Annotated in this window: 56 protein-coding genes, 4 tRNA genes and 1 pseudogene; 32 read left to right on the top strand and 29 right to left on the bottom strand. The window is 57.6% G+C overall.

The features are described from left to right. Positions 1-560 precede the first annotated feature (560 nt). Positions 561-1,154: a hypothetical protein gene (locus OKC42_RS10850; protein ID WP_151285957.1), complete on the top strand. Its 594-nt coding sequence runs from the start codon at positions 561-563 to the stop codon at positions 1,152-1,154. A 41-nt stretch (positions 1,155-1,195) separates the two neighbouring features. Here the strand turns inward: OKC42_RS10850 and OKC42_RS10845 are convergent, their stop codons facing one another. Next, a complete protein-coding gene (locus tag OKC42_RS10845; protein WP_270819656.1) occupies positions 1,196-2,200 on the bottom strand; it encodes a Wadjet anti-phage system protein JetD domain-containing protein in 1,005 nt (334 codons plus the stop codon). Positions 2,201-2,412: 212 nt separating this feature from the next. Between OKC42_RS10845 and OKC42_RS10840 the strand changes: the two genes are divergently transcribed. Continuing rightward, positions 2,413-3,654, top strand: coding sequence for a lipase family alpha/beta hydrolase (locus OKC42_RS10840; protein WP_270819639.1), 1,242 nt, complete (start codon positions 2,413-2,415; stop codon positions 3,652-3,654). A gap of 479 nt (positions 3,655-4,133) precedes the next feature. Then, entirely contained in the window at positions 4,134-4,337 is a 204-nt protein-coding gene (locus OKC42_RS10835; protein WP_005352285.1) for a hypothetical protein, read from the top strand. A 77-nt stretch (positions 4,338-4,414) separates the two neighbouring features. Here OKC42_RS10835 and OKC42_RS10830 read toward each other — a convergent pair whose 3' ends face one another. The 10 genes from OKC42_RS10830 to cmoM all read right to left on the bottom strand — a co-directional run bounded on the left by OKC42_RS10830 (position 4,415) and on the right by cmoM (position 15,752). Continuing rightward, the gene (locus OKC42_RS10830) at positions 4,415-5,245 is read right to left on the bottom strand and encodes a hypothetical protein (RefSeq protein ID WP_151285955.1); all 831 of its coding nucleotides are present in this window, start codon (positions 5,243-5,245) and stop codon (positions 4,415-4,417) included. Positions 5,246-5,294: 49 nt separating this feature from the next. Further along, positions 5,295-5,798, bottom strand: coding sequence for a peptide deformylase (def, locus tag OKC42_RS10825; RefSeq protein ID WP_151285954.1), 504 nt, complete (start codon positions 5,796-5,798; stop codon positions 5,295-5,297). After that, on the bottom strand, positions 5,798-6,280 hold the full coding sequence (locus tag OKC42_RS10820) for a GNAT family N-acetyltransferase (protein ID WP_151285953.1): 483 nt from the start codon (positions 6,278-6,280) through the stop codon (positions 5,798-5,800). Before OKC42_RS10820 ends, def begins: the two co-directional genes overlap by 1 nt. A gap of 141 nt (positions 6,281-6,421) precedes the next feature. Further along, entirely contained in the window at positions 6,422-7,048 is a 627-nt protein-coding gene (locus OKC42_RS10815; protein WP_151285952.1) for a DJ-1/PfpI family protein, read from the bottom strand. A 118-nt stretch (positions 7,049-7,166) separates the two neighbouring features. Next, a complete protein-coding gene (locus OKC42_RS10810; protein ID WP_069528181.1) occupies positions 7,167-7,664 on the bottom strand; it encodes a GNAT family N-acetyltransferase in 498 nt (165 codons plus the stop codon). 103 nt (positions 7,665-7,767) lie between these two features. Further along, on the bottom strand, positions 7,768-8,154 hold the full coding sequence (locus OKC42_RS10805; RefSeq protein ID WP_270819637.1) for a septal ring lytic transglycosylase RlpA family protein: 387 nt from the start codon (positions 8,152-8,154) through the stop codon (positions 7,768-7,770). A gap of 255 nt (positions 8,155-8,409) precedes the next feature. Next, a complete protein-coding gene (mukB, locus tag OKC42_RS10800) occupies positions 8,410-12,837 on the bottom strand; it encodes a chromosome partition protein MukB (protein WP_270819636.1) in 4,428 nt (1,475 codons plus the stop codon). 3 nt (positions 12,838-12,840) lie between these two features. Beyond that, the gene (mukE, locus tag OKC42_RS10795) at positions 12,841-13,560 is read right to left on the bottom strand and encodes a chromosome partition protein MukE (protein WP_005336835.1); all 720 of its coding nucleotides are present in this window, start codon (positions 13,558-13,560) and stop codon (positions 12,841-12,843) included. Further along, positions 13,541-14,875, bottom strand: coding sequence for a chromosome partition protein MukF (mukF, locus tag OKC42_RS10790; RefSeq protein WP_026034988.1), 1,335 nt, complete (start codon positions 14,873-14,875; stop codon positions 13,541-13,543). Before mukF ends, mukE begins: the two co-directional genes overlap by 20 nt. Positions 14,876-14,975: 100 nt before the next feature. Next, a complete protein-coding gene (gene cmoM, locus OKC42_RS10785; RefSeq protein WP_033113262.1) occupies positions 14,976-15,752 on the bottom strand; it encodes a tRNA uridine 5-oxyacetic acid(34) methyltransferase CmoM in 777 nt (258 codons plus the stop codon). 101 nt (positions 15,753-15,853) lie between these two features. Here cmoM and elyC point away from each other — a divergent pair, with 101 nt between their 5' ends. The 3 genes from elyC to pfkA all read left to right on the top strand — a co-directional run bounded on the left by elyC (position 15,854) and on the right by pfkA (position 18,636). Then, the gene (elyC, locus tag OKC42_RS10780) at positions 15,854-16,624 is read left to right on the top strand and encodes an envelope biogenesis factor ElyC (RefSeq protein ID WP_270819634.1); all 771 of its coding nucleotides are present in this window, start codon (positions 15,854-15,856) and stop codon (positions 16,622-16,624) included. 135 nt (positions 16,625-16,759) lie between these two features. Next, positions 16,760-17,515 carry a triose-phosphate isomerase gene (gene tpiA / locus OKC42_RS10775; RefSeq protein ID WP_005336839.1) on the top strand — a complete coding sequence of 252 codons (756 nt, stop codon included), beginning with the start codon at positions 16,760-16,762 and terminating at the stop codon, positions 17,513-17,515. Positions 17,516-17,664: 149 nt separating this feature from the next. Continuing rightward, positions 17,665-18,636 carry a 6-phosphofructokinase gene (gene pfkA, locus OKC42_RS10770; protein ID WP_005336840.1) on the top strand — a complete coding sequence of 324 codons (972 nt, stop codon included), beginning with the start codon at positions 17,665-17,667 and terminating at the stop codon, positions 18,634-18,636. A gap of 1,602 nt (positions 18,637-20,238) precedes the next feature. Here the strand turns inward: pfkA and OKC42_RS10765 are convergent. After that, positions 20,239-21,481, bottom strand: a pseudogene (locus tag OKC42_RS10765) (dicarboxylate/amino acid:cation symporter). Positions 21,482-21,751: 270 nt separating this feature from the next. Here OKC42_RS10765 and ppnP point away from each other — a divergent pair. From ppnP to OKC42_RS10750, 3 genes are all read left to right on the top strand, one after another. Beyond that, entirely contained in the window at positions 21,752-22,036 is a 285-nt protein-coding gene (gene ppnP, locus OKC42_RS10760; RefSeq protein WP_021230003.1) for a pyrimidine/purine nucleoside phosphorylase, read from the top strand. A gap of 152 nt (positions 22,037-22,188) precedes the next feature. After that, positions 22,189-23,574, top strand: coding sequence for an L-serine ammonia-lyase (locus OKC42_RS10755; protein WP_270819631.1), 1,386 nt, complete (start codon positions 22,189-22,191; stop codon positions 23,572-23,574). A 275-nt stretch (positions 23,575-23,849) separates the two neighbouring features. Further along, positions 23,850-25,220, top strand: a complete 1,371-nt coding sequence (locus OKC42_RS10750) for an L-serine ammonia-lyase (protein WP_005336844.1) — start codon at positions 23,850-23,852, stop codon at positions 25,218-25,220. An 855-nt stretch (positions 25,221-26,075) separates the two neighbouring features. Here OKC42_RS10750 and OKC42_RS10745 read toward each other — a convergent pair. Then, positions 26,076-26,354, bottom strand: a complete 279-nt coding sequence (locus OKC42_RS10745) for a YcgL domain-containing protein (RefSeq protein WP_005360946.1) — start codon at positions 26,352-26,354, stop codon at positions 26,076-26,078. A 107-nt stretch (positions 26,355-26,461) separates the two neighbouring features. Here OKC42_RS10745 and minC point away from each other — a divergent pair, with 107 nt between their 5' ends. From minC to mtgA, 5 genes are all read left to right on the top strand, one after another. Beyond that, positions 26,462-27,181, top strand: coding sequence for a septum site-determining protein MinC (gene minC / locus OKC42_RS10740; protein ID WP_058056865.1), 720 nt, complete (start codon positions 26,462-26,464; stop codon positions 27,179-27,181). Between the two features lie 18 nt (positions 27,182-27,199). After that, positions 27,200-28,012, top strand: a complete 813-nt coding sequence (gene minD / locus OKC42_RS10735; protein WP_005336847.1) for a septum site-determining protein MinD — start codon at positions 27,200-27,202, stop codon at positions 28,010-28,012. Positions 28,013-28,014: 2 nt separating this feature from the next. Then, positions 28,015-28,281, top strand: a complete 267-nt coding sequence (gene minE, locus OKC42_RS10730) for a cell division topological specificity factor MinE (RefSeq protein ID WP_005336848.1) — start codon at positions 28,015-28,017, stop codon at positions 28,279-28,281. A gap of 197 nt (positions 28,282-28,478) precedes the next feature. Beyond that, positions 28,479-28,805, top strand: a complete 327-nt coding sequence (locus OKC42_RS10725) for an HI1450 family dsDNA-mimic protein (protein ID WP_005352317.1) — start codon at positions 28,479-28,481, stop codon at positions 28,803-28,805. Further along, the gene (gene mtgA, locus OKC42_RS10720; RefSeq protein WP_199428271.1) at positions 28,790-29,581 is read left to right on the top strand and encodes a monofunctional biosynthetic peptidoglycan transglycosylase; all 792 of its coding nucleotides are present in this window, start codon (positions 28,790-28,792) and stop codon (positions 29,579-29,581) included. Before OKC42_RS10725 ends, mtgA begins: the two co-directional genes overlap by 16 nt. A 3-nt stretch (positions 29,582-29,584) precedes the next feature. Here mtgA and OKC42_RS10715 read toward each other — a convergent pair whose 3' ends face one another. Then, positions 29,585-29,713, bottom strand: a complete 129-nt coding sequence (locus OKC42_RS10715) for a hypothetical protein (protein WP_265177014.1) — start codon at positions 29,711-29,713, stop codon at positions 29,585-29,587. A 147-nt stretch (positions 29,714-29,860) separates the two neighbouring features. Between OKC42_RS10715 and OKC42_RS10710 the strand changes: the two genes are divergently transcribed. Continuing rightward, positions 29,861-30,184 carry an HI1450 family dsDNA-mimic protein gene (locus tag OKC42_RS10710; RefSeq protein ID WP_005336851.1) on the top strand — a complete coding sequence of 108 codons (324 nt, stop codon included), beginning with the start codon at positions 29,861-29,863 and terminating at the stop codon, positions 30,182-30,184. 55 nt (positions 30,185-30,239) lie between these two features. Here OKC42_RS10710 and OKC42_RS10705 read toward each other — a convergent pair whose 3' ends face one another. After that, positions 30,240-30,551, bottom strand: coding sequence for a DUF1289 domain-containing protein (locus OKC42_RS10705; protein WP_110303768.1), 312 nt, complete (start codon positions 30,549-30,551; stop codon positions 30,240-30,242). Position 30,552: 1 nt separating this feature from the next. After that, positions 30,553-31,413, bottom strand: a complete 861-nt coding sequence (locus OKC42_RS10700; protein WP_005336853.1) for a CvfB family protein — start codon at positions 31,411-31,413, stop codon at positions 30,553-30,555. Positions 31,414-31,644: 231 nt separating this feature from the next. Between OKC42_RS10700 and OKC42_RS10695 the strand changes: the two genes are divergently transcribed. The 4 genes from OKC42_RS10695 (at position 31,645) to OKC42_RS10680 (ending at position 34,028) form a co-directional block, all read left to right on the top strand. After that, entirely contained in the window at positions 31,645-32,859 is a 1,215-nt protein-coding gene (locus tag OKC42_RS10695) for a UPF0149 family protein (protein ID WP_199428270.1), read from the top strand. 170 nt (positions 32,860-33,029) lie between these two features. Continuing rightward, positions 33,030-33,494, top strand: coding sequence for a MarR family winged helix-turn-helix transcriptional regulator (locus OKC42_RS10690; RefSeq protein ID WP_005336856.1), 465 nt, complete (start codon positions 33,030-33,032; stop codon positions 33,492-33,494). Positions 33,495-33,496: 2 nt separating this feature from the next. Next, on the top strand, positions 33,497-33,685 hold the full coding sequence (locus OKC42_RS10685) for a DUF4250 domain-containing protein (protein WP_128835647.1): 189 nt from the start codon (positions 33,497-33,499) through the stop codon (positions 33,683-33,685). 163 nt (positions 33,686-33,848) lie between these two features. Further along, positions 33,849-34,028: a hypothetical protein gene (locus tag OKC42_RS10680; RefSeq protein ID WP_075115065.1), complete on the top strand. Its 180-nt coding sequence runs from the start codon at positions 33,849-33,851 to the stop codon at positions 34,026-34,028. Positions 34,029-34,212: 184 nt separating this feature from the next. Here the strand turns inward: OKC42_RS10680 and OKC42_RS10675 are convergent, their stop codons facing one another. After that, positions 34,213-34,800: an FMN-dependent NADH-azoreductase gene (locus OKC42_RS10675; RefSeq protein ID WP_005336864.1), complete on the bottom strand. Its 588-nt coding sequence runs from the start codon at positions 34,798-34,800 to the stop codon at positions 34,213-34,215. Between the two features lie 226 nt (positions 34,801-35,026). Here OKC42_RS10675 and OKC42_RS10670 point away from each other — a divergent pair, with 226 nt between their 5' ends. The 4 genes from OKC42_RS10670 (at position 35,027) to OKC42_RS10655 (ending at position 38,444) form a co-directional block, all read left to right on the top strand. After that, positions 35,027-35,917 carry a DMT family transporter gene (locus tag OKC42_RS10670; RefSeq protein WP_199428269.1) on the top strand — a complete coding sequence of 297 codons (891 nt, stop codon included), beginning with the start codon at positions 35,027-35,029 and terminating at the stop codon, positions 35,915-35,917. An 85-nt stretch (positions 35,918-36,002) separates the two neighbouring features. Further along, a complete protein-coding gene (purT, locus tag OKC42_RS10665; RefSeq protein ID WP_199428268.1) occupies positions 36,003-37,181 on the top strand; it encodes a formate-dependent phosphoribosylglycinamide formyltransferase in 1,179 nt (392 codons plus the stop codon). 126 nt (positions 37,182-37,307) lie between these two features. Then, positions 37,308-37,967, top strand: a complete 660-nt coding sequence (gene hxpB, locus OKC42_RS10660; protein ID WP_159143786.1) for a hexitol phosphatase HxpB — start codon at positions 37,308-37,310, stop codon at positions 37,965-37,967. 273 nt (positions 37,968-38,240) lie between these two features. After that, positions 38,241-38,444: a CPXCG motif-containing cysteine-rich protein gene (locus tag OKC42_RS10655; RefSeq protein WP_005336871.1), complete on the top strand. Its 204-nt coding sequence runs from the start codon at positions 38,241-38,243 to the stop codon at positions 38,442-38,444. Between the two features lie 174 nt (positions 38,445-38,618). Here the strand turns inward: OKC42_RS10655 and OKC42_RS10650 are convergent, their stop codons facing one another. Then, on the bottom strand, positions 38,619-39,236 hold the full coding sequence (locus OKC42_RS10650) for a riboflavin synthase subunit alpha (RefSeq protein ID WP_199428267.1): 618 nt from the start codon (positions 39,234-39,236) through the stop codon (positions 38,619-38,621). Between the two features lie 133 nt (positions 39,237-39,369). Between OKC42_RS10650 and OKC42_RS10645 the strand changes: the two genes are divergently transcribed. The 5 genes from OKC42_RS10645 (at position 39,370) to OKC42_RS10625 (ending at position 41,527) form a co-directional block, all read left to right on the top strand. Beyond that, positions 39,370-39,576: a YaeP family protein gene (locus OKC42_RS10645; protein ID WP_113739999.1), complete on the top strand. Its 207-nt coding sequence runs from the start codon at positions 39,370-39,372 to the stop codon at positions 39,574-39,576. A gap of 150 nt (positions 39,577-39,726) precedes the next feature. Next, positions 39,727-41,106, top strand: a complete 1,380-nt coding sequence (locus tag OKC42_RS10640; RefSeq protein WP_167572675.1) for an MATE family efflux transporter — start codon at positions 39,727-39,729, stop codon at positions 41,104-41,106. A gap of 159 nt (positions 41,107-41,265) precedes the next feature. After that, a tRNA-Val gene (locus OKC42_RS10635) sits at positions 41,266-41,342 on the top strand. Positions 41,343-41,355: 13 nt separating this feature from the next. Beyond that, positions 41,356-41,432, top strand: a tRNA-Val gene (locus OKC42_RS10630). Positions 41,433-41,450: 18 nt separating this feature from the next. Then, positions 41,451-41,527 (top strand) — tRNA-Val (locus tag OKC42_RS10625). A gap of 169 nt (positions 41,528-41,696) precedes the next feature. Here the strand turns inward: OKC42_RS10625 and OKC42_RS10620 are convergent. The 6 genes from OKC42_RS10620 to fadR all read right to left on the bottom strand — a co-directional run bounded on the left by OKC42_RS10620 (position 41,697) and on the right by fadR (position 47,308). Next, positions 41,697-43,532, bottom strand: a complete 1,836-nt coding sequence (locus tag OKC42_RS10620) for a sigma 54-interacting transcriptional regulator (RefSeq protein WP_199428266.1) — start codon at positions 43,530-43,532, stop codon at positions 41,697-41,699. A gap of 283 nt (positions 43,533-43,815) precedes the next feature. Then, complete coding sequence (locus OKC42_RS10615) at positions 43,816-44,280, bottom strand: hypothetical protein (RefSeq protein WP_076491525.1); 465 nt, start codon at positions 44,278-44,280, stop codon at positions 43,816-43,818. A gap of 265 nt (positions 44,281-44,545) precedes the next feature. Then, positions 44,546-45,430 (bottom strand): AEC family transporter, encoded by an 885-nt coding sequence (locus OKC42_RS10610; protein ID WP_199428265.1) that lies wholly within the window; start codon positions 45,428-45,430, stop codon positions 44,546-44,548. Positions 45,431-45,442: 12 nt separating this feature from the next. Next, entirely contained in the window at positions 45,443-46,000 is a 558-nt protein-coding gene (locus OKC42_RS10605) for a YaeQ family protein (RefSeq protein WP_005336887.1), read from the bottom strand. Positions 46,001-46,188: 188 nt separating this feature from the next. Further along, positions 46,189-46,329, bottom strand: a complete 141-nt coding sequence (locus OKC42_RS10600; RefSeq protein ID WP_005345965.1) for a TIGR02808 family protein — start codon at positions 46,327-46,329, stop codon at positions 46,189-46,191. A 265-nt stretch (positions 46,330-46,594) separates the two neighbouring features. Then, the gene (fadR, locus tag OKC42_RS10595) at positions 46,595-47,308 is read right to left on the bottom strand and encodes a fatty acid metabolism transcriptional regulator FadR (RefSeq protein WP_026034983.1); all 714 of its coding nucleotides are present in this window, start codon (positions 47,306-47,308) and stop codon (positions 46,595-46,597) included. A gap of 333 nt (positions 47,309-47,641) precedes the next feature. Between fadR and nhaB the strand changes: the two genes are divergently transcribed. Continuing rightward, positions 47,642-49,222, top strand: a complete 1,581-nt coding sequence (gene nhaB, locus OKC42_RS10590; RefSeq protein ID WP_199428264.1) for a Na(+)/H(+) antiporter NhaB — start codon at positions 47,642-47,644, stop codon at positions 49,220-49,222. A gap of 98 nt (positions 49,223-49,320) precedes the next feature. After that, the gene (gene dsbB, locus OKC42_RS10585) at positions 49,321-49,842 is read left to right on the top strand and encodes a disulfide bond formation protein DsbB (protein WP_005336895.1); all 522 of its coding nucleotides are present in this window, start codon (positions 49,321-49,323) and stop codon (positions 49,840-49,842) included. A 78-nt stretch (positions 49,843-49,920) separates the two neighbouring features. Here the strand turns inward: dsbB and OKC42_RS10580 are convergent, their stop codons facing one another. From OKC42_RS10580 to uvrB, 3 genes are all read right to left on the bottom strand, one after another. Beyond that, positions 49,921-50,568, bottom strand: coding sequence for a DedA family protein (locus OKC42_RS10580; protein ID WP_199428263.1), 648 nt, complete (start codon positions 50,566-50,568; stop codon positions 49,921-49,923). Between the two features lie 178 nt (positions 50,569-50,746). Continuing rightward, positions 50,747-51,004 carry a YkvA family protein gene (locus OKC42_RS10575; RefSeq protein WP_005336897.1) on the bottom strand — a complete coding sequence of 86 codons (258 nt, stop codon included), beginning with the start codon at positions 51,002-51,004 and terminating at the stop codon, positions 50,747-50,749. After that, positions 51,001-53,013 (bottom strand): excinuclease ABC subunit UvrB, encoded by a 2,013-nt coding sequence (uvrB, locus tag OKC42_RS10570; protein ID WP_201943660.1) that lies wholly within the window; start codon positions 53,011-53,013, stop codon positions 51,001-51,003. The genes OKC42_RS10575 and uvrB overlap by 4 nt, the downstream gene beginning before the upstream one ends. A 133-nt stretch (positions 53,014-53,146) precedes the next feature. Between uvrB and OKC42_RS10565 the strand changes: the two genes are divergently transcribed. Next, positions 53,147-53,222 (top strand) — tRNA-Asn (locus OKC42_RS10565). Positions 53,223-53,276: 54 nt separating this feature from the next. Here OKC42_RS10565 and OKC42_RS10560 read toward each other — a convergent pair. Both OKC42_RS10560 and OKC42_RS10555 read right to left on the bottom strand, forming a co-directional pair. Continuing rightward, entirely contained in the window at positions 53,277-53,459 is a 183-nt protein-coding gene (locus tag OKC42_RS10560; RefSeq protein ID WP_162493200.1) for a hypothetical protein, read from the bottom strand. 234 nt (positions 53,460-53,693) lie between these two features. Then, on the bottom strand, positions 53,694-53,858 hold the full coding sequence (locus OKC42_RS10555; protein ID WP_155737312.1) for a hypothetical protein: 165 nt from the start codon (positions 53,856-53,858) through the stop codon (positions 53,694-53,696). Between the two features lie 137 nt (positions 53,859-53,995). On the opposite strand from OKC42_RS10555, the gene OKC42_RS10550 reads away from it, so the two are divergent. Beyond that, positions 53,996-55,681, top strand: coding sequence for an aspartate:alanine antiporter (locus OKC42_RS10550; RefSeq protein WP_005336899.1), 1,686 nt, complete (start codon positions 53,996-53,998; stop codon positions 55,679-55,681). The last annotated feature ends 240 nt before the right edge of the window (positions 55,682-55,921 follow it).

The following is a 55,921-nucleotide window of genomic DNA, read 5'->3' as shown; positions in this document are numbered from 1 at the left end:
CGATGTCACCAGCATCCCGGTTGTGGGTGAGCGCGTCGGTTAGCGTCGACATGAGGCAATCAATAACCGTGCCAAACCAATAAAATGCAGGCAGATATTAATAAATGGCGAAAGTGTGTGATGCCACCCACAAAATCAGCGGCTATTTAAGCGGTTTATTCAATAAAAAGGTGAGCGGATCAGCCAAGCCATAAAATAGCCGAGTGATAATAATCAGAGGCGATATCCCTTTGTCGGTGAGAATTATCATCAAAGGTCAATTTCAGGGGCTGAAATGATATCGGCGGGGCTGTCGTTATCATTATGATAATGCCCGCAACACCTTTTCTCTTGGAAGGACCTCTCCAGCGTTGACACTGCAGCTATCTCGTCTCCCCTGCGCTCCCCCCCATATCGCCTCGCACCTTATCTTCCGGCCACATCGCTGGGCGCGGTTGGCCCAAGGTGCTAACGTGAATACGCCAGCTGCGCATCTGTCTCGGATGCTCAGAAGAGACCGACGTTCACTGCCGCAACTGCGCGGAAGAACCTGCATGACTTACATCTTTGAGGGATTATCTATGTCCAGGAATGCCGCTCTGCTCATCACCCTGAACCTGCTCGGGATCGCCCCTGCCCACGCCATCAGCGCCAAATATGCCGAGCAACTGGAACGATCCGGCTGCACCCAGGTCACCGAGGCGCAGGGTTGTGACATTCACAAAACCAAAGCGGAAAATGCCAAGGCGGGATTTGGCACGGCCGCCCCGGCCGCGGAGGGCGGTCTGAATCTGAGCTATGAGCAGAAGCTGGAGCGCTCGGGCTGCACTCAGGTGAGCGAGCTCAATGGCTGCGATATCAACAAAACCAAGGCTGAGAACGCCGCAGCCGGTGTTGGCAATGCTCCGGCCGCGGCAACCAGCAGCAGCCCCTATGCGGGCAGCTGGATTGCCACCTTCCCCCAAACCGGCGCCACCGTGGCCAATATCCACATCGATGGCAAGGATCAGGTGTGGGTCAACGACAAGAAGGTCAATGCCAAGAAATCTGATGGCGCGCTGGTGTTCAAGGATGGCATGGTCATCTACACCATTCAGGGGGATCGCCGCATCAAGGGTGAAGATGGCTGGGTCGATAATGATGCCGGCACCAAGGGGCCCATCAACGCCAAGTAAGCAGCTGACCACGAAATGACGGGGAGCGCGGGCTCCCTGTTTCACTCCTGATTGCCCATCGCTTCCAATGACCAGCTCCGCCAGTGAGGGGCCAGAATTAATACCTCCTGTTCCAGCCAAGTCCCCTCTGTGATCAGTTTATCGAGCCAGGGAACGCCTGCCGGCGAGCCATGATCATCGACCTGATCAGCCTGCTTCGTCACACGCCAGGGCACCTTGCCACTGTCCGTCGCAAAAGTGCGTACCGGACGGGCGTAGTGATCCAGATAAGGTTGCAACTCACAGGGAAGCCAGAGCATGGCCGGTCGATTTAGCTCACGCGCCAGCTCGATGGCAATATCGATACCCCGTTGATCGAGATCGCCAAAATGGGCCCACTGCACGCCCGCAGGCAGCAGCGGGATCAGCTGTTTGGCCAGGGTAGTATTGCGACCGGGGGCAAAAAGCAGCAGTTGCCCAGGTTGCAGCGGGTAGTCGACGAAGGCCCCCTTGTTCTCCACCGTAATGACCCGCTCCCCTTGCCAGCCGATGGCCGCCAGCGTGCCCAGAGTCCGCTCCGGCAACGCCAATTCCCCCAGCAGCGCCATCATTGCCGTCATATCGTGCTGCTGACCCTGCTGATCGACCAGTGAGAGCGGTTCGAGGGTACGGATGCGGATCACCTCATCCTGCGTGAGCGACAAGTTCGCAAGCTGTGGCGCGGCAAGGGATGCTGATCGCGGATGCTTGCTATCCCCATGCCAGAGAGCATAAAAGCAGGCCTGATTGAGCCGTGCAGGCAAACTCATCCCAAGGCTTCGCAGCTGCTTACGCTTGTCCGGTTCGGGGGGCGCTGCCCGTGCCAGTTGTCCGGTCAGAAAAGTCCGCCCCGCGTCGGTCAACACATAATGAGCACCTCGGCTAACCGGCTTGATCCCGGCCACTGCCTGCAACAGATCCTTCAACTCGCGGCCATGCCGACTCTCAAGGGAGCAGCCCTTTCCGTTCTGGCTATCGAACAACCGTGCACACAAATTCTGTACCCGCACCTCATCAAACAGCGACATCATCACCTCTCCATGTGGCTTCATATAACGAAGTAGAGGTGATTTTCCCTGTCATTACCGTGACCGGCTTCGCAAGCGGTTCTTATCAGCCCCGCCATGCATGGCCCGTTACTGGTAAACCCGCCACAAAGGGCGCAAGCTGGCTTGATATAGAGATACGCAGCGCTCTTCGCGACACGACAACGCGATACCCGCTTTCACAAGGGCTTGCCATGACCGACGCCACAGACCCATCGCCATCCTCTTCCTGGCATCTTTCGGATATCCGCGAGCTGGCGCACCTGCTGACTCTGGCGCTGCCCGCCGCGGTAGAGATCACCGAAGCGGTACATCAGGCGATACTGAGCGGTATGGGGCTTAAGGGACGAGATGAGGGAAAAACAGCCGGGATCACCGGGCTGGTCTACAAGGGGGTACATGGCGCCGCCAACACCTTGGGCAGCGGTATCAACCAATTGCTCAGCCGGCTGCCAGCCACACCGCCTCCCCACCAGATCCCCGAAACCCCAAAACGTGCGGCCCTGATCGCCACGCTCAACGGCGTGTTGGGGGACAAGCTGGTCGAGCACCACAATGCCCTCGCCACCCCCATGACCCTGCGCTATCAGGGCAAGCCCCTCGATTGGCAAGCGATGCCGGAGGATCTACCCCGCGAGGGACGGGTGCTGCTGATGATCCATGGCCTCTGCATGAACGATCTGCAGTGGCAGACCGAGCACCAAGGCAAGCCGGTCAATCACGGGGAACAACTTGCCAACGCGCTTGGCTATCAACCTCTTTACCTGCGCTACAACTCGGGCCTGCCCATTTCACAAAACGGGCAGCAACTTGCCCTGTTGCTGGAGCAGTTGCTCGCCCACTGGCCGGGAGAGCTAAAAGAGATAACGATAATGGGCTACAGCATGGGCGGACTGGTTGCCCGCAGCGCCCGCCACCATGCCGGCGTGGCCGGGCTCACCTGGCCTGCGCACCTTGCCAACCTGATATTTCTCGGCACACCACACCACGGCGCGCCGCTCGAACACGCCGGTCACTGGCTGGAGCAGTTGCTGCCCGCCACCGCCTACAGCGAGCCCTTCGTCAGACTGGCGCGGCTGCGCAGTGCAGGCATCAGGGATCTGCGCCACGGCAAGGTGAGCGATACCGTTGCACGGCCGGATCCCGCCGTCCCCTCACAGGATCCTCGCACGCCACTCCCCTTGCCCTGTGGCGTCAACTGCTATGCCATTGCCGCGACCACTGCCGCCAAGCGCAGCCTGCTGGCCGACCGGCTGATTGGCGATGGACTGGTGCCGCTACGCAGCGCCCTCGGTCAGCACAGCGAGGCGCGTCATCAGCTTGCCTTCCTCCCCGCCCATACCCTGATCGTCTATCGCACCAGCCATATGGCCCTGCTCGCCAGCCCGCAAGTGGGCCAGCAACTGCTGCGCTGGCTCGACCCCTTGCAGTTATAGCGAGCTGGCTATTAAAGCAACAGAGTGCTGGTTCACAAAGGAGCCCTCTGGCACTCTGGGACGTCAAAGGGAAGACCCACACTGACACCTGATGTGTCCCCACTGCAAAGGAGCGCCACCGATGGCCAAAGCAAGCAAGAAAGAGATCAAGAAGAAGATCGCCGCTCGTCTTGAGAAAATTGCCAAGCATGAAGGCAAGATCAAGAAGCTGAAGAAGGCCCTGAAGTAGGGCCCATCGCATAAGAAAAACCGCCAGCTGGCGGTTTTTTCATCCCTTTTTGCCCCTCTCCCATCGCTTTTGATACCGATGGACTTGATGTAAACGCCTCAAGCGCACCTCAGCAGAACAACCCGACTGAAGCCACGCACGTTCTCATCGCTGATATTTGGTCTAACAGCGCCAATCGGGCGCCGCGCGCGCCCATGCCAGCAACTACCTTCAACGGAGTGTTTGATATGTGCCAGCAGTGGAGCGCCATATGTACTCTTACACCCTCACCTTCAAGGAAGATGTCGATCGCCTGACTGCCCCCGAGCAAGAGATCACCTTGCAGAGCCCCGCTCAGGCGGGGGATTTTATTATCCTCTCCGACGGCAGCCGCCATCAGGTGATGTTTGTCACCCACCGCGCCCACTACAGCAGCCTCTATCTCGATAAAGGGGTCAGGGTGCCGCAAAGCTAGCGAATCATCTGTCAGTTAGCGAAAGCAAAAGAGCGGCACCTGGCCGCTCCTTGATCTCTCTTTATATGGATTTGCTGTCACAGCACCTTGATCACCGGTTGGTGCACTATCTCGACGTCGTCTTTATAGACCACCAGCTCACCCGGTGGCACTCCTCGCTCACCCAATACGGTGACAACGCACTCGTAGCGATAGGGGCCGCTCGTGAACAGATAGGTATGATTGCCCCCCGTCCCCTCCACCCTGACGGTGCCATTTTTTAGCACCAGATCCGGCTTGTCGGCGAGCGTCTTGCCCTTGGCCCAGGAGGCGTAGCGATAGTGGCCATCATCCAACTCGTCGATGCGGATGGTAAATTTCTCGGTCTGCCACATCAGCTCGGGGCTCTTGTACTCCCGCACACTGGGATGCAGACCGCTCTTCTCCCTGGCGATAAGCTCGGCTTTCAATTTGGCTGCCTGCGCCGTCTGATGATTGATACCGATCACCTTGCCATCAAAATCCATCCAGACCTCGCCACTGCCCAGCATGATGCCGCGCCAGCCCATGGTCTGCCAATCCTGCCCGACCCGGGAGGTAGCGATGCTTTTTAATATGGCGTCATCAAATACCTCGCCAAATCGGTTCATCATCTCCGCCGGGGTTTTGATGGCGGGAATGGGATACTCCTGCTTGAAGGGGTACTTCATCTGGTTGGCAAGGGCCTGATGATCCCGGGCTTCTGCCGCATCGACCAACTGCTGCACAAAGGGGCGATATTCGGCCGGCAGCTGCTCTTCATCGGCTGATACGGGGAGTGCGGCCCACAATGTTCCCAGCAACAGCAGGGCCTTCAGCCCATAACGTCCCCGCACCTCATTGCTATTGCGGCCAAACAGTGCCCTGACATTCCATCTTGCCACTTTCATTCTGCCTGCTCTCCACATAACTAAAACGGCCAGCCACTATCCGCAGACATTAGCTGGCGGACTTCAGAGATTTTTTAACTCGTTTGAGTGCCATCTGCCGCTTGAGCGGTGACAGGTAATCAATGAACAAGTTGCCATCCAGATGATCAATTTCATGCTGCATGACAATGGCCAAAAAATCGCAGCTCTCGATGGTGATCGGATTGCCTTTTCGATCCAGAGCAGATACCACCACCGAGCTGTAACGCTCGACATCCGCGTAGTAATACGGCACGGAGAGACAGCCCTCTTGTCCAAGCACCTTTTCAGTACCGCTTATCACTTGTGGATTAATCAAAACCAGCGGCTGATCCCTGCTCTCGGACAAGTCGATAATAACGACGGCCTCTTTACGCCCGACTTGGGTCGCGGCCAAACCAATCCCGTTTTCCGTCGCATACAGGGTCTCCAGCATGTCATCGATCAGCCCCTGTACGGCAGCGATATCCTCAACTCGCTCGGCCTTTATCCTCAACCTGGGATCGGGAGCCGTCAAGATATTCAAAATCGCCATCACAACTCTCCATTAACCACTTTTTTCAATCCGAGGTCACAGCCCAACGGCCGGGACATGGAGACAAACGCCTGATCCTCTTCGACCACGTTGTAACCAAGGCGCTCATAAAACCGTATCGCCCCATGGTTCTCTGTGAAGCTGGACAAGGTGACCCGGCATTTCCCCTCACGCTCAGCCTCCTGATGCAGCCGTTCCATCACGGCAGCGCCAAGCTGCCACCCCTGATACTGAGGGAAAATGATCAGCAGATGAACATGCTGGGCATCCTCATATGGCTTGCTACATAACAGACCAATGCGTTCTCCCCCATGCAGGATCCACGAAAACCATTGCGGCCGATATGAGCTGGTTAGTCGCTCGCGTTGAAATTGGTCATCCCAGCCAAAGAGCGACTCAACATAGGGAAAAATCCCCTGTTTCACGGCAGTAAAGACCAGCTCAAATTCACTTTGCGGCACATTAATCAGCTCAATATCCATCTCTTTCCCTGCTCAAGCCATATTGAAAAATAAACCAACAGATAAATGATTAAAACATACTGATAGCCACAAAGCTCTACCCTGAACACCCTATATAAAACACCAAGCTATTTTGTATTACTTCAACAAAAATACGTATATTTAGCAGATACCATCTTCGAGAAACCCCATCCCCTCTTTAATTCTCTCCAGATTGGCTTTTGAGGTAAGCATCTCCACGACAAGAAACGCAACGTCCATTGCAGTGGACGGGCTACGTGAAGTGATAATATTCCCATCGATAACGATAGGTTGATTCAGTACCTGTACACCATACTCTTGCATCTGCAGTTGCCGTTTCTGACTCAGATGATAAGTCGTACCATTGCGACCACTTAGCACACCACTTTTGGCAATAGGCAATGCCCCCACGCACACCGAAGCAACAACTTTTCCCTTGGCATCAAAATCTTTAATCCATGCCAATAGCCTTGGATCATACGCATCATTATAAAAGCCTGCACGGCTCATACCTCCCGGTATTACTAGGGCATCAAACTCTTCGATATCTATTTCATCAAACAGACATTCCGGTTCGATCGTAAAATTCCATGCACATTTAACTCGTTGGTGAAAACCAACTGTAGTTAACTGTATGGGCTCAAGGCCATAAGTTGTCGTCCAACCAAAGGCATCTGTAAATACTGATGCCTCATACTCTTCAACCCCATTACACAAAAATAGAATTACTTTTGAATTTCGCTTCCTTTCTGAGTTCACTCTATCCATCCTGTAATCAACATGAACTAACATTTGCCACAAAACACTTTAATAACCGTTGCATGGTAATATACCATGCTAATTTTTCACGAAGAAAGGTAATCAAAACTCTAAATTGTGACATAACTTAAATCAGCTTAGCCATTAAGTATTCATCAACATATTCACCATCAACTTTCATCGAGTTTCGCTTTATTCCCTCGACCTCAAAACCACAAGCGTGATAAAGAGCACAAGCTCGGACATTATGACACATGACATTTAACTCCATACGGGTAAAAGTCCGCGCTGTTGCCCACTCTTCCAGCGCAGAAAACAACTTTTTACCAAATCCCTGTCCGGTTGTAGATTGTTGAATACCGATAACACAATACAAGACATGTTTATTGCGATTTGCTGGTTGACCAATGCCGACAATAAAGCCTGCAATCTCATCGTGCTCTGCCAGTACCAGCATGACTTTGTTGTTTGCATCGACAAACGAAGCCAATATTTGAGCTTGCTCAACCTCTGTCGTAGTTCGCTCTCCCGGTTCATAGAGCATAAAGGTTGTTTCACTGTCGAGTCGGTTCATTAACGCCAATATATTATGCGCATCAGATACACTAACTTTTCTCACTTCCATATGATGGCCTCAGATTAAATAGTTAATGTCAAGTTATGCAAATATTTATGAAGGTTTATCGATTTTATATCATCTGAAGTTATCCACTTCCAGTTGTTCGATATTAAAGAACCTCAACCTTTACCTTGATAACTCCATCGCGAATATTGCCGATGGTGCTAAAAGCCGATTTGGAGAGATCAATAATACGCCCCCTTTTAAAGGCGCCGCGGTCATTGACCTTGACCACTACACTCTTGCCGTTGGCGAGGTTGGTGACCCGCACCATGGCGCCAAAGGGCAATTCCATATGGGCGGCGCTATTGAGGTTGTTGCGATAGAGCTCGCCGCTGGCGGTCTTTTTGCCGTGATAGCGGTCGGCATAATAACTGGCATAGCCGGTTTCGCTATAGCCGCGCCAGCTGCCGCCGTGACTCTCGTCATAACGGCTGCTACAGGCGGCCAGCAGCAGGCAAAGAGATAACTGCAGCCCTTTCTGGATATATTGCACCTTTCCCCTCTCCTCTCTTCTTTTCGCTATGCGCAATTTTTCTTCTTCGATGCGACCGGTGACGCTGGCGACACACTTGCAGGCGGGAGCTCTCACCTTGCCATAGATCCAAGGCACTCACCATGTTACTCGCCTTGTTGTCAGGCAGCAGCGACCGTGCGGCTACTTTGCCATATCTTCCATGTAAAAAGGGAGGCAAATGCCTCCCTTTCAACTAGTTACCAGTCATCCCGTGTCGGATGGGCCAGAGACTTCTCAGGCAATCAGCTTGTCATCGGTAAAGCCGAAGCCGCGCAGGCCTACCACATGCACATGCTCGTGCTTGCCCTGTACCTTGCGGATGAGCTTGTAGGTCGTGCCCTTCTCGGGACTGATGTTCTCGGGCGCCGCGATAAGCAGCTGCATATCCTGCCGCTCGCACAGCTCGAACAGGGTGGCGATGGATTTGCCATCCAGACGGGCTGCTTCGTCGAGGAACAACAGACGGCAGGGGGCGATATCCTTGCCGCGCAGACGGCGGGACTCCTCCTCCCAGCTGATCAGCACCATCAGCAGGATGGCCTGACCGGTACCGATCGCCTCGCCGGTAGAGAGCGCGCCGCTCTCGGCCCGCAGCCAGCCGTCGGCGCCACGCTGCACCTCGATCTCCAGCTCCAGATAGTTGCGATAGTCGAGCAGCACGTCGCCCATCACCTGATAGCTGCGATCCCCCTGCTCGATCTGCGGGTTCAGGCGCTGGAACAGCTTGGCCATCGCCTCGGAAAAGCTGAGCTCCTTGTCGGCGAACAGATCGTTGTGCATGGCGGTTTGATCGGCCAGCGCCGTCAGCAAACGGGTGTGGGCCTCGCGGATATTGACGTTGAGGCGCACCCCGCGCACCAGACCGAAGGCGATGTTCTGCAAGCCCTGGTTGAGCACCCGGATGCGGTTCTGCTCGCGGCGGATAATGTTGGTGATCTTGGCCGCCACCTCGTGGGAGGAGAGCGACAGATGGGTTTCCCGCTGCTTGAGCTCGTCAGCCAGACGCGCCAGCTCGATCTCCATCTCCTCGATCGCCTCGACCGGATCATCGGAGCGGATGATGTCGTTGCGAATGCGATCTTTCAGGTAACGGTAGACCTGCACGTAGAAGGCCACTTTCTGCTCGGTGCTGCGGTTGCCCTCGGAGAGGCGCAGCGCATCGCGCAGGGCTTCGTCGTGGGCCACCGCTACCCGTAGGGCGCCGAGGGCCTTGTCCGACATGGAGCGCAGCTCGTCGCTGTCAAGATAAGCCAGTTCACGCTTGTTGAGGCGCTTCTCGACGTCGGTCTCCCGCGCCAGTCGCACCACCCGTGACCAGCTCGCCTTGTGACCCACCAGAGATTTACGGGCGCTGTAGTAATCCTTGCCTTCGAGCTTGAGACGGCCGCCAAGGGATTCGATCTCGCGCTTGGTGACCTGCAACTGGGCCTCGGCGCTGGTGCGACGGGAACGGGTACGGATCAGCAGCTCTTCAATCTCTTTCTTGTGAGCGCGCGCCTTCTCTTCCATGTCGTCAGAGAGGGTCAGGCCCATGGCCGCCAGCTCCTGCTCGAACTCGGTCAGGGTCTGGCGCTTGGCCTCGACGCTGGAGTTAAGCGCAGTGCGCAGTTGCAACGCCTCGGTGTGGCGCTGGGTAATCTGCTTGTGCTGCTCGCCAGCGGTGCGGGCCGCCAGCTCAGCCGCTTTCAGCTTCTCTTTGAGCCGCTCGCTCATCTCGGAGGCCTTGCCCAGCAGGTTTTGTGCATCCTGATAGGCAAAGTGCGGCAGACGGGCCACCAGCTGATCGAGGGCGTAGCAACGGCGCTTCTGCTCGGCCAGCAGGTTGCTCACCTCATCGTAAGCTGCCTGCAGCGCCGCAAGATCCTGCGGATCCTGACGCAGAACCTGCACCATGGTTTCCAGTTTTTCCAGCGACTTGCCGTGTTTGGCGATAAAAGCTTCGGCCTGTTTCAGGGCTTCCACATCGGCGTGAGCCGCCTCGAGGCGGGCCGCCAGATCAGTCTCGGCAAACAGGTGAGCAAAGGGCAGCATCCCCTGCACCAGCTGGATATGGCGAGTCAGCTGAGCGGCGGCCGCTTTGGCATCACTCAGCTGCTTGTCGCACTCGCCGATGGCTGCTTGCAAGGCGCGCAGTTCGGCCTGTTTGGCCTGCACTTCGGCTTCGGGGTCGGGGCGGAAGGCGATATCCAGATGCTGGCCGATAAAGTCGCGGAAGTGACCGTAGAGACGGTGGTACTTCTGCTGCTCGAAGGCGGCCTTGGCGTAACCCTCGATGAGCCCTTCTCGCTCAAGGTCGAGCTGCTCGATCCGTTTCTCCCGGGCGGCGCGACCAAACAGCGGCAGCTCGGGGTAGCGGGAGAAGCGCACCTGACGCTTGCTGGTGCGCACCAGTACGGCGTCCCCCAGCTCGTCCGCTTCCACCAGATCCTCGTCAAAGGAGTCTGGGTTGCCCTGAATGAGGTAGATATCCTCCGGGCAATCTTCCAGCTTTTTCAGCCGCTCGATGGCGCCCTCAAGGTCCAGCACCACCAAAGCGCTGCGAGCCGGGCCATAGAGCGCCGAGTAGTAAGGGGCATCGTCGATGGAGATGTCGTCATAGACATCGGAGAGCAGCACGCCCCCCACCTGCTCGGCGATGCGGGCAAGACGGGGATCCGCCTCGCCAGCTCCCAGCTGCAGGTTGCGAATTTGCAGCTCCAGCGCCTGTTTCTGCGCCGCGATGCGGTTGCTCTCCTGCTCGAACTCGCGCTCCTTGTCGAGCACAGTCTGCATACCGGCCGAAAGCTCTTCGGCGGTAGTCAGCGGCAGACCGCTCTGCTCGCGCAGCTGCTCGAGCTTTTCAAAGGATTTGAGCCAGCGCGGCGCCAGCTTGGTGAGATCGCTGATATCGCGCCCCAGCTGGGTGCCCTGATGCTCGAGGCTGGCGCGGCGCTGATTCACCTCCGCCTGCTGCTCGGAGAGCTCCTCCTGACGGGTGCGCTGGGCTTCGAGGAAGATCTCCAGCTCATCGCTGCTGGCAATCAGCTGGCCAGAGGCCTGCTGCAGCTCGTCACGCAGCTTGAAGAGACTCTTCTGGCTTTCGCTCTCTTTCTCGAGGCGAGCCAGCGCGGCGCGCAGCCCCTGCCCCTGGGCAATACGGGCCTTGTCTTCGATGTGACGCTTGAGCAGCGCCTGCGCGGTGGGCCAGGCGGCCTCGCGCACTGTCTCGGGGGCGATGCTCAAAAGCAGCGCCAGCGCCGCTTCGTGCTCGGCCACCGCTGCCTTGGCCAGCGCCAATTGCTGTTCGGCCCCCAGCACCCGGCTGGTGAGGCTCTGCTCGGCGGCGCGGAACTGGTGCAGGGTGTCGCTCGCCTGTTCGGCAGTCAGCCCCGGCAGCTCGCACTGCTCGCGGGCAGCATCGAGAGCCTGCACCGCCTGACGGTACTGGATAGCGCGGGTCTGCTGGATATCGAGCGCCTGCTGGTAGTCGGCCAGCTGGGTCTTGAGACTGTCTACTTCTGCCTGTGCCAGCTCCTTGCGCTCTTCCACTTCCAGCAGCTGGCCGTGGATCTCTTCCACTACCGCCTGCTGCTGCTCGAGTTTGTCAGAGAGATCCGCCAGATCGGCGCGGTACATCTCGATCTTCTTCTGCAAGGAAACCGCCGCCATCACCTTGGCCAGATGCTCGGAGGCAGACTCCAGCTCGTCGGTCAGCAATTTTTCGCGGTTGGTGAGCTGCTCCACTTCATCGGCCAGATAGATGGCGCGCTGCTTCTCTTCGGCCAGAATGCGGCGCTTGTCGGCCAGCTCCTGGCGCGCCTTGAGGGCCAGCTCGGAGAGGCGGCTCTTCTCGGCGGCGTTGCGCACATAGTCCGCCGCCACATAGTGGGTGGTCTCGGTGATCAGGTTCTTGAACAGATCACGCTGACCCTGGGTTTCCTTGATCGCTTCCAGCGTGCGGCGGTTTTCATAGATGGCCGCCTCCATGTCTGCAAACGCCTTGCGCACCCCGGAGTTCTCCGGCAGCAGGTATTCGCGCAGGGAACGGCTGATGGACGAGGAGATGCCGCCGTAGAGGGAGGCTTCGATCAGGCGATAGAACTTGCCGCGATCTTTTTGATCACGCAGCTTCTTCGGGGTGATGCCGAACTCGAACATGAAGTTGTGATAGTCGGTCACCGTATTGAATTTGGCGACTTTCAGCGCCCCCAGCTCGGCGGCCGCCCCTTTCAGATCGGTAAAGGCGCGCACCCGCCCCTTGCCGCCATCAAGCTTCTCCAGCAGCAGATCGGTCGGTGCCAGATTCTCCGGCACATCCACCAGCGCAAACGGGGTGATGTTGACCTTGTTGTCACGGTTGGCCACCTGTTCGAGGTGCACGCCGACCCAGATCCGCTGTTCGCGGCTGTTCATCACTTCCAGAAGTGAGTAGCAGTGGCCGCGCTGCAGCTTGCCGTAGAGCCCCTTGTCACGGGAGGCGCTGCTGGAGCCCGCTTCCGTGGTATTGCGGAAGTGAAGCAGTGACTGGTCGGGGATGAGCGCCGCGATAAAGGCCGCCATGGTGGTGGACTTGCCCGCGCCGTTGCCGCCGGAAAGGGTGGTGACCAGCTGGTCGAGATCGAAGGTCCGGGCAAAGAAGCCGTTCCAGTTGACCATGGTCAGGGATTTGAACTTGCCTCGCACCGGTTATACCTCCAGATCCAGTTGTTCTTCATCGAGATCCGCCTCGATGTCATCAAAGAGCGAGTCGCTGCTCGGCATTTCGTCGTCATGGAAGATGGCTTCACCCTCCTGGATCATCCGCAGCTGGACGGCGCGCGGATCTTCATCAGAGCGCACATCCGCGGCGAAACGGAACACCGATTCGTTGACCCGGAATTTATCCCCGTTGCCAAGGGCGGTGATCATGCCAAGGCGGCGCAGACGGCGCATGGAGGTACGGATCTTTTCGAGCAACTTCTTCTTGTCGAGATCGGTACCGCCGGAGCGGCTGTTGACCATCCGCAGCAGCTGCTTCTCGTCGGCGAGGCTCAGCACCTCTTCTTGCAGCTCGGCCATGGCGAATACCCCTTCCGAGGCCAGACGATCCGGGCTCAGGTAGAGGTAGCAGAGCACCTTGCCCACCAGCATATCGAGCTCGGAGAGCACAGTAGTGCCGATGTCGGAGCTCGGGCGCGGGCGCAGGTAGAAGAAGCCTTCCGGCGCCTTGATCAGCTCCACCTGATAGCGGCCGTAGAAGATCTCCAGCTCGCTGTGATATTCGACCAGCGCCGAATGCTGCTCGAACTCGTCGGCACTGATGTGACGGCCGGAGCGCAAGGCGGTGTCGATGCGCGGAAACAAGGGGTTGGCAATCGCCTCTGCAAGGCGCAGCGGCAAGGGAAACTCAGAATTGATCAATGACATAGGCCTGAACCTTGGATCCAGCTTGGTTAATGGGTTTCCATGCGGGTTGGCGATGCAGTTCGCGCTCGCCGCTGGCATGGCCCAGGCGCACGGCCTGGTCGATCAGAAGACGCGCCACATCGAAGTGGGCATGAGCCGGATAGTCCAGCAGGTATTCCCGCAGCACATCGGCCAGATCCAGCTGCTGGCCCTGCTCGGGGTAGCGGGCCAGATAGCGCTCGATACGCTCGGCCAGCTCCTGGTTGATGTCCACCATCTCGACGTACTCCATCTCGAGGGGCACCTCACCGGTTACCTCCTCGTCGTGGATGGCGATGGTTTCGTCGCGCAGCTCCAGCAAGCGGGGCTCTTCGGCCACCCGCAGCTGCCAGTTGTGTTGCTCGAAATTGCGGATGGACTCGCGCAGCCGCTGGCTGAAGGCGCGGTTCTTGTCCATGTCGATGGCGTTGCGGATAAATTTGTGGACGTGCCTGTCGTAGCGGGACCAGAGCTCGATGCACTGCTGACCCCAGCTGGTGATGACGTCAAGGCGCCCTTGCAAGGCGTGAGTCAGCTCCTCGACGTGGAACAGATCGTCGCGCCCCTGCGCCGCTTCCTGAATGTTGAGCAGCCCCGCCTGCAAGCGGTGGCCAGCAGCGTCCAGGGTATCCTGCAGCTCGCGCAGGGTCTGGCCGGTCTCGTGCAGCAGCTTTTCGCAGCTGTGAATGGCATCGACCCAGTTCTGGGTCAGCAGGGCCGCTATCTCGCTCTTGACCTGATTTTGCTGCTCATCCATGGCGCGCTGGGTGAGATCAATCCGCCCCAGGGTCTCTTCCAGCGAGAAGGTGAGGCGCGGCAGCACCTCGGCATCCCACTGCTCGCGGGTGTTGGTTTCAAGCGCCGCCTTGCGGGCGGTGTCGAGCTCGGCAGCCAGATGTTCGAGCAGAATGGAGAGCTTGATGGAGTCAACCTGACGCTGATCCATAAAGAAGTCGACGATGCTCACACCCAGGCGCGACAGGCGGTAGAGGCTCTCCCCCGCAACCATGTCGGTGTTGAAGCGCGACAGCAGTTGCTGGCGAATAAGATCGTTGATGGCATTGTTGGCGCGACCGGTGAGGGTCTCGTCCATCTGGCCGAAAGCGCTGCTGACATAGCCAAAGGCGTCGTGCAGCGCCGCTTCCGACAGGTCCGACTCATCTTCGGACAGGGTCTTGATTGCAATCAGAAAGGCCAGCCGGTCGGTCGGCAGGCTCAGCGCCAACCCCTCCTGCCTGACCCACCCTACTAGCTCCGGCAAAGAACGCTCTGGCAGGGTACGGGATGTACTCATCATGATGTTGTCATCTCGTTGTTGTATTGGGCGCAAAATCGTGCGCGCGGCTACATCCGGTAGCATCGAAAACATGGTTCACATCAACGTGAACCGCGAGCCGTCAGCTGGCCGGCTTCTGGGCCATGACATGGATATAGCGACCGAGGGAAACAAAAGGCTCCTGACGGCAATATTGCTGCTCCATGGCCAGCAGATCGTCGAACTTCTCCACCTGATCCTGCTTGTGACGCATATAGTCGTGGATCACCCGCACCCCGGTCTTGCCGATGATGCGCAGCCCCCCGCGACCAATCCAGTCATAGACCTGCTCCGGCAACTGGGGATTGGTGGGCGTAAGCGCAGTCTGGCGCTTCTTGCGAAGACCAAGGCGCACATAGTCAAAATTGCCCACCACCAGGCTCTGGAACAGCAAACCATGACGGTTGTAGAAAAGCAGCGACAGTATGCCCCCGGCATTGACGAAAGGGAACAGACCCAGCAAGGTCTGGCGCGGCTCGGCAAGCCACTCCAGCACCGCATGGCAGAGCACCAGATCAAAGGTACCGGTCACGTGTTGCTTCAGATCCTGAATGGGGCAATGGATGAGACGAATTTTGTCTTCCAGCCCCTTCTCGGCGATCTGGCTGCGGGCCAGTTCCAGCATTTCTGCTGACAGATCGCACAGCTCCACCTGATGGCCCATGGCTGCCAGCTTCTGGGCGAAATAGCCAAAACCGCCCCCCGCATCGAGGATGCGCAGCGGTCGGTTGCCAAGGCGGGCCAGGCAGGCTTCGATGTCGCTCCAGACAATGGTGGTGCGGATGCGCCCCTTGGTGGAGTCGTAAATGTTGCGGGCGAACTTGTCGGCGCGCCCGTCAAAACTCTGATCGTGCTTCAAGGAGAAACTCAACATTAGCGCCACAGGGTTGTGGCCATCCCAAAAAAGAGAGGTATTCTGTCACATCCCGAATTTGCTGAAAACTCAAGGAAGTGTCTGTCGTGTTTGTGCTCAAAAAGTGGCTGGGTCAGCTGTTGATGCCGCTCCCCTTCTCCCTCTCCCTGCTGCTGGTCGCCCTGCTGCTGCTCTGGTTCACCCGTTTTCAGAAAACCGGCAAACTGCTGGCCACTCTCTCGCTGCTCATTGTGGCCCTGATGGGGATGCGGCCGGTGAGCTATGAACTGGCCCGCGGGCTGGAGCAAACCTTCCCGCCGTTCGAGGTGAGCCAGCATCCCAACATCGACGCCATCGTGGTGCTCGGCAATGGTCATGTCAGCGACCCGGCGGTGCCGATGCGCAGTTGGCAGAACAATATCGCCCTGGCCCGCACCCTCGAAGGGGTTCGCCTCGCCCAGGCCTATCCGGACGCCGAGCTGGTGTTCTCCGGCTATGTGTCGGGGGATACGCTCTCCAATGCCGAGGTCAATGCCCGGATGGCCGAGAGCCTTGGCATATCCCGTTCGCGAATGACGTTGTTTGAAAACAACAAAGACACTCATGATGAAGCGGTCAGTATCAGCCGCCATCTGAAAGGAAAAGAGGTGGCACTGGTTAGTTCGGCCACTCATTTGCCACGCGCCATGGCCCTCTATCAGGGTCAGGGACTCAAGGCCGTGCCGGCCCCCACAGATTACACCGCCAAGCAGAGCCAGGTACCCCAGCCGCTCTACAGTTATTTGCCCAAAGGGCGTTATTTGATGTATTCCGAAGCTGCCATCCACGAATGGATTGGGGTATGGTGGGCTCGCTTGCGGGGGCAGGTTAACGAATGAGCGATCAAGCGTTTCATTCCTGATTTGGATCAGGAAAGCGAAAAAAAATTACGTCATTTGCCGCCGGGTCAGCTATCTTGGGCTCGGTTCAATTCATATAATGTCGCGCAATCAAATGCCTAGGAGATATACAAGATGAGACAGCACCTGGTAATGGGTAACTGGAAACTGAACGGCACCAAGGCTTCTGTAGAAGCTCTGATCAAAGGACTGACCCCGGCTGCTGCCGCTCATCCTTCTGTGCAAGTCGCCGTCTGCCCGCCGGTTATCTTTTTGGGTCTGGTTGAGCAACTGACCGCTGGCAGCAAGATTGCCTACGGTGCCCAGAACGCTGACGTTCACGAGTCTGGTGCCTTCACCGGCGAAAACGCCCCCTCCATGCTGAAAGCCTTTGGTTGCACCTACTCTCTGGTCGGCCACAGCGAGCGTCGTACCCTGCACGCAGAGACTGACGACGTGGTTGCTGCCAAGTACGAAGCGATCCAGAAAGGCGGCCTGGTGCCGGTTCTGTGCATCGGTGAAACTCTGGAGCAGTTCGAAGCCGGCGTGACCAAGAACGTGGTTGAGACCCAGCTGAAAGCCGTTATCGACCGTTGCGGCATCGCTTCCTTCAACAACGCCGTTATCGCTTACGAGCCGGTATGGGCCATCGGTACTGGCAAGACTGCCACTCCGGAGATCGCTCAGTCCGTTCACGCTCACATCCGTCAGTACCTGGCCGGTTTTGATGCCGCCGTTGCTGCCAAAGTACAGATCCTGTACGGCGGTTCCGTCACTGGCGCCACTGCAGCCGATCTGTTCGGTCAGCCGGACATCGACGGTGGCCTGGTCGGTGGTGCGTCCCTGAAAGTGGACGACTTCTCCCAGATCATCGCTGGCGCTGCCAAGTAATCGCTGATTACGGCAAAGAGAGGGGCTCGTCCCCTCTCTTGTATCGCTTTTCCTATGGTGGCCCCCGCATCCCATATGAAAGCCGATATAGTAAAAGTGGCTTGTCTATTTAAACATTCGTATTTGACAACTCAGATCCAGAGGCACTCATGACCAAACAAATCAAACGTATTGGTGTTTTGACCAGTGGTGGAGACGCACCGGGTATGAACGCAGCCATTCGCGCCGTGGTTCGCGCCGGTTTGCATCATGGCCTGGAAGTTTACGGTATTTATGATGGCTACCTCGGTCTGCACCAGGATCGCATCGTCAAGCTGGAGCGTCACAGCGTCTCCGACGTGGTGAACCGTGGTGGTACTTTCCTCGGCTCCGCCCGTTTCCCTGCTTTCAAAGACCCCGCTGTGCGCGCCGAAGCGATCGAAAACCTGAAAAAACACGGTATCGATGCGCTGGTCGTCATCGGTGGTGACGGCTCCTACATGGGGGCCAAGAAGCTGACTGAAGAGGGTTTCCCCTGCATCGGCCTGCCGGGCACCATCGACAACGATATCGCCGGTACCGACTTCACCATCGGCTTTGATACTGCCCTGAACGTGGTAGTTGACGCCATCGACCGTCTGCGCGACACCTGCAGCTCCCACCACCGTATCTCCGTGGTCGAGATCATGGGTCGCCACTGTGGCGATCTGGCCATGTCTGCTGCCGTTGCCGGTGGTGCCGAGTATGTGATCGTGCCGGAAGTAGCCTTCGACAAAGAGAAGCTGCTCAAGCAGATCAAGGAAGGCGAAGCCAAGGGCAAGAAGCACGCCATCATCACCATCTGCGAGCACGTTACCGACGTGAACGCGCTGGCCAAGGACATCGAAGCCCTGACCGGTCGTGAAACCCGCGCCACCATCCTGGGTCATATCCAGCGTGGCGGTGCCCCGACTGCCCGTGACCGCATCATGTCCAGCCGTATGGGTGCTTACGCCGTTGAGCAGCTGCTGGCTGGTCACGGTGGTCGCTGCGTCGGTATCCAGCGCAACGAGCTGGTACACCACGACATCATCGACTGCATCGAGAACATGAAGCGTCCGTTCGATCAGGAGCTTTACAACCTCTCCACCACCCTGTTCTAAGCCTCGCAGCTTTTTACCGGCTGTTGATGACAAAAACCCTCCATCGGAGGGTTTTTTAATATCTTGCAAAAACGGGTGCATCGGCACGCTGTGTGCCCCTCACCATACGGGTTGCCTGATCCCCAACCCTTGCTCCGTCTGACGGATCGTTAACGTCCACCTCCTCGCACCAACCGATATCAGCCAAAGATACCGTTCCGGTATTGTCGTGGATCTTTTATCACTGCGAACCGGATTGCGTTGACCTGTGCTCTGTCGACCCTGAAACGAGCTTGTTCAGCCTCCTCGTCATACGCCGCTTTTTATATCTCAATCTTGTAGAAGGGATTCAGATATCTTCCCCAACCATGCTCCGGCGCTGCTCTCGTATTGCACTCACATGACTCACGCAGGTGCACCGCCCACGCAAATCGCTGCTCGCACCCAGCCCAGCTCAGCCAGAGAGTGCGCCTCTGGCCGATTACGCACCTCACTCTTGCTGCGGCCATGTCTATTCCGAGGCCGGCGGGAAAATTGGCGGTGATAAAACAGCCAGCTGCCACTCTGTATCCCCCGGATGCACCGATCTCCTCCCTATGAAGCCAGTATATTGCTGTAAAAATGCGGAGACTCCGGACTGATAAAGTGATGGTACGACAAGGGCTGGCAACCAGATTGTCTCGATAGACTTCTTTTGGATGAGCTATCTACGTCAGGAATCGTCAAACCATGGCCTTACACACTTTTTATGACCTCAATGGCACTGTTGCAAGGGTGAAAACTTATAAAACGCCACTTGAGCTCCATACAAAACCCTCCACAAAACCAACCAGCATCTCACCAACCAATTGAATTTAAATGAAATAATTATAAAAACAGAATCTTGAATGCCTACCATGCCAGATCAGGTGATAAAATCAGCTCAATATGACAAAAACAGCCACTTCAACCAACCAAAAACATAAAGTGGCTATTTTATCAATTTACACCTTGTTTTACCCCCTTGTTATGGTATCTTGACTACATCAACCAACAACTTAGGGAGAGAAAAATGAAAGAGTTTGTCGTTACTGCCGTTTTCACGGTGTTTTTCACCCTGGTTGCTGTCTCTCTGCCCTCACTGTCACAGTTCTGAGCCGGATAGAGAGGCATCAATCCGGACTGACCCTCTTTGCCATGTCTGTTTAATCGCCACCAACTGGCGCTTTTCAGTGACAATGCCGAGATGGTCAACATAGATATGATTTCATCACGTTGACGCTGTTTCTTTCGCCACAAGGGTGTAACCAGGATGGTTTAACCATATGGCCTGATGGAGTAGAACCAGCAGCAGATCATATCCGAGGGGAGCAAGGCTCCCCTTTTTGTTACCCGCCGTTTGACAATCCCCTACCCCGGCATCTACAACAGGCCGGTTGACGCCATACGGCCCATGCCCACAACTGATGTTTTCCCCTCCTGTACTCTCCATTCAACACAGCTACATCCGTCAGCAATCTCTTGTGCACACCTTTGCTCTGATACTTGTCCGGCAGATATAAAAAAGCCCCCGCCATCATGGCAGGGGCTCGCGTTACGCAGTATCAGCTTAGGGCTGTTATATCTCAGCCCAGTTCAAAGCAATTATGCCTTGTTCCAGCGCTGCGGGTCATATTCCGGGCTGAAGCGGTCAACAATGACAGCACAGGCCGCATCGCCGGTGATATTGAGGGAGGTGCGGATCATGTCGAACAGACGATCCAGCGCGAACAGCAGCGGCAACCCTTCGATGGGGATCCCGGCCGCCAGCAGCACGGCAACCACCAGGAAGCTTGGGCCCGGCACACCGGCCTGACCGATCGCCCCCAGAGTGGAGGTCACAATGATGGCCGCCCAGGCACCGACGCTCAGATCGATGTTGTAAACCTGCGCGAAGAAGATGGCGACCAGACCGTAATAGATGGCGTTGCCGCTCATGTTGATGGTGGCCCCCAGCGGCAGCACGAAGGAAGCGGTCGCGTTGGTCACTTTCAGATCATGCTCGCAGGTCTCCATATTGACCGGCAGGGTCGCCATGGAAGAGGCGGTGGAGAAGGCCACGATCTGCGGCTTCTTCATGGCAGAGAGGTATTTCATTACCGGCGTGTTGGAGAACATCATCACCAGCAGCGGATAGACCACAAAGCCGAAGATGAGGATGGCAGCCACATAGACCACGAACAGCTTGAGCACCAGGGTCAGCACATCGAAGCCATAGGTACCGATGGCTTCCGCCATCAGACCGAACACCCCGAGCGGCGCGATGATCATCACCTTGTTGATCATCCAGACGAAGGCATCCACCAGGGTATTGAGCCCATCGACCAGTGGCTTGGCCCGCTCGCGCGGCTGTTTGGCCAGCGCAATGCCGAGGAACATGCAGAACACCAGGATCTGCAGGATGTTCGCTTCGTTGAGGGAGTTGAAGACGTTGGTGGGGATCATGCCAAGCAGGGTGGCGACTGCATCCGGCAACGCCCCTTTATCGGCATAGTCACCGCCAAACATGGAGGCAACGGAAGCGAAATCAACCCCGACACCCGGTTTGAAGATCTGCCCCATCACCAGCGCCAGCAACACGGCCAACGCGGAGGTCACGAGGAAGAAGGCCAGCGTAGCCGCACCGATCTTGCCCGCAGCCGGGCTGGCGCCCAGATTGGCGGCGCCGGAGAGGATGGCAACCGCCACCAGCGGGATCACCAGCATCTTGATCAGCTGGATAAACAGGGTACCGAGCGGTGCAAACACGGTGGCTTGTTCACCCATGAACGCGCCGACCACTGCGCCCAGTACCATGGCGACCACAACCTGGAAGCCGATGATTTTTAATGAGTCCTTTAGTTAACACAATATGTTCCTTTATGTAGCAAAATTCACACTTTTCCCAGTGCAATTAACCAAACAGGGGAATGAGCGGCTGCCCATTCCCCTGTTTGCGCGTGTTATCTCACATTTAATTGCTGTTTTAAATCAGCAAATCATTAACCTTGGCTATTAATAAGTTTGCGAAAAAGTGAAGATTCAAAGCGGTCTCGGCGATTTTTACCTCATCCCCCATGACAACTGGCAAAAGATTGTGCTAGTTTGGCTGCACAAACGTACACACAGGGATGTAAAGATGCTGAAAGTTAACGAGTATTTCGACGGAAATGTAAAATCCATCGGTTTCGAACAAAAAGGCGATAAATCAACCGTCGGGGTGATGAACGCCGGTGACTACCTGTTCAACACCGCCGCCCCCGAACGGATGACAGTGATCAAGGGCGCCCTCACCATCCAGCTGGCTGATGAAGATGAGTGGCACACCTACAGCCAGGGTGAATCCTTCCTGGTGGCCGGTCACTCCTCCTTCAAACTGGAAGTGAAAACCCCCACCGCCTACCTGTGCGAATTTCTCGACTGATCAGGCCGGTTGAAGGGGATCAGCCCCTTCAACTTTCTTGGTCCCCCCAGCCCCATAATCTGTGTCCATGTCACAGCACCGCACATCCCCGCTTCCTATCCATGGCAAAAATCCTAGAATAAACAGACATAAACCATCACCGGATTGATGTCATGATCAGCGTGTTTGACCTGTTTTCCATCGGAATTGGCCCCTCCTCTTCCCATACCGTCGGCCCCATGCGTGCCTCCTATGCCTTCGTTCAGCAGCTCAAGCTGCAAGGCCATCTGCCGCAGATCACACGGGTCGAAGTGGAGTGTTACGGCTCGCTGGGCCAGACCGGTAAAGGGCACGGCACTGGCAAGGCGATCATTCTGGGGTTATCGGGCTTTGAACCGGAATCGGTCGATATCGATGCGATTCCCGCCATTCTGGCTCGAGTGGAAAAGGAACAGAACCTGCCGCTGGCAGGCGAACAACCAAGCCATTTTCCCCGCACCGGTGCCATCATCTTCAACCGCCGAAAAACCCTGCCGGCCCACACCAATGGCATGACTCTGCGGGCCTTTGATAAAGAGGAAAACCTGCGCTTCAGCCAGACCTACTACTCCATCGGGGGCGGCTTCATCATTGAAGAGAGCCACTTTGCCACCGCCAAAGAAGAGGCCGCCAAGTCTGATGCCGAGCACCCTGTCCCCTACCCGTTCGACAGCGGCGCCCAACTGCTGGCCCACTGTCAGGAGAGCGGCCTCTCCATCTCTGGGCTGATCCTGGCCAATGAGCGGGTATTTCACAGCGATGAGCAGATAAAAGCTGGGCTACGCAAGATCTGGCAGGCGATGCAGGGCTGCGTCGAGCGAGGCTGCAAAAGCGAAGGGGTGCTGCCGGGCGGCCTCAAGGTTCGGCGCCGCGCCCCGGGGCTGTTCCGCCAGCTCAGTTGCGAGACCAACTTCAACAAGGATCCGCTGATGGTGATGGAGTGGGTCGATCTCTTTGCGCTGGCGGTCAACGAAGAGAACGCCGCCGGTGGCCGGGTGGTCACCGCCCCCACCAATGGCGCTGCGGGCATCATCCCCGCCGTGCTGCACTACTACGATCGCTTCGTGCACAAGGTGGATGACGAGACGCTGATCCGCTACTTCCTCACCGCGGCTGCCATCGGCATCTTATATAAGAAGAACGCCTCCCTCTCCGGGGCCGAAGTGGGCTGTCAGGGTGAAGTGGGAGTCGCCTGTTCCATGGCGGCTGGCGCGCTGACCGAACTGCTGGGTGGCAGCCCGGCCATGGTGGAGAACGCCGCCGAAATAGGCATGGAGCACAATCTCGGCCTCACCTGCGATCCTATAGGCGGACTGGTGCAGGTGCCCTGCATCGAGCGCAACGCCATGGGGGCGGTCAAGGCGATCAATGCCGCCCGCCTCGCCCTGCGCGGCACCGGTGAGCACAAGGTGTCACTGGACAAGGTGATCAAGACCATGTGGGAGACCGGCAACGATATGAAGACCAAATACAAGGAGACGGCCCGTGGCGGCCTCGCCGTTAACATTACCGAATGTTAAAAAACGGCAAATGACTCCATTTGGTTCCGAAATGCCCGGCATCGCCGGGTATTTTTATGGGCAAACGCTTAACAAAATGGATAAGCACAAAAATAAATTTTATACTCGCGCCTCAGATTCAACAAAAATAGATCTATTTCAACTTTTTTTAGGTCTGGAACCGTTACACTACGGTTATCTGGTTCTGTGACCTGCGCTGACAAGCGCGCTCCATGGATCTCCCAAATTTCTGTGAGTGGGCATGCCGCCCCCTTCTACCCTGAGGTAATAGTGACATGATCAGCGTTTTTGATATCTTCAAAATCGGTGTAGGCCCCTCTTCTTCCCACACTGTTGGCCCGATGAAAGCGGCCAAACAGTTTGTTGACGAGCTGCGCGCGGGCGGCAAGATCCGCGATGTAACCCGGATCAATGTCGATGTCTACGGCTCCCTCTCCTGGACTGGCAAAGGCCACCATACCGACACTGCCATCATCATGGGCCTGGCTGGCAACCTGCCGGAAAATGTTGATATCGATGCCATCCCCGAGTTTATCTCCCGTGTTGAGCAGACCGAGCGCCTGCCGATCGGCCTGCACTGCCACACCGTCAGCTTCCCGCGCGACGCCATGGTATTCCACGACGAAGCCCTGCCGCTGCACGAAAACGGCATGAAGCTGACTGCCCTGATCGAAGATGAAGTGGTTTACAGCAAGACCTACTACTCCATCGGTGGTGGCTTTATCGTTGACGAAGAGAACTTCGGCAAGGCTGACAGCGGCGACATGTCCGTACGCTATCCGTTCAAGAGCGCCGCTGAGCTGGTTGCCCATTGCAGCCAGACCGGTCTCTCCATCTCTGCCCTGATGATGGAAAACGAGAAGTGCTTCAACACTCCGGAAGAGATCTACAAGAAGTTCGGCAAGATCTGGAACACCATGCGTGAAGGTATCGAGCGCGGCTGCCGTACCGAAGGTGTTCTCTCCGGCCCGCTGCGCGTACCCCGTCGTGCCGCACCGCTCTACCGTCAGCTCAACACCAACGAGAACCTCTCGAGCGACCCGATGAACATCGTTGACTGGGTCAACATGTTCGCTCTGGCCGTGAGTGAAGAGAACGCTGCCGGTGGCCGAGTGGTCACTGCCCCGACCAACGGCGCTGCCGGTATCATCCCGGCCGTACTGGCTTACTACGACAAGTTCATCCAGCCGGTTGGCCGCGACGAGTACACCCGCTTCTATCTGGCTGCCGGTGCCGTCGGCATCCTCTACAAGATGAACGCCTCCATCTCCGGCGCCGAAGTGGGCTGTCAGGGTGAAGTGGGTGTCTCCTGCTCCATGGCCGCTGCCGGTCTGACCGAGCTGATGGGCGGTAGCCCGGAGCACGTCTGCGAAGCTGCCGAGATCGGCATGGAGCACAACCTGGGTCTGACCTGTGATCCGGTTGCCGGTCAGGTACAGGTGCCTTGCATCGAGCGTAACGCCATCGCAGCCATGAAGGCTGTCAACGCCTCCCGTATGGCCCTGCGTCGTACCTCCAAGCCGCGCGTCTCCCTGGACAAGGTGATCGAGACCATGTACATCACCGGCAAGGACATGGACTCCAAGTACCGTGAAACCTCCCGTGGCGGTCTGGCCATCAAGGTGATGCAGGTTGCCTGCGAATAAATAGGGGTTGCGACCCTCATCTGAACAAAGGCGGGATATCCCGCCTTTTTTACTGCCCAGATGGGATGCCGGGCACTTAAACCGGCATACCGACCATTTCACTGTAGGGCGTCGCTGATATGTCCCTGCTACGCCACTGCGATGCTGATTGCTTTTTCTAAATACCTCTCCAATTACATACCTTGATTAACTCGTCTCAATGGATTGGAAGCGACGTTCTACCCTGCCAGTAACCTTTACCCGCTATCTTGCCCCTGTCACGGTTTCACAACTAATCGATATCGAGATGGCCCCTAAGCTCAATCCCCTCCACTTTGGGCATACCCTTGTTTGGCAAGACGCGGTTACCACTCCCCCTGCGGATTATCACGCCGCCACATTGATTTCCACCTATGTGGCACTTTCGTGATCAGGGCAAACAATCAAGCACACAAACAGGGGGTTAGCTCATCATTTTGGCCACAGCGCATCGCGCAAACTGGTTTTAGCACAATTATCATCGCCCTCTTTACGCGCCCTTTGATGGACAAATCATCACGCAGTGGAGGCCAAAAAAGCGCCCAAGGAAGAGGCTGAAAATAATCGATGAATGAGCCAATAGCCGTTGAAATGGAGGATATGAGTACGCGCCACTCGCTATTTTTGTGAGCGCCAGCAAAGGTTGAAGATATGGTGTTGGGGGCAGATTGACTTTCTATTTAAACAGCGAAAAGTGAATATCACCAAAGGGAGGGTTTAATTTGGCCAGATCCTGTCACGGGATTATCGCAAGCTACCTCTCCGGAGCCGGAATGCGTCATGCAGAGTCACAAAGAATTAGCCCCGCTGGGCAGAACGCACCACGGGGCTGGATATTCAGGATGGTTTTTTCAGGCTGGCCTTGTGCTGCTCCAGCAAATTCTCAGGGGGCGGCGGCACCTGCAGGTAGAACCCCTGGTTGGTCAGCGCGGCCATCACCTTGCCGACATCAGCCAGACCCAAGGGCTTGGCCGGATCCAGCTTGGTCATCAGCACCAGCTCGGGACGCCCGAATGCGCTCAGCAATGGCTCGGGAACGCGGGAGAAATCCTCTCTTTTTTCAACAAAAAGGTAGGTCTCGGCTTTTTTGCGACTTTTATAGACTGCACACAACATGGAAATTGATATAATCCGACGAGTTTATTGCCTCTGATGGGGGCAAACTATAACATCAGGAATTGAATAACAATAACGGATTAGCATCTCTGCCTCGGGGAAGATTCATGGTTGAGCGCGATAACGAATTGAAAGGGACCACCTTCACTATTTCTGTGTTGCATATCAGCGATGGCGAGCCTGAGCGGATACGTCAGTTGTTGGCCGAAAAAGTGGCCCAGGCACCCTACTTTTTTAATTGTGCGCCGCTGGTGATCAATGTTTCCCGACTGGAACATATTCCCGATTTCGAACAGCTCAAGGAGCTGGTGGAGTCCGAAGAGTTTGTGCTGGTCGGCATCACGGGGGCGCGCAGTGAAGAGATGAAGACAGCCGCCAAGGCGGTGGGACTGGCAGTGATGGCCTCGGGCAAGAGTCGCAAGAGCGAACCGGAACCCGAGCCTGCCCCCGCGCCAGCCGCGCCTGTGGTGGTTCCCGAGCCCGAACCCGCCCCCTTGATCCCGAGCAAGGTACATGTGGGACCGGTTCGTTCCGGCCAGCAGATTTACGCCGCCGGCACCTCGCTGGTGGTGCTGGGGTCCGTCAGTCCGGGAGCCGAAGTGCTCGCCGATGACAGCATTCATATTTATGGCACCCTGCGTGGCAGAGCCATTGCCGGTGCCCGGGGAAACACCCAGGCCCGGATCTATTGCCAGCAATTACAGGCCGAGCTGCTCTCCATCGCGGGCACATTCCAGCTGAGCGATGCATTGCCGGCAGGCCTGATCCAGCAACCGGTACACGTCCGGCTGGACAATGAACAACTCCGAATAGACCGTATCAAATAGAGTTACAAGGAAGCGAGAATGGCGCGAATCATAGTCGTTACATCGGGTAAAGGTGGCGTTGGCAAGACCACAACCAGTGCGGCCCTGAGCACCGGCTTAGCCCAGCGTGGTCACAAGACAGTGGTCATTGACTTTGACATCGGTCTGAGAAACCTGGATCTCATCATGGGCTGCGAGCGGCGCGTGGTGTATGACTTCGTCAACGTCATCAATGGGGAAGCAAACCTCAATCAGGCGCTGATCAAGGACAAACGCTCGGAAAATCTGTTTATCCTGCCCGCCTCCCAGACCCGAGACAAAGATGCCCTCACCCGTGAGGGGGTCGAGAAGATCCTGGATCAACTGGCAGAAATGAAGTTCGATTACATCGTCTGCGACTCCCCGGCGGGGATCGAGGCAGGCGCGCTGATGGCACTCTATTTTGCCGATGAAGCGATCGTCACCACCAACCCGGAAGTCTCTTCCGTGCGTGACTCCGACCGCATCCTTGGCATCCTGGCCTCCAAGTCCCGCCGCGCCGAGCGTGGCGAAGACCCCATCAAGGAGCACCTGCTGCTGACCCGCTACTGCCCGACCCGCGTCAACCGCGGCGACATGCTGAGCGTGCAGGATGTGCAGGAGATCCTGGCCATCCCGTTGCTCGGGGTGATCCCGGAGTCCCAGGCGGTGTTGCGCGCCTCCAACTCCGGCGAACCGGTCATTCTGGACAAGGAGTCCGATGCCGGTCAGGCCTACGAAGATGCGGTGTCCCGCCTGCTGGGCGATGCCAAGGAATTTCGTTTTCTGGAAGAAGAGAAGAAGGGCTTCTTTAGCCGACTGTTCGGGAGTTAAACATGTCATTATTGGATTATTTTCGTTCCAACAAGAAACAGAACACCGCACAACTGGCCAAAGAGCGGTTGCAGATCATTGTTGCTCACGAGCGTTCATCCAGAGGGGGGCCGGATTACCTGCCCCAGCTCAAACAGGACATCCTCGATGTGATCCGCAAATACGTCAACATTGATCCGGAGAAGATAACCGTCCAACTGGATCAGAAGAGTGATGAGCTGTCGGTACTGGAGCTCAACATCACCTTCGCCGATGACAAGAAGGGATGAGCTGACGCCCTATGCGTGACCCCTTCCCCCAATGAAGACCGGATCCTGTCACTGGATCCGGTTTTTTATTGGCACAAAAACAGGCCACAGCGGCTCGCCTCATCTCGCCAAGGGGTCTGCCGACCGCTAGAATAGCGCCGCCCCGCAGGCAGTGATCTGCGCTGGCACCTTTTTCTCTTTTCTGGAACAGACCGCTTATGTCTATGAATGACGAAATGCACAGCGTCGAGGAACTGCTCGATACCGCCCTCGAACTCTTTATGGAGCTGGCCTCTGACAACCTGCCGGAGCAGGAGATCGCCCGCTTCAATCAGGAGTTCAACGATCGCGGCCTGCTGGCCGAAACCGACCCGGCCGATGACTGGGAAGCGGACGTGGGTTTTGCGGTGAGCGATACCGACTATGCCGAGATCTGGGTAGGCCTTGGCAATGAAGAACAAGAGTATGAGCACTTGTTTGCCCGTATGCTGCTCTCCCGCCGTGTTGACGAGAAGTTTTGCCACATCGAATGGTTGCCCCAATAATTCCGGATCCCGATGATCCCAGCCACTATCAGTGGGAGTCTGACCCTGACTCTGTGGCCCCTGAGCGTCCATCTGCATCCCTTGGGCGCCGGGTGTTGAGGTGGGCAGGCAAGATCGCGCTGGCCGGGCTGCTCTGCTCGGTTGGCTCGGTCGCCTTACTCCGTTTTATCGATCCGCCGATGTGGAGCTGGCGTATCGAGCGGGCCCTCTTTCCGCCCGCCAAGATCACCCAGGTGCGCCATGAATGGGTAGATCTGGAGTCCATCTCCAAAGAGCTGCAACTGGCGGTGATCGCAGCCGAGGATCAGCGCTTTGCCGATCACAACGGCTTTGACATGGATGCCATCAACGCCGCGCTCAAGCACAACCAGCACAGCGAACGGGTGCGCGGTGCCAGCACCCTCAGCCAGCAGACCGCCAAGAACCTCTTTATGTGGAGTGATCGCAGCTTCCTGCGCAAGGGGCTGGAGGCCTGGTTTACCCTGCTGATGGAGCTGGGTTGGGACAAGGCCCGTATTCTCGAGGTCTATCTCAATATCGTGGAGTTCGGCCCCGGCATCTATGGCGCCGAAGCAGCTGCCCGCACCTACTTTGGCAAACCGGCCAGCCGCTTGACCCGCTACGAGTCATCCCTGCTGGCCGCCGCCCTGCCCAATCCGTGGCGCTATCGGGTCAAGCCCCCGTCACCCTATGTGCAGAAGCGTTCGGTCTGGATCCGCCGCCAGATGGGGCAACTGGGCCAGATCACCCTCAATCGGGTGCATCAGGCCGACTGATCCTCAGGGCTCATCGGGTTTCTCCGGTGGGCCCAGATGGCCGCCCACCGTCTCGTGGTGGAGTGGCAGATAGTGCCACCACCAGGCCTCGCGCCGTCGCTTGATCTGTTGCCGCCGTCCCCGCTGCTTCATCCCCTTACTCCCTGCCAGATGATCCGCGCCTTAACCATACTCCCCCAACGGCAACTTGGACAGGCCAGCCACGCCCGGCGTACTGGTCTGGCCGCCACAGCCAATAATTGTTACAGTAGCGAACCTCGATGTATCTGGAGTGATTTCATGGAACAGCGTACCCCGGATCAGCTGGTCGAATGGGCCTATGATCAGTTTCTTGAGCAGGCCGCCGATATGCTGGCCCCCGAACAAATAGTCGACATCACCCTGGAGTTTGAGCAGCGTGGCGCCGTGGAGGCAACCCTGCCCAATGCCGACTGGTCGACCGAGCTGGGTGAGCCGGTCGATATGGAGCGCTGGGTCGAAGTGTGGGTCGGTTTGCTGGATCATCAGGATGAGTTTGAGGTGATCTTCGCCACCTTCCTGCTGCCCCGTCTGCTGACCGAAGATCAAGTGCATGTGCGCTGGCATCGCCAGCAGCAGGCATAAAAAAGGCGCCATCGGCGCCTTTCTTGTTTCTGTGCACTCTTATTGCTGTTCTCTGCTAATCCTGCGCCGCGATGGCCTTGGCCAGACAGCGGCGGCACCAGCAAGCGCTGGCCTCCTGCATCGGCATTGCCGGCAACTGGCTGCACCAGCACTGGGCGATGGTCTGACCGGCAGAGACGGCGCAATAGGCCGGTTCGCCACAACCCGGACAGCGGTGGGTGCTTTTCGAGCCATTCAGCTCGGCCATCACCGCCAGCTGGGCCTTGCTATCCATCGCCGACCAGTGGCCGATCTCGGTCAGGGTGCGGCCACAACCAAGGCAAAGCCCATCTTTCGCCTTGCAGAGGCCAACACAGGGACTCGGCATCTTATTCGCTATCCACTGCCGAGTCGGTCTCTGTGGCCACCAGAGTGATGGCGTTATCTTCGATGACAATCTTGCCCTGCTTGTAGAGGCCGCCGATCGCCTTCTTGAAGGTGCCCTTGCTCATGCTGAACAGCTTGTAGATGAGCTCGGGTTCGCTCTTGTCACCCACCGCCAGACTGCCGCCCTGCTTTTTCATCCGGCTCAGAATGCGCTCACCAGCGTCATCAACCCGCGCCAGACCCGGCTTTTGCAGGGTCAGATCGAGCTTGCCATCTTCGCGCACCTGCTTGACCCAGGCGGTTTGCGGCCGACCGGTCATCACCCGGCCAAACACTTCGTTCTTGAACAGCATGCCGGGATACTGACCGTTGACGATCACCTTGATGCCAAGGGGCGAGTGCTCTCCCGGCAGCGCGGTCACTTCGTCACCGACCTTGAAGTTGCTGCCGGCCGGGGTCAGGAAACGCTCGATGCGGCTGGTGCCGACCATGCGCCCTTCGTTATCCAGTTGCAGACGCACCAGATAAACGTGGCCCACCTGCATCGGCTTGTTCTGCTCGCGGCTCGGCACAAACAGATCCTTTTTCATGCCCCAGTCGAGGAAAGCACCAATCTTGTTGGCATTGACCACTTTCAGACCGGCAAATTCGTCCACCATGGCAAATGGCTTGTCGGTGGTGATCACCGGCTCGCAATCGGCATCTAGATAGAGGAAGACCTGCACGCTATCCCCCTCTTTCACCCCTTCCGGCAGTTGACGTTTGGGCAGCAGCAGTTCACCGTACTCATCGGCCGCAAGCCAGGCGCCACGATCTTCGAGTTCAACAACGGTGAGGGTGTTCATCTTGCCAATCTGTATCATGGTGCTCTCTTTTTTCATTACCCGGATGGGCCAACTGAACATGGCCCCTATGGGCGCGCATGTTACCTCAAGAGCGGTGATCCGGCCTAGTCCCCAAGCCACCACTGGCCGCTCTTTCGCCCTTATCTTATCCGCCAATGGTGATTAAATCGCCAAACAGGCGGCCATTTGCTGCAAATAACCCCACTTTTAGGTAGACTTCGCGGCTGTTCAAATCCAGAGGAACTGTCGATGAACCCATCCACTCGTACCCGCCATCTTAATCAATGGATCCAGAGCCACAGCGATCAGGACATGACCTACCCGGCCCTGCACGGTTTTCTCTGTGCTCGTCTGGTGGGGCCGGAAAGCCCTGACTGGCAACGCCCGCTGGCTGGTCTGCTGGAACAGGATGCCGAGTTGGATGAAAAAAGCGCAGAAGCCCTCAACCACCTGATCGCCGAGCTGGAATCCCAAGCCGACGACGCTCAGCTGGCCCTGCCCAGCCAGTGCCGCCTGCCCAGCGATAACCCCGAGCAGGTGTTCGAACAGAGCCACCCCCTCGGTCAATGGTGTTATGGCTTCAGCATGGGTTTTGCCACCTGGCCCAAGCCGAAGGATTTGAACGACCCAACCACCCAGTACCGCTTCAGTCTGGCCGCCGAGCTGAGCCTGTTTCGCGACAAGCAGATGGCCCAGATGCTCTATAGCGCCGCCGCCAGTGAACTCCCCTTTGTCGAGTTCTGCAAACGCCAGCGCCAGAACATGAAAACCGCCCTCAACCAGCTGCTCAACCTCGACCAGTATCAGGCCGCCCCCAGCGCTGATGTGGCCCTCAATGGCGAGCAGGCCCAACAGTGGCAGACCTGGTTCGAGCGGGCCGACAGCTGCCGCGATCATCAGGCCCGCCTCGGCTGGTTCGAGAAGATCATCGCTGATGCCACTCCGCTCTTTGACGACGCCTTCTGGCAGCAAATCGCCGGTCACGGCTGGAGTGCCCCCGAGCTGCGTCCTCTGCTGGCCGCCAGAGCCGGCCGCGCCGACTGCCTGCTGCGCCTTGGCAAACTGGGCGAGGCCAAAGCGGAGTATCTGGCGCTGCTTACAATCTGCATGGCCGATGAGCTGGGTTGCCGCTACAACCTCTCCACCCTCTATGCACTGCAAGGGGATTGGCAGGCGTTGGCCGCCCTGCTGGTGCGCTTCGATGAAGCCTCCAGCTGGTTGCTCTATAACAAGGCGCTGATGGTCTTTGCTACCGAGGGTGCCGAGGCAGCCAAGCCCCATCTGCTGGTCGCCATCGAGGCCAACCCGCACATTCCGGCCTGCCTGCTGGGTCAGCGCAAGCTGCCCAAACAGGAGCCACAAAGCTGGCAAGCGGGCAGCCGCGACGAGGCCGCGCTCTACGCCATCCACACACGCGAGGCCTGGCTCAAGCAAAACGCCCTCATCTGGTTGCGTAAAGGCTGAACAGCGTTGGCTTAAAATCCCGTCGGTCAGACCCGGTTTTTCCTTGAGGGCGTGCGCCACCGCACATTTCATCGCAACCGGGTCAGACAAATCAGCTTGAGTTTCGTATCATCAATGTCAAAGTATCAAAAGAAACTGCATCTGATGCAGCCGTCACAGCAGGGTGTAATATGTCAAAAATCATAGCGTTACTCGCTCACTACCCGCCCTATCAGTTGGTACATGCCGCCGAGATGCTACGGGATACCTTCGAACAGTTTTATGAACAGCGCTACCAGCTGACCGTGCCGCAGTGGCGCCTGATGATGGTGCTCGGCCCCAATTACCCCATCAGCCAGAAAGAGCTGGTCGAGGCGAGCGGCATGGACAAGGTGCGCATCTCCCGCGAGATCCGCCGTCTGGTCGAAAAAGGGATCATCTTTACCGAGAGCAGCGAGCAGGATAAACGCATCAGCCTGGTCTCCCTCACCAATGCCGGGCTCGCCCTCTTCCTGCAACTCAAGAGCGAAGCGGGCAGCTGGCAACATACCCTGACCGACTATCTGCCAAGCGAATCCCGCGAGGCGATCCGTCAGCATCTGCACAGCGTCAGCGCCGCCATCGAGCAGCTGCAATCACTGGATCGGGAGAAATAATCATGGATTTGAAAAAGTTCGCCACCATGGACATCAACATGCTGCTGAGCGTCGTCAATATGCAGCTGCGTGATCACTATGACGATCTGGATGATCTCTGCAAAGCGCAGGATATCGATCAGGCTGCACTGGAAGCGCGGCTCGCCAGCGGCGATTTTCACTACCAGCCAGCGCAGAAACAGTTCAGATAAAGAGAGCTAGCGGGATCGGGATCACAGCGCCAGTGATGGCGCTGGCTCTGCGGTAAAAACCTGATATGGTCTGAAGAGCCCCAACAGGGTGATGCACGGATACATCACCCTGTCACAAGAGGGCATTAAAATCGTTTCAGGTGAGCAAACCAAGGATGACCCCATGATATTGATGACCCGACAGAGCCTGTTGATCACGCTCTGTACCCTGTTGATGATCAGCCTCTTCACGCCCCACATGCCGCAAAGTACCGAACAGTGGCTGACCACCCTCTTGCTTGGCCTGCTGGTCGCGGTGGCATTGCTGCTGGTGCGTGGTTGTCGCCGCTTTATGATGGAGTAGTGACTCTGTCAGAACGTCTATACCGACCACTTGCCGCGATACTCTCTGTAGCAGCAACGTCTGTCGCAATCATATCTAACCAAAAAACAAACGCAGCCTGATGGCTGCGTTCTTGTATCTCGCAGGGCAACCCCTTGAAGAGATAACCCCTGACGGGATAGAGAGCCCTTATAGAAGAGAGCCCTTAGATAGCCAGAGCCTCAAGCTGCGCTTTGGCCGCTTCCATCCCCTTGCTCTGGGCATCCGGGCCCATACCCATCCCCTCGGCGTAGATGAAATCCACCTCTTTGATACCGATGAAACCGAGCACGGTACGCATGTAGGGAGTGACCAGATCGGTGGCGCTGCCGACGTGCATGCCGCCGCGGGGGCTGATCACCAGCGCACGAGTATTTTCAACCATACCCACCGGACCGGTCTCGGTGTAGCGGAAGGTGACGCCAGCGCGAGCCACCAGATCGATCCAGTTTTTCAGCTGGGTCGGGATGTTGAAGTTGTACATGGGGGCCGCAATCACCACCAAGTCGCTCGCCTTGAGTTCGGCGATCAGCTCGTCAGACTGGGCGATCACCGCCAGTTGACGTTCATTGAGATTGTCACCACCGCGCAGGCCGGAGGCCAGCTCGCCATCCAGCACCGGCAGGTTGAGGGCTGCCAGATCACGCACGGTGACGACATCATCCTGATGGTCAGCCAGGAAGCCGTCGATCAGGGCGTTGGATTGGGAATATTGACCCAGGATGCTGGATTTGAGTACGAGAATATTGGCCATGGTGAAACTCCATTTGGTTGTCGGTTGAACAGCGTTGCTGTCGATGGAGGTCACTCTAAACATTGTGCTTATTTGCTGATAGCGAAAATAGATGCTCAACTTGTTCAAATTTTTTGATGCAAGGCCACTTCCTCGCCAGCCAACCCTGCGGCCGCGCTTCAACCCTTGGCAGAACAAACGATTGCCGTTATGATCCGCCGCACTTTTTTCCAGCGACCCGGATCCCATGATACCCTCGCGCAGGCACTCTCCTTTGGCCGGTGCAGTCTGGATGATGGTGGCAGGACTCTGCTTCGCCGCCGTCAACAGCCTGAGCCAGTATGTCAGCTTCAAGCTTGGCCTCCCATCGACCCAGGTCGCTTTCCATCAATACCTGATCGCCCTGATCTGCCTGCTGCCCTGGCTGGTTCGTCATGGCTTGCGCCAATCCCTGATGACCAATCAGTTCCGGCTGCACCTGTTGCGCGTATTGCTGGCGGTAGTCGGCATCCAACTCTGGCTCTGGGCACTGGCGTACCCCGTCCCCATCTGGCAGGGGATCGCCCTGCTGATGACCTCACCGCTGTTTGCCACCCTGGGCTCCGCCCTGCTGCTCAAGGAGCAGGTGAGCCGCACCCGCATTCTGGCCACCCTGGCGGGCTTTGCCGGCGCCATGCTGATCCTCGCCCCCTGGACTGACGAATTCAACTGGGCCTCCCTGCTGCCGGTGGCGGCGGCGCTGTTCTGGGCAGGTTACTCCCTGATGGTGCGCTATCAGGCAGCCAACGAATCATCCCACACCATTGTGGTCTACCTGCTTATTTTCAGTACCCCGTTCAACGTCATGCTGGCACTGCCGGAGTGGCAGTGGCCGAGCGAGAGCCAATGGCTGCTGGTAGCCGCTTCCGGCGTGCTGACGGCACTGGCCCAGATGTCCATTGCTCGCGCTTACAGCGTGGCAGAGGCCTCCTTCGTGCAGCCTTTCGATTTTGCCAAGCTGCCGATGAACGTGCTGGCGGGCTGGCTGGTGTTTGGCTGGGCGCCCCCCGGCCGTCTGTGGCTTGGCGCCGCCATCATCATTGGCGCCATTACCTTGCTGACCCATCTGGAGCAGCGCGCTCACAAACCCGTTTCCTGAGGTACGCCATGCGTGCCTCTTTTTTTGTCCGCTATTTGTGTAATAGCGATCATCAATAATGACCATCGACATCAGGAGAGATCGTATGTTTGGAACCGCAACCCGCCCCGGCGCCACCCGTGCCCTGCTGCTGGGCTCCGGCGAACTTGGCAAGGAGGTCGCCATCGAGTTGCAACGCTTCGGGATCGAAGTGATCGCCGCCGACCGCTACCCCAATGCCCCCGCCATGCAGGTGGCGCACGCTGCCCACGTGCTGGACATGCTCGATGGCAACGCCCTGCGTGCCCTGGTTGCCGAGATCAAACCCGACCTCATCATCCCCGAGATCGAGGCCATCGCCACCGATACCCTGGCTGCCCTTGAGCAAGAAGGGGTCAAGGTAGTGCCCAACGCCCGCGCTACCCAGCTCACCATGAACCGGGAAGGGATCCGCCGCCTCGCCGCCGAGACGCTGGGTCTGCCCACCTCCCCCTACCGCTTTGCCCAGAGCAAGGAGGAGTTTGTCGCCGCAGTTGAAGCCATCGGCCTGCCCTGCGTGGTGAAACCTGTGATGAGTTCGTCCGGCAAGGGACAGAGCGTGCTGCGCGATCTCGCCAAGCTGGATGAGAGCTGGACCTACGCCCAGGAGGGTGGCCGCGCCGGTCGTGGCAAGGTGATCGTCGAGGGCTTCGTTCCCTTCGAGTACGAAATCACCCTGCTTACGGTACGCGCCGTCGATGGCATTCACTTCTGCGATCCTATCGGCCACCGGCAGGAAGATGGCGACTACCGCGAATCCTGGCAGCCGCAGGTGATGAGCGAGCTGGCGCTGGCCCGCTCCAAAGAGGTAGCGGCCAAGGTGGTCGAGGCCCTCGGTGGTTACGGCCTGTTCGGAGTCGAGCTCTTTATAAAAGGCGATGAAGTGTGGTTCAGCGAAGTCTCGCCGCGTCCCCACGATACCGGCATGGTGACCCTGATCTCGCAAGACCTCTCCGAGTTCGCCCTGCATGTGCGCGCCATTCTGGGGCTGCCGGTCGGCACCATCACCCAGTACGGGCCGAGCGCCTCCGCCGTGGTACTGCGCGAAGGGCACAGCCAGAATATCTGCTATCAGGGGATTGGTGAGGCGCTTGCCAAGGTGCCGGGCGCCCAGCTGCGACTGTTTGGCAAGCCGGAGATCGCCGGTCGCCGCCGTCTTGGCGTGGCGCTGGCCCGCGCAGCGGATTGCCAGGATGCGGTGGAAAAAGCCAAAGCCGTGGCCGCCAAGGTCGAAGTACTGTTCTAAGGGCTTTTTTGCCACAGCAAAACAAACGTTTGCTGATGTGATCGGGCGCAAGGGGCATGGCAATGCCCCTTTTGCATTTCCCCGTCAGGCTTATAATCCCCTCTTCAAATTTGTCAGGAGTACAAGATGTTAGCTGCCGTGATCTTCGATATGGATGGTGTTCTGATCGACTCGGAACCCTTTTGGCAACGGGCCCAAATCGCCGTTTTCTCCGAACTGGGTCACCCCCACACCGTCGAGGATTGTGAGTCGACCATCGGCGTGCGCATCGATCAGCTGGTTGCCCACTGGTATCGCCTGCGCCCGTGGAGCGGCCCGAGCCAGGAAGAGGTGGTACAGCGCATTCTGGATCGGGTCAACGCCCTGATCCTCTCCGAAGGTCAGGCCAAAGCCGGTGTGCTGGAGGCGCTCGACCTTATCGAAGCCCGCGGCCTGAAAGTGGGTCTGGCCACCTCTTCCCCCTTTGCGATGGTAGAAGCGGTGCTCGGCAAACTCGGCATTCGCGACCGCTTTATGGCGGTGCACTCCGCAGAGGTGGAGCGTTTCGGCAAACCGCACCCGGATGTCTATATCCACGCCGCCGAGAAACTGGGGGTAGAGCCGGTTCATTGTCTGGCCATCGAAGACAGCTTTACCGGCCTGCTGGCGGCCAAGGCGGCCTCCATGACCGCGCTGATCGTGCCGGATCCCGCTTTAGTGGGTGATCCACGTTTGGCCATCGCCAACTACCAGCTCGGCTCGCTGGCCGAGCTGAATGCCGACATGTTGGCCAGCTGGGTCAAGTAGCGCCTATCGGCGCCTTGCTGCGCTCGCGTTCTCATATCCGCAGGGGGCTCCAGCCCCCTGTTATTACCAGACAAAACCGTTGGTAATTCCCCTCTTTTCACCCGTCATTCACAACCAGATTGTTCCTTTCGCACACGACCACTCCAGCCGGTTTCACCTTGCCATCCCTCAGGCTTGATCTCTGTCATAAACGTGCGTTTGCTCGCGGTTAACCCCCTGCAGCCCGACTAGAATCAGGGTAGATAGGCGGCCCCAGGGCCCGAGGAGGTTATCATGATCGAGTACACCAGCAAGCGCATCGTCTGCCCTCACTGTGGCCACCATACCCGGGTCGAGCTGGATGCCAGCCAGGGTGATCAGGAGTTTTACGAAGATTGCATGGCCTGTTGCAATCCGATCCACCTGCGGCTTCACCGCGACGAAGCCCGCGACTGCTTGCAGCTGTTTGTGGATGCGGATGACGAGCAACTGTTTTGATTGCGAGTCACAAAAGGCCGAGCAGCTGTTTTGCCTGCAAGTCGCAAAGAGCTGAGCAGATGTTGTGACTGCGAGCCATAGAAAGTTGAGTGGATATTTTCACCATGTAAATAACAAGGGCCTGCACACTGCAGGCCCTTGCTTATGAGGCGATTGAAACCGAGCCGTTTCCTTTCAGTGACCCCCGCGCGCCGCCAGTACCCGCTCCACCGTATCGACGATGGCCTGGGTCTGGGGATCGATCTCGATATTGGTCGGCCAGCCGGCGCGCACCCAACCCAGGTTGGTGCGGGCCAGGGTCTCGGGGATCAGATGAACGCAAAACTCCCGCTCGCGCACCTCACCTATGGTCAGACTGATGCCGTCGATGCCGATGTACCCCTTGGTCAGCACATATTTCATCAGCTCGGGAGCGAGGCGATACCACACCTGACGGTTGTTAGGTGTATCGATCACCGAGGTGACCTCTGCCATGCCGATGATATGGCCAGACATGGCATGACCGCCGATCTCGTCACCAAAGCGGGCAGCCCGCTCCACATTGACCTTGTCCCCCACCTTTAACAGGCCGAGGTTGGTGAGACGCAGGGTCTCCTGCATCAGATCGAAGCTGACCAGATCCCCCTCGACCCGGGTGACGGTCAAGCAGCAGCCGTTGTGGGCGACCGAGGCGCCGAGGACCAGCCCTTCTCCCCATGCCGGGCTTGGCATGCGGATCACATGGGTACGGAAGTTGGGTTGCTCCTCGATGGCCACCAGTTCGGCGGTCCCCTGCACTATGCCAGTGAACATCTCTCGTCTCCTGCTACGGCAAAAAGGGCAGGTTAACCTCGGGCAGAGGGTGAGACAAGGGTACAGGCTGACAAGCTTGCGCCCGATCGCTATAGTGACGCCGTTCACATCCGGGTAAACAAGGAAAAAAGAAATGCAGGTATATCAATGTTGTGAAGCGATCCGTATCGCCTATAACCAGATTGGATCCGGTGAGCAGGGCTATGTGCCGAAGGCCATCGCCGCCACCATCCGCGCCCTCAACGCGGTCGCCGCTGATGAGCGAGTACCCGCCGAACTGCGCGAACAAGCTGCCTATGCTGCCGCCAACCTGCTGATCAGCGATCACGAAGACGCCTGATCCTGCCCCTTGGGGTGGCAACTATTTCGTCCTGGCTGAATTTCAGGCTAGAATGCCTCCCCCACCCTTTGCACTTTCGTCCGAAAGTGCAAAGGCTCTTCCCGATTTCCGCTCTTTTTTTACTCTTATCTGATCCACTCGGAGGTGTCAGTGCAACGTTATTGGTCCGAGGCGAAGCAGCTCGTCCGTCTAGCCAGCCCCATACTGGTCGCCCAGGTCGCCCAGGTCGCCATGAACTTCGTCGATACCGTGATGGCGGGTCAGGTGAGTGCGGTCGATCTTGCCGCCGTGTCGGTGGCCTCCAGCTTCTGGCTACCGGTGATCCTGCTGGTGCAGGGGATCATCATGGCGCTCACCCCCATCGTCTCCCAGCTCAATGGCGCCCGTAAACGGGAGGCAATTCGCCCGGCCGTCCATCAGGGCTTCTGGCTGGCACTGATCGTCACCCCGCTGGCGATGATTGCGCTCTATTACAGCCCGCTGGCGCTGCAGTTCATGGATGTGGAGCCGGTGATGGCGGCCAAAACCACCGGCTACCTGCACGCCATCCTGTGGGGTCTGCCCGCCTTCGTGATGTTCCAGGTGCTGCGCAACTTCAGTGAGGGTCTCTCCCACACCATGCCCACCATGGTAATCGGCTTTGTCGGGCTGGCGGTCAATATCCCCGCCAACTACATCTTCATTCACGGTCACTTCGGCATGCCAAAGCTCGGCGGTGTCGGCTGTGGCGTGGCTACCGCCATCGTGCTGTGGGCCATGCTGCTGGCGATGATCCTCTACGTGAAGCTCTCCTCTCATTTCAAGGAGATCAACCTCTTCTCCCGACTCGCACGCCCCAACGGCAGCCGGATCTGGCGCCTGTTCCGCTTGGGCTTCCCCATCGCCATGGCCATCTTCTGCGAGGTGACCCTGTTTACCGTGGTGGCCCTGATGCTGGCCCCCTTCGGCGCCGAGACGGTGGCGAGCCACCAGATTGCGCTGAACTTCTCCAGCCTGGTCTTTATGCTGCCCCTCTCCATCGGGGTGGGTGTGACCATCCGGGTCGGTCACAGCATCGGTGAAGGGCAGCCCCATCATGCCCGGGTGGCTGCTCGCACCGGCTTGATGCTGGGGATGGCCATCGCCGCTGCCACTGCAGCCATGACGGTACTGCTGCGCGAGCAGATCGCCTCCATCTATACCGATGATCAGCAGGTGATCGTCCTGGCGGCCATTTTGCTGTTCTTCGCCGCCATCTATCAGATCTCCGACTCGGTGCAGGTGGTCGCGGCCGCCGCACTACGCGGTTACAAGGATACCCAGGCGATCTTCTACGTCACCATCGTCGCCTACTGGGGACTGGGGCTGCCCACCGGCATGATCCTGGGTCTGACCGACTGGCTGGTGCCGCGGATGGGGCCGCAGGGTTTCTGGATCGGCTTTATCGTCGGCCTCACCAGCGCGGCCCTGATGCTGGGGGCGAGATTGCGCTACATCTATGGCCGTTTTGCCACTCCGGAAGCCTGCACTACCCTGTCGCGATCTCAGTAACAGGGCTTGGCGAGCGACAACTCGCCTGCAAAATCAACAGGCTGCGCAAGAACTGGGCAAACAGTCTCCTTTGTGCATATGGCCTGTTGACAGCCTTGGGGGGCATGGGTAGTATGCCGACCACGTCAGCAGCGCTGGCGTAGTGAAGTAAGAGAAAGTGGGTTTATAGCTCAGTTGGTTAGAGCACTACCTTGACATGGTAGGGGTCGTTGGTTCGAATCCAATTAAACCCACCACTTTTTCTGTGATGCGTCCTTAGCTCAGCTGGTTAGAGCACCACCTTGACATGGTGGGGGTCGGTGGTTCGAATCCACTAGGACGCACCATTACAGAATACTGATTATGCGTCCTTAGCTCAGCTGGTTAGAGCATCACCTTGACATGGTGGGGGTCGGTGGTTCGAATCCACTAGGACGCACCAGATTAAAAAAGCCCGCTCATCGAGCGGGCTTTTTGCATTCTGCCATGCAGCCACTCCCCTGCCCCGCCAATCCGTTCAGCACTGTTCGGCAATGGCGCAAAGCCTTGTTCCCATAAAAAACCCGTGTCATCCGATAAACGACACGGGCCGGATAGATGCCGCCAGATCTTCAGCTCTGCACGGCAATCTCGTACTTCTTTATTTTGCGATAGAGGGTGGCAATCCCAATCCCCAGCGCCTGTGCGGCCAGTTTCTTGTTGCCGAGCCGCTGCAGGGTCTCTTCTATCATCTGTTTCTCCATGCTCTCAAGGCCGCTCTCACCCGGAACGGGTTCAGGCAGCTTCTCCGCCGTGGTGGCAAGCGGCGCTGTGGCAGGGACATTGAACGCCGCATCCAGGTTGGTCACCGGGATCGACTGGGCGGTGACACGATGGGGCTCCTGATTGCGGATGATATTGGGGGGCAGCAGGCTGGCATCGATCACCTCGCCCGCCTGACTGACGTTGACCAGATATTCGATGAGGTTGCTGAGCTCGCGCACGTTGCCCGGCCAGCGATACCCCTTGAGCAGCGCCATCACCTCGGGTGCCAGACCGGGATAGACGATGCCGATCCGGCTGGTGTGCAGGTTGAGGAAGTAGTGGGTCAGCAGCTCCACGTCCCCTTCCCGCTCCCGCAGCGGCGGCAGGTTGAGGGGGATGACGTTGATGCGGTAGTAGAGATCTTCACGAAACTTCCCTTCGGCGATGTATTGATCGAGATGCTGGTGAGTGGCGGCGATGATGCGGATATCCACCGGCACCGGCCGGCTGGCCCCGATGGGGGTCACCTCCCGCAGCTCCAGCACCCGCAGCAGCTTGGCCTGCATGGTGAGTGGCATGTCGCCAATCTCGTCGAGGAACAGGGTGCCCTGATGGGCCGCCTGAATAAGGCCCTGCTTGCCGCCGCTGGAGGCGCCAGTAAAGGAGCCCTTCACATAGCCAAACAGCTCGCTCTCCAGCAGTTGTTCGGGAATAGCGGCACAGTTGATGGCGATGAACGGCTTGTCCTGCCGCGGACTCAGGCGATGGACGGCGCGGGCCACCACCTCTTTACCGGTGCCGCTTTCGCCGCAAATCAGCACGCTGGAGGGGCTCTGGGCGATGCGGTGCAGTAGCCGCTTGAGGGTGCGCATCGGCTTGCTCTCGCCGATCAGCTGATCGATCCGCACATCCGGATCCGGCTCCTGAACCTGGCCGGAGTGGGACTGGTGAAACGCCATCAGAAAGAGCTGCTGGCCCTGCACATGGTGCAATTGACCGATGATCAGCTCCTGACGACCTTCAAAGGTGATGATGTGCTGGAGATGACCACTCAGCCCCTGCTGGGAGAAGGTGAGCGGGCGGATCCCCACTTCGCGCCCCTGCAGTTGTTCCTGCTGGCAACCCAGATGATGGAGTGCCGCCTCGTTGGCGTAGAGCAGTTGACTCTTGTCATCGAGCAGCAGGCAACCCTGATCCATGTTGGTCATCAGATTGAGGAACACCTTGTTGACCCCGTCCGACAACCCGCGCGAATCGAGCAACTTGGCTACAAAGATGGTGGAGATATGGCGCACATAGTCACACACATCCTGCAGATTGTTGTTGAGGCGCGCCTGCTGCTCGTCGCTGAAGGCCACCAGACTGATCACCCCGATGCAGCGCTCGTCCACCATGATGGGCACCCCGAGGAAGGCGCGCTCACGGCAGCTCTCCTTGCAGGTACAACCGTCACAGACGGGATCATCGCTGGTGTGGGTAACGATCTTCTCCCGCTGATTATCAATCACATAACGCAGCAGGCGGGAATCCCCCTCCAGCTGACGTCCGAAGAACTTGCCATAGGGCCCGGTGCCAGCCACCCGAACCATATCGGCATCCACAATCTCGACCTCAAGCTGCAGCACACTGGCCAGCATCTTGGCAAAGCGCAAGATGGTCGGCTGGATCTGCATCAACAGACACTGGTTGCTCACGGATCTCATCCATCATTCCTTTTTGTTCTTGTTATCTTCCCCCTAAAGGGAGTCATGCTGGCCAGATACTAAGGGATATCAGGGGGAACTACTTCGGGGGGGATCACGAAAAGGGAAAATGATCCGCATCCTCCGCGACTTCAGAGGTACAGATAAAATTCAATAAAAACATAAAGATGAAAACACATGCAGCAAGATAAACCACTCGGGACAGCCAAGCCTGCAGATCTGCGGAATCCATCGACAAATCATGCTGAAGGTGGGGAAAACAGCCACTGAAATGGCATTTGGCTCACGCGCCACGTACCTGTTTCAAGACTTGACACTCATGGTCGAAATCCGCTTTATCTTGCGGCTGAATGTAACTTTGCCAGCGGGCAAACAGCTCGGCCGTCGGATAACGATGCAGACGAATACCGGTGCGATAGAGTTTGGGAAAGAGTGGGTCTGGCTGGGATCTCACGACCAGACCGCGCAGCTTCTCGCCAGAGGGAATGGCAATCACCAGCTCATCCCCCTCTTTCAACCGTATGGCCCCCAGAATACCGATGCCGCCGATGGCTATGTCGCGCACCACCACATAGGGTACCGGGTTGAGCAACTCCAGAAACCAGTTACGACGGCTGCATTCTGCCTTGTAACCACCCCCACTGAGGATAAAACGGCGGTGTCTGCGCCAGTCATAACCGGTAGGCAATGCCGGGTCATAGCGCGATTTTGCCTGCCCCACAGGATCAGATTGCTCACTTGTGCTCATCCGGTTTCCCTCACTGGCATTGGTTAAACAGTGTCAGTCAGCTCTTTTTCAACTATAGCTGTCGCCGTTAGCCCTGGGGCTCAGGGGCCGGATACGGGGACGACAGATGTATCACGGAGGCAATAATGGACAGAGATGGCATGGAAGAGCTTGCTGATCCTGATAGGCTAACTTTCCCCTGCAAGGATGAGATGCGAACGACTGTGACTCGGTTCGATCAAGCAATTGGCCAGTGAGTCGCACCGTCGCACCAATACAATCTGGCTTAGCCGGGCAGATGAAGTGCCAACCAGACCGCCAGCGGGATCACTAGCACAGAGAGGGCATTGCCGCCGAGCACGATACTGGCCACCTTGTCCGGCTGGCAGTGATACTGCTCGCAGAGCATGTAATTCAAGACCGCAGGGGGCAAGGAAACCGACAACATCAACAGCGGGATCCACTCCGTCTTGAGCGGCAACAGCCAGATCGCCAGCAGCAGCGCCAATCCCCCCGCCAGCAGATAGAGCAGGTTGCACTTGAGCGCGAGGCCAAGGTGATCAAGCTCCCCCTCCATCAGGCGAATGCCCAGCGCAAAGAGCATCAGGGGCACCGAGATCTGACCGAGCAGCGAGGCCGTGGTCACCACATATTCCGGCAGCGCAATGTGCAGGTTGGCCACCAGCAAACCGGCCAGCGCGGCCCAGAGCACCGGGCTGCGCAGCCACAGCCAGCGGGAGGTATTGGCCGAGAGGATAAACATGCCGACCGAGAAGTGCAGCAGATTGGAGAGCACAAAGAGGATCACGATGGCCCCCAGTTGCTGCTCGCCAAACGCTAGCAACATCAAGGGGATACCGAGATTGCCAGTATTTCGGAACATGGCGGGCAAGATCAGCGCTGCCCGCTCAATCCCTTTGAGTTTGAGCAGTGCGAGCAGCAGACCGGGTAAAAGAATAACCAGCGCCCCCGCCGCAATCAACGGCAGATGCTCCGCCAGTGCCAGCGGATACTTGACCAGCGCGGAGAAGACCAGCGCCGGGGTAAACAGCTCGATATTGGCTCGATTGACGTAACCGAGCGCAGCCCCCGGTCGCAATCGCCCGTAGAGGGCGCCGAGCCCGACCACACCGAACACCGGGATGACGATATTGAGCAAGGCGCTGAACATGGGCGGCGTCCGTTACAGTTCGCGGGCCGGTTTGCCCATCAGCACCACCGGATCCAGCGTCACTTCCAGTGCGCCGTTACTGACCCAGAGCTGACCATCGGAGATAGTGCAGGTGAGCTGCATGGTGCGCTCGACCATGGCGGTGAGCGGCAGAGTCTGGCTGTCGGAGAGTTCGATGATGCTGAGGTTGTCATGCTGGCTCAGCTTGCCCTGGTTCTGCTTCCACCAGACGCTGGTGCCACGACCGCCGTAGAGGTAGAGCACCACCTGACGGGCGCGGTTACAGGCCTTTTTCAGCCGTTTTTCATCGGGTTGGCCCAGCTCGATCCAGAGCTCTATTTCGTCCGAGTAGTTCTTGCACCAGAGCTCGGGTTCATCATCGGCGCTCAATCCCTTGGTGAACTCCAGTCGCTCGGCGGCGTGCCAGGCAAAGGCCGCCAGCCGGATCATCATCCGCTCATCGGTTTCGGAGGGGTGGCGCGCCAGCGTGAGGGAGAAGTCCTGATACAGATTGCGATCCATATCAGACAAACTGATCTGGGCCTTGAATACGGTTGCCTTGAGAGCCATAGAAAACCTTGAACACCTGATAAGAGAAGGGTGAGTGGGAAATACGGGCGCCAGTGTAATCAAAATCGGCGGCAGGTTCGACCATCCTGACCAAAGATTTCCCCTTCCCTGCCGGGATAAGTGCTTTAAAAGACACAAAAAACAAATGCCAGTCCGAAGACTGGCATTTGGCGGCATGGAGAAGCGACTCACTTCTCGGCGGACTGTACCCCGAACGCATTCAGCAGCATGCAACAGGTCACTGCCACCGCCACGAATCCGCTCAGAAAGATGAAGGGCATGGCCCCATATCCCAGTACTGTCCAGATGGTGTGTTCAAGAAGACTCATTGTTGTGTCCTTCATCCGGTGAAAGGTGTGTTCCTTCTGGCGGATATTGGCTCCGCTCTTGATGCCTCCATTTGACCTCAATCAGCGGTTGGGTCCTATGCCACCAAAGTGATAAATGCAGGGTTCATTTGCGCTGGATCAAGCTTTTTGGCCAAATATCCATGTAGTTCAAACAATTACCACCACCAGTCAAGGATAGACACAAACACGGCGGAATAAAAAAACGCGCCGAATGGCGCGTTTCTTGGACAGCACAGGCAAGGGATCAGTTGTCGCACAGATCGCTTGGCATGTCCTGACGCAGGCGTGTCCACAGCTTGCCGGACTCGATACCGTACTGACGCACCGTCATGAACACGGCTTCGTGGTTCTTGGTCTCCGCCAGATTGAGCAGGGTCTTGTAGTAGGCATCTGCGGTCTCGCGGGCCTGCTTGTCGGAGAAGTAGTAGCTGCCAACCCGGCTGTACAAACCTTTGAAACCGTTCAGGATCAAAGCGTAGATCGGATTGCCGGAAGCAAACGCCAGCTGGTGGTGCAGACGATAATCGAACTCGGCATAAGCCTGTGCGTTGTTCTCGACCCCATCGGCGCCACGCAGGATCTCGGCGGCCTGTTCCGGATTGTGACGGATCGCCCCGCGGATAAAGATGGTGCAGATGTGGGTACGGGCGGAGAGCAGCTGAGCTATCAGATCAGGTACCTTGTCCTGATCCAGACGAGCCAATGTCTCCAGAATATTGAGGCCGGAGGTTTCCCAGAAATTGTTCACCTTGGTCGGCTTGCCATGCTGTATGGTCAACCAGCCATCACGGGCCAGTCGCTGCAGCACTTCGCGCAAGGTCGTCCGCGTCACCCCGATCAACTCGGATAATTCACGCTCGGCGGGCAGAATAGATCCGGGAGGAAAGCGATTGTTCCAGATGGACTCGATGATGTATTCCTCGGCAAACCCAGCTGGGCTCTGCGCTTTTATAACCATGAATTGACTCTGTTGTAATGCGTAAAAAGGCTGACGAATGATATCAAAGCGATGATGGCTGGCAAGCATAAGGTCAGTCCTCTGCTCACATATGGCAAATATAGTGTTGGGAATATGTATCTAATCGCCACGAGGGAGCCAGCCAACCCCGACAAGGTGGTTATAAAACAGACAGATGGGCAGAGTTCCATCGGCTATCATTTATAATCGTCACGCTTTTTGATTAAAATCACGAGGAATCAGACAGATAAAGGCCAACATCCGGAGGCACAGGTCGAATCATCCTTGACTGCATAGAAGCAGATCCTAACAACAAAGTTGAGACCCATTATCATGCCAATAAGCCTAGGGCAGGCATTCGCCAAGAACTTCTTGGGCAATGCACCACAGTGGTATAAAAGCGCCATCTTGCTATTTCTGGTAATCAATCCGATTGCCTTCCACCTTGATCCTTTCATTGCGGGCTGGTTACTGGTCGTTGAGTTTATCTTCACCCTGGCCATGGCCCTCAAGTGCTACCCCCTGCAACCGGGTGGTCTGCTCGCGATCGAAGCCGTGTTGATCGGCATGACCTCCGCCGATCAGGTCAAGCACGAGCTGGTCGCCAATATCGAAGTGCTGCTGTTGCTGGTGTTCATGGTGGCAGGCATCTATTTCATGAAGCAGCTGCTACTCTATGTCTTCACCAAGCTGCTGATCGGCGTACGCTCCAAGATCCTGCTCTCCCTCTCCTTCTGTCTGGTCTCCGCCTTCCTGTCGGCTTTTCTCGATGCCCTGACCGTGATTGCCGTTGTGATCAGCGTCGCCACCGGCTTTTATGCCATTTATCACAAGGTCTCGTCCGGCAAGGAGTTTGGTCACAGCCATGACCATACCGATGATAAGGAAGTCGCCGAGCTCAATCGCCAGGATCTCGACGATTTTCGTGCCTTCCTGCGCAGCCTGATGATGCATGCCGCCATCGGTACCGCGCTGGGTGGTGTCTGCACTCTGGTGGGCGAGCCGCAAAACCTCATCATCGGCGAGCAAGCCAGCTGGAACTTCGCCGAATTTGCCATTCGCATGTCTCCCGTCACCATCCCCGTCTTTATCTGCGGTCTGCTGACCTGCGTGCTGGTGGAACAGTTCCGCTGGTTTGGCTATGGTGCCCGCCTGCCGGACACGGTGCGCGCCATCATGGAGGAGTACAACCGCTACGATGAAGCTAAACGCAGCCCGCAAGACAAGGCCAAGCTGATCGTTCAGGCGTTGATTGCGGTCTGGCTGATTGTCGGTCTGGCCATGCACCTGGCAGCCGTTGGCCTGATTGGTCTCTCAGTCATCGTGCTGGCCACCTCCCTGACCGGGATCACCGAGGAGCACTCGCTGGGTAAAGCCTTCCAGGAGGCACTCCCCTTCACCGCCCTGCTGGCAGTCTTCTTCAGCGTGGTCGCCGTCATCATCGATCAGCAGCTGTTCAAGCCGGTGATCCAGCTAGTATTGGCAGCCAAACCTGAGAACCAGCTGGCCCTCTTCTATCTGGCCAACGGGGTGCTCTCCATGGTCAGTGACAACGTCTTTGTCGGCACCGTCTACATCAATGAGGTGAAGACGGCCATGCTCAATGGTGCCATCGACCGCGCCCAGTTCGATCTGCTGGCGGTAGCCATCAACACAGGTACCAACCTGCCGTCGGTCGCCACCCCCAATGGTCAGGCCGCCTTCCTGTTTATGCTCACTTCGGCATTGGCGCCGCTGCTGCGTCTCTCCTATGGCCGCATGGTCTGGATGGCGCTGCCCTACACATTGGTGCTGGGGCTGATCGGCTTTTTCTCTGTCGAATTGCTGCTTGGTCCTGCCACCGAGTGGTTCTATCAGCATGGATGGCTGGTGATGGAGAGTGCGCTGCCAGCGGTACAGCCGGCGCTGCATTAATCCATTGAGATGGTTTCCGAGGGCCCTTTCAGGGCCCTTTTCTTTTCTGCCCCGCTCTGCTCTAATTCAGCCACTGTTTTTTCTGAGAGATCAATGAGATGATCGAGTTTCTCCGCCGTATTGCCGCCCATCGGCTGGCTTGGGGCCTGTTGGCAGCATCAGCCCTGTTCCTCGAGTTGTGTGCCCTCTTCTTCCAGCATGTACTGGGCCTCTCCCCGTGCGTGATGTGCGTTTACGAACGGTTGGCGACCCTGGGGGTGCTGGCCGCCGGTCTGCTCGGCATGGTGGCGCCGGATAAGTGGTATGTTCGCTGGAGTGCCATGTTGCTGTGGGGCTACAGTGCCTTCCGCGGCTTCCAGCTGGCCCTCAAGCATGTGGACTATCAGGTCAACCCCTCCCCGTTCAACGTCTGCAGCCCGTTTGCCGACTTCCCGAGCTGGGCTCCACTCGATCAGTGGCTCCCCTGGCTCTTTATGCCTGAAGGGGATTGTGCCCAGATCACCTGGCAGTTCTTCGGTTACTCCATGCCCCAGTGGCTGGTTGTCATCTTCGCCGCTTACCTGTTGGTCTTCACCGTGGTGGCCATCGGCAATCTGGTGAAAGGACGCTGCTGCAACTGAGTGTCATGCCCGCGTGAAGATAAAAAGGGGGAGCCATCATGGATCCCCCTTTCTCGTTCTGGCTGACCCTATTTCTGGTTACGCCTTGGCAGTACCCATCTTGGCCTTGACCGCGCCAATCACCATGGGCAACAGGGAGATACCAATGATGCCGAAGATCAGCAGGGTAAAGTTGTGACGCACCACCGGCAGATTGCCAAAGAAGTGGCCGGCATAGACAAAAGAGAGTACCCACAGCAGACCGCCAACCAGGTTGAACGCCAGGAAGCGCGGATAGGTCATGGCCCCCATCCCTGCCACGAACGGCGCAAAGGTACGCACGATAGGCAGGAAGCGGGTGATGATGATGGTCTTGCCACCATGCTTGGCATAGAAGGCGTGGGTCTTCTCCAGATAATCCCGGCGGAAGATTTTGGAGTCCGGGTTGCGGAACAGCTGCTCGCCGAAGAAGTGACCAATGGTGTAGTTGACCACGTTGCCCAGCACGGCAGCGATGATCAGCACGGCCGACAGGGTATGGACGTCCAGCACGCTGCCCACGGTGAGCGCACCGGCGGCAAACAGCAGGGAGTCACCCGGCAGGAACGGCGTCACTACCAACCCTGTTTCACAGAAGATGATCAGAAACAGGATGGCGTAAACCCAGACGCCATAGTTCTCAAACAGCTCTTTCAAATGCACGTCAACGTGCAGGATAAAGTCGATTGCAAAGAGGATCAGATCCATTTTTCCATACCCATAAAGTGAACGGCGTGGAGTCTACGCCAATGCCATCCGGGCGACAATCACCGAGGCAGCCTCTTTTTCATCCCGAAGCGCCCACCTTCAAATGAAACCGTTTTTCCGCTTCCTTCGAGGGTGGGGGCACAAAGAGTGATGTCGAGCGTGGTGTTGAAAAGGTGAACTAGGAGGCCTGTTCTAGATCGCTGCGCACTGCGGAGGGCAAACAACGCTCCCAACCCCATAGCAACACCAGCAGCAGGGTCACATCATCGAACCAACCCAGCAAGGGCACCACGTCGGGGATAAGATCCACCGGACTGATGCCATAGAGCAGGATAAGGATCACCAGGCCCCTCGCCCACCAGGGGGTACCAGGATGGCGAAAACCATGATAGAGACGACGAAGTCGTTGCCAAATCAGCCAGCGTTTGCGGCTCATGACTCGATCAACTCGCTGCGCAACTGCTGGATCTGATCCCGCAGTGCTGCCGCCTGTTCGAACTCCAGATCCCGGGCATGCTGGAACATCTGCTCCTCCATCCGCTTGATCTCTTTGGCAATCTCGCTGGCAGAGCGGACATGGTATTCCCCTTGCGGCTCGGCTGCCTTGCGCATCCCCTTGCCTGGTTTACCTGCCGTGCGGCTGCCCCCCATGTCCATCACATCGCCAATGGATTTGTTGAGCCCTTTGGGGGTGATCCCATGCTTGAGGTTATGGGCATGCTGCAAGGCGCGGCGCCGCTCGGTCTCCTCAATGGCTACCTTCATCGAGTTGGTGATGGTATCGCCGTAGAGAATGACCTTGCCGTTGAGGTTACGCGCCGCCCGGCCGATGGTCTGGATCAGCGAGCGGGTGGAGCGCAGGAAGCCCTCTTTATCCGCATCCAGAATCGCCACCAGCGACACTTCCGGCATGTCGAGACCTTCCCGCAGCAGGTTGATGCCCACCAGCACATCGAACTTGCCAAGGCGCAGATCGCGAATGATCTCCACCCGTTCGACCGTATCGATATCGGAGTGGAGATAGCGCACCTTGACGTCGTGCTCCGCCAGATACTCGGTCAAGTCTTCCGCCATCCGCTTGGTCAGGGTTGTGACCAGCACCCGCTCCTCCACCGCGACCCGCTTGCGGATCTCGGAGAGGAGATCATCCACCTGCGTGGTCACCGGACGCACCTCGATCTCCGGATCGAGCAGGCCGGTAGGGCGCACCACCTGCTGCACCACATCGCCGCCGGACTTCTCCAGCTCGTAGGGGCCCGGAGTCGCCGAGACAAACACCGTCTGCGGCATCAGCGCTTCAAATTCGTCGAACTTGAGTGGCCGGTTGTCCAGCGCCGAGGGGAGCCGGAAGCCGTACTCCACCAGGGTCTCCTTGCGGGAGCGGTCCCCTTTGAACATGGCGCCAATCTGCGGCACCGTGACGTGGGACTCGTCGATGATGAGCAGGCCATCCCCCGGCAGGTAGTCAAACAGGGTGGGCGGCGGCTCCCCCGGCGCACGGCCGGAGAGGTAGCGGCTGTAGTTCTCTATGCCGGAGCAGTAACCCAGCTCCTGCATCATCTCCATGTCAAACTGGGTACGCTGGCTGATGCGCTGCTCCTCCACCAACTTGTTGAGGGACAACAGCTGCTCGCGACGGCTGCGCAGCTCCTCCTTGATATGCTCGATGGCCCCCAGAATGGTCTCGCGCGGGGTGGCGTAGTGGGTCTTGGGGTAAATGGTGTAGCGCACTACCGTCTGCTCGATAGCGCCGGTCAGAGGATCGAACTGGGATAGGCGCTCCACCTCTTCATCAAACAGCTCTACCCGCAGGGCCAGCTTGTCCGATTCGGCAGGGTAGATGTCGATCACTTCACCGCGCACCCGGAAAGTACCGCGTTGAAACGCCATGTCGTTACGGGTGTAGTGCAGCTCGGCGAGACGGCGCAGGATATCCCGCTGGTTGATCACATCCCCCACTTTGAGATGCAGCATCATGCTCAGATAAGCTTGGGGATCCCCCAGACCATAGATGGCCGACACCGAGGCGACGATCACCACGTCGCGCCGCTCCAGCAGCGCCTTGGTGGCCGACAATCGCATCTGCTCAATGTGATCGTTGATGGAGGCATCCTTCTCTATAAAGGTGTCGGTGGTCGGCACATAGGCTTCGGGCTGGTAGTAGTCGTAGTAGGAGACGAAATACTCTACAGCGTTGTCGGGGAAGAACTCCTTCATCTCGCCATAGAGCTGGGCGGCCAGGGTCTTGTTAGGGGCCAAGATCATGGTCGGGCGGTTCAGGGTGGCGATGACGTTGGCCATGGTGAAGGTCTTGCCCGAACCGGTCACCCCGAGCAGGGTCTGGTGGGCCAGCCCCGACTCGATGCCATCCAGCAGTTGGGCAATCGCCGTGGGCTGATCCCCGGCGGGTTGAAACTGGCTGGCTAACTTGAACAATTTGCTCATGAACACTCCCGACACAAAACAGCAGGAGAGCAGTGTAACCGAGGGTTTGGCAGCGGTACACCCGTGCCATCATCCCGCGAATGGCTTGACCACCTCGGACACCTTCTGTATGATGCCCCTCCTTGCCTGATGTTCCCCCGTAGTTCAGTCGGTAGAACGGCGGACTGTTAATCCGTATGTCACTGGTTCAAGTCCAGTCGGGGGAGCCAATTCCTCACCATCTCGGTGCAAGTTATCCACTTTAGTGCCCTCTCCTGCCAATTTTAATGCACAAGATCCTTCTTGCTGCTGACGCTCCCTTTTGTTACCCGTTCCGGCACGACAGAGTTTTCTCCTGTCGCATCTAACCATTTGATTTTTATACAAACATTTTTCTTCCGGTATTTTTTGAACAGCCCTTGCATCCCAGTACTGGCGCGGCTTTCAGGGCAATGAACAAGTTTCATGAACAGGGTTATCCACAGATTCTGTGGGTAAGTGCAGCAAGCCCTGTCAGGACGCGGGATTGCCCTTGATGGCCCCCGGCGAAGAGTCATTTTGCTGGCCAACCTGATTTTATGCTGTTTTTTAGCCCCCTCAGGAACAGCGGGGTGACAGGCTCTATTGGCACTTTTCAGAAGCATCTTTTTGCCAACCCATGCCCCGTGGGCGAACGGGCAAATATCAAGCTGATTTGCCCCTCAGCCAACCATGGTGGCCATCGGTTGAATCTGCTGAAACTGATCCCCGCCAAGCGGCTGGACAGCAGAATCTAAAAAATCGGCCTGCGCCAGAGCACTTCGGTCGCGGGCAGCAGATTTCACTAATTGACAACGACGGTTACAGCAAAAATTGCCAGATTTCATCCGCTTGTCTCCCTATCACGCCGCCGGCTCCACAAATAGCGTCCGATAACGTCCGATTAATCGCTCCCTTGCGCTTCTTTATTGGGGATAGATCCGGCACAATATCGACCCCACTTTTTTCCTCGGTTTTTCCGGGCATGACCATAGATTTCGTGACACTGCTACATCAAAGCGACTCCCTGCTGCTGTTCGTGGTATTGGCCTTCGGCCTGCTGCTTGGCAAGGTGCGAATTGGCAACTTTCAGATTGGCAACACCATAGGTGTGCTGTTTACCGCCCTGCTGTTCGGCCAGATGGGCTTCGAATTTGCAGCCACCACTGAAAACGTCGGCTTTATGCTGTTCATCTTCTGTGTGGGGATCGAGGCGGGCCCTCATTTCTTCAGCGTCTTCCTGCGCGACGGCATCCACTACATCACCCTGACCCTGGTGATCTTGCTGACCGCCCTGCTGCTGACGGTGGGGCTGGCCAAGTTCTTCAATCTGGGGCCGGGCATGGCGGCGGGGATCCTGGCGGGTTCCCTCACCTCGACCCCCGCGCTGGTAGGTGCCCAGGATGCCTTGCGCAGCGGTCTGCTCAACCTGCCCCATCAGACCGATATGCAGGCGGTGCTCGACAACATGGGCATCGGCTACGCCCTGACCTATCTGGTGGGTCTGGTGGGCCTGATGCTGGTGGTGCGCTATCTCCCCTCGCTGGCACGCCTCGACCTCAATACCGAGGCGCAAAAAATCGCCCGTGAGCGGGGTCTCTCCGACAGCGAGAGTCGCAAGACCTATCTGCCCATCATCCGCGCCTATCGGGTGGGCCCCGAACTGGCAGCCTGGATCGGTGGCCGTACCCTGCGGGAGACCGGCATCTATCCCCATACCGGCTGCTATGTAGAGCGGATCCGCCGCAACGGCATTCTGGCCAGTCCCGATGGCGATGCCGTTATTCAGGAAGGGGATGAGATCGCTCTGGTGGGCTATCCCGAGAGCCACGAGAAGCTGGACGTCAACTACCGCAACGGTAAAGAGGTGTTCGACCGCAACCTGCTCGACCTGCAGATCGTCACCGAAGAGATAGTGGTAAAGAATGACTCGGTGGTCGGCCGCCATCTGGTGGAGCTCAACCTCACCGAGAAAGGGTGCTTCCTCAACCGGGTGGTACGCTCCCAAATCGAGATGCCGTTCGATCGCAACATCATGTTGCAAAAGGGCGACGTGCTGCAGATCAGTGGCGAGAAACAGCGGGTCAAACTGCTGGCCAACAAGATCGGCTTTATCAGCATCCACAGCCAGACCACGGATCTGGTGGCCTTCACCACCTTCTTCGTACTCGGCCTGCTGATCGGCTCCGTTTCGCTGGTGTTCGGTCAGATCGAATTCGGTCTCGGCAACGCCGTCGGCCTGCTGCTGGCAGGCATTCTGATGGGTTACCTGCGGGCCAACCACCCGACGGTCGGCTATGTGCCGCCCGGCGCGCTCAGATTGGCCAAGGATCTCGGTCTGGCGGTCTTTATGGTGAGTACGGGTCTGAAAGCCGGTGGCGGCATCCTCGACCACCTCAGCGAGGTGGGTACGGTAGTGCTCTTCTCCGGCATGCTGGTGACCACCTTGCCGGTGCTGGTAGGCTATCTGTTCGGGGTCTGGGTGCTCAAGATGAACCCGGCGCTGCTGCTCGGTGCCATCACAGGTGCCCGTACCTGTGCCCCGGCGATGGATGTGGTCAACGAGGCAGCCAACAGCTCCATTCCGGCACTCGGCTATGCCGGTACCTATGCGGTGGCCAACGTGATGCTGACCCTTGCGGGCTCCTTTATCATCGGCTTCTGGTTCTAGCCAGCAGCTATCACATTACCGCTAACAAAGAAGGGAGCCTCAGGCTCCCTTCTTGCTATCTGCCTTTCTCCCAAGTGCGGAGCAGGCTCATTGGTGTGGCCCCCCCATCTGCGCTGAAATCTGCCACCAACCCACTCCCCCTATTCCACAGTGGTCGATGCTCTGCTCTGCTCTGCTCTGCTCTGCTCTGCTCTGCTCTGCTCTGCTCTGCTCTGCTCTGCTCTGCTCTGCTCTGCTCTG

The organism is Aeromonas sp. Y311-2 (genome assembly GCF_027706025.1).
Lineage (GTDB): Bacteria > Pseudomonadota > Gammaproteobacteria > Enterobacterales > Aeromonadaceae > Aeromonas > Aeromonas veronii.
The sequence above is the reverse complement of the archived record's forward strand: the minus strand, read 5'-3'. Positions and strand labels throughout refer to the sequence as shown.

Coding starts and splice junctions, on each gene's coding strand:
- OKC42_RS10850 (WP_151285957.1), top strand. CDS start 561: ATGTCCAGGAATGCCGCTCTGCTCATCACCCTGAACCTGCTCGGGATC.
- OKC42_RS10845 (WP_270819656.1), bottom strand. CDS start 2,200: ATGTCGCTGTTTGATGAGGTGCGGGTACAGAATTTGTGTGCACGGTTG.
- OKC42_RS10840 (WP_270819639.1), top strand. CDS start 2,413: ATGACCGACGCCACAGACCCATCGCCATCCTCTTCCTGGCATCTTTCG.
- OKC42_RS10835 (WP_005352285.1), top strand. CDS start 4,134: ATGTACTCTTACACCCTCACCTTCAAGGAAGATGTCGATCGCCTGACT.
- OKC42_RS10830 (WP_151285955.1), bottom strand. CDS start 5,245: ATGAAAGTGGCAAGATGGAATGTCAGGGCACTGTTTGGCCGCAATAGC.
- def (WP_151285954.1), bottom strand. CDS start 5,798: ATGGCGATTTTGAATATCTTGACGGCTCCCGATCCCAGGTTGAGGATA.
- OKC42_RS10820 (WP_151285953.1), bottom strand. CDS start 6,280: ATGGATATTGAGCTGATTAATGTGCCGCAAAGTGAATTTGAGCTGGTC.
- OKC42_RS10815 (WP_151285952.1), bottom strand. CDS start 7,048: ATGGATAGAGTGAACTCAGAAAGGAAGCGAAATTCAAAAGTAATTCTA.
- OKC42_RS10810 (WP_069528181.1), bottom strand. CDS start 7,664: ATGGAAGTGAGAAAAGTTAGTGTATCTGATGCGCATAATATATTGGCG.
- mukE (WP_005336835.1), bottom strand. CDS start 13,560: ATGTCATTGATCAATTCTGAGTTTCCCTTGCCGCTGCGCCTTGCAGAG.
- mukF (WP_026034988.1), bottom strand. CDS start 14,875: ATGATGAGTACATCCCGTACCCTGCCAGAGCGTTCTTTGCCGGAGCTA.
- tpiA (WP_005336839.1), top strand. CDS start 16,760: ATGAGACAGCACCTGGTAATGGGTAACTGGAAACTGAACGGCACCAAG.
- pfkA (WP_005336840.1), top strand. CDS start 17,665: ATGACCAAACAAATCAAACGTATTGGTGTTTTGACCAGTGGTGGAGAC.
- ppnP (WP_021230003.1), top strand. CDS start 21,752: ATGCTGAAAGTTAACGAGTATTTCGACGGAAATGTAAAATCCATCGGT.
- OKC42_RS10755 (WP_270819631.1), top strand. CDS start 22,189: ATGATCAGCGTGTTTGACCTGTTTTCCATCGGAATTGGCCCCTCCTCT.
- OKC42_RS10750 (WP_005336844.1), top strand. CDS start 23,850: ATGATCAGCGTTTTTGATATCTTCAAAATCGGTGTAGGCCCCTCTTCT.
- OKC42_RS10745 (WP_005360946.1), bottom strand. CDS start 26,354: ATGTTGTGTGCAGTCTATAAAAGTCGCAAAAAAGCCGAGACCTACCTT.
- minC (WP_058056865.1), top strand. CDS start 26,462: ATGGTTGAGCGCGATAACGAATTGAAAGGGACCACCTTCACTATTTCT.
- minD (WP_005336847.1), top strand. CDS start 27,200: ATGGCGCGAATCATAGTCGTTACATCGGGTAAAGGTGGCGTTGGCAAG.
- minE (WP_005336848.1), top strand. CDS start 28,015: ATGTCATTATTGGATTATTTTCGTTCCAACAAGAAACAGAACACCGCA.
- OKC42_RS10725 (WP_005352317.1), top strand. CDS start 28,479: ATGTCTATGAATGACGAAATGCACAGCGTCGAGGAACTGCTCGATACC.
- mtgA (WP_199428271.1), top strand. CDS start 28,790: ATGGTTGCCCCAATAATTCCGGATCCCGATGATCCCAGCCACTATCAG.
- OKC42_RS10715 (WP_265177014.1), bottom strand. CDS start 29,713: ATGAAGCAGCGGGGACGGCGGCAACAGATCAAGCGACGGCGCGAGGCC.
- OKC42_RS10710 (WP_005336851.1), top strand. CDS start 29,861: ATGGAACAGCGTACCCCGGATCAGCTGGTCGAATGGGCCTATGATCAG.
- OKC42_RS10705 (WP_110303768.1), bottom strand. CDS start 30,551: ATGCCGAGTCCCTGTGTTGGCCTCTGCAAGGCGAAAGATGGGCTTTGC.
- OKC42_RS10700 (WP_005336853.1), bottom strand. CDS start 31,413: ATGATACAGATTGGCAAGATGAACACCCTCACCGTTGTTGAACTCGAA.
- OKC42_RS10695 (WP_199428270.1), top strand. CDS start 31,645: ATGAACCCATCCACTCGTACCCGCCATCTTAATCAATGGATCCAGAGC.
- OKC42_RS10690 (WP_005336856.1), top strand. CDS start 33,030: ATGTCAAAAATCATAGCGTTACTCGCTCACTACCCGCCCTATCAGTTG.
- OKC42_RS10685 (WP_128835647.1), top strand. CDS start 33,497: ATGGATTTGAAAAAGTTCGCCACCATGGACATCAACATGCTGCTGAGC.
- OKC42_RS10680 (WP_075115065.1), top strand. CDS start 33,849: ATGATATTGATGACCCGACAGAGCCTGTTGATCACGCTCTGTACCCTG.
- OKC42_RS10675 (WP_005336864.1), bottom strand. CDS start 34,800: ATGGCCAATATTCTCGTACTCAAATCCAGCATCCTGGGTCAATATTCC.
- OKC42_RS10670 (WP_199428269.1), top strand. CDS start 35,027: ATGATACCCTCGCGCAGGCACTCTCCTTTGGCCGGTGCAGTCTGGATG.
- purT (WP_199428268.1), top strand. CDS start 36,003: ATGTTTGGAACCGCAACCCGCCCCGGCGCCACCCGTGCCCTGCTGCTG.
- hxpB (WP_159143786.1), top strand. CDS start 37,308: ATGTTAGCTGCCGTGATCTTCGATATGGATGGTGTTCTGATCGACTCG.
- OKC42_RS10655 (WP_005336871.1), top strand. CDS start 38,241: ATGATCGAGTACACCAGCAAGCGCATCGTCTGCCCTCACTGTGGCCAC.
- OKC42_RS10650 (WP_199428267.1), bottom strand. CDS start 39,236: ATGTTCACTGGCATAGTGCAGGGGACCGCCGAACTGGTGGCCATCGAG.
- OKC42_RS10645 (WP_113739999.1), top strand. CDS start 39,370: ATGCAGGTATATCAATGTTGTGAAGCGATCCGTATCGCCTATAACCAG.
- OKC42_RS10620 (WP_199428266.1), bottom strand. CDS start 43,532: ATGAGATCCGTGAGCAACCAGTGTCTGTTGATGCAGATCCAGCCGACC.
- OKC42_RS10615 (WP_076491525.1), bottom strand. CDS start 44,280: ATGAGCACAAGTGAGCAATCTGATCCTGTGGGGCAGGCAAAATCGCGC.
- OKC42_RS10610 (WP_199428265.1), bottom strand. CDS start 45,430: ATGTTCAGCGCCTTGCTCAATATCGTCATCCCGGTGTTCGGTGTGGTC.
- OKC42_RS10605 (WP_005336887.1), bottom strand. CDS start 46,000: ATGGCTCTCAAGGCAACCGTATTCAAGGCCCAGATCAGTTTGTCTGAT.
- OKC42_RS10600 (WP_005345965.1), bottom strand. CDS start 46,329: ATGAGTCTTCTTGAACACACCATCTGGACAGTACTGGGATATGGGGCC.
- fadR (WP_026034983.1), bottom strand. CDS start 47,308: ATGGTTATAAAAGCGCAGAGCCCAGCTGGGTTTGCCGAGGAATACATC.
- nhaB (WP_199428264.1), top strand. CDS start 47,642: ATGCCAATAAGCCTAGGGCAGGCATTCGCCAAGAACTTCTTGGGCAAT.
- dsbB (WP_005336895.1), top strand. CDS start 49,321: ATGATCGAGTTTCTCCGCCGTATTGCCGCCCATCGGCTGGCTTGGGGC.
- OKC42_RS10580 (WP_199428263.1), bottom strand. CDS start 50,568: ATGGATCTGATCCTCTTTGCAATCGACTTTATCCTGCACGTTGACGTG.
- OKC42_RS10575 (WP_005336897.1), bottom strand. CDS start 51,004: ATGAGCCGCAAACGCTGGCTGATTTGGCAACGACTTCGTCGTCTCTAT.
- uvrB (WP_201943660.1), bottom strand. CDS start 53,013: ATGAGCAAATTGTTCAAGTTAGCCAGCCAGTTTCAACCCGCCGGGGAT.
- OKC42_RS10560 (WP_162493200.1), bottom strand. CDS start 53,459: ATGAAACTTGTTCATTGCCCTGAAAGCCGCGCCAGTACTGGGATGCAA.
- OKC42_RS10555 (WP_155737312.1), bottom strand. CDS start 53,858: ATGAAATCTGGCAATTTTTGCTGTAACCGTCGTTGTCAATTAGTGAAA.
- OKC42_RS10550 (WP_005336899.1), top strand. CDS start 53,996: ATGACCATAGATTTCGTGACACTGCTACATCAAAGCGACTCCCTGCTG.